General features: G+C 35.2%; 47 protein-coding genes (1 of these 47 running past the window's edge). 25 read left to right on the forward strand and 22 right to left on the reverse strand.

The features are described 5' to 3' along the window. The first annotated feature begins 161 nt into the window (after positions 1–161). The 10 genes from KBJ98_RS11730 (at position 162) to KBJ98_RS11775 (ending at position 7934) form a co-directional block, all read left to right on the forward strand. A complete protein-coding gene (locus tag KBJ98_RS11730) occupies positions 162–1313 on the forward strand; it encodes a 5-(carboxyamino)imidazole ribonucleotide synthase (protein ID WP_210790908.1) in 1152 nt (383 codons plus the stop codon). Between the two features lie 107 nt (positions 1314–1420). After that, a complete protein-coding gene (gene purE / locus KBJ98_RS11735) occupies positions 1421–1906 on the forward strand; it encodes a 5-(carboxyamino)imidazole ribonucleotide mutase (protein ID WP_166138318.1) in 486 nt (161 codons plus the stop codon). 23 nt (positions 1907–1929) lie between these two features. After that, on the forward strand, positions 1930–2157 hold the full coding sequence (locus tag KBJ98_RS11740; RefSeq protein WP_210790910.1) for a hypothetical protein: 228 nt from the start codon (positions 1930–1932) through the stop codon (positions 2155–2157). Further along, positions 2157–2444, forward strand: coding sequence for a type II toxin-antitoxin system RelE/ParE family toxin (locus KBJ98_RS11745; RefSeq protein WP_210790911.1), 288 nt, complete (start codon positions 2157–2159; stop codon positions 2442–2444). Before KBJ98_RS11740 ends, KBJ98_RS11745 begins: the two co-directional genes overlap by 1 nt. A gap of 40 nt (positions 2445–2484) precedes the next feature. Then, positions 2485–4509, forward strand: a complete 2025-nt coding sequence (locus KBJ98_RS11750) for a M3 family metallopeptidase (protein WP_210790913.1) — start codon at positions 2485–2487, stop codon at positions 4507–4509. A 21-nt stretch (positions 4510–4530) separates the two neighbouring features. Further along, complete coding sequence (locus KBJ98_RS11755) at positions 4531–5037, forward strand: hypothetical protein (RefSeq protein WP_210790916.1); 507 nt, start codon at positions 4531–4533, stop codon at positions 5035–5037. A 511-nt stretch (positions 5038–5548) separates the two neighbouring features. Then, a complete protein-coding gene (locus tag KBJ98_RS11760; RefSeq protein ID WP_210790918.1) occupies positions 5549–6052 on the forward strand; it encodes a GbsR/MarR family transcriptional regulator in 504 nt (167 codons plus the stop codon). 139 nt (positions 6053–6191) lie between these two features. After that, positions 6192–6902 carry a YqjF family protein gene (locus KBJ98_RS11765; RefSeq protein WP_210790920.1) on the forward strand — a complete coding sequence of 237 codons (711 nt, stop codon included), beginning with the start codon at positions 6192–6194 and terminating at the stop codon, positions 6900–6902. Between the two features lie 5 nt (positions 6903–6907). After that, positions 6908–7351: a hypothetical protein gene (locus KBJ98_RS11770; RefSeq protein ID WP_210790922.1), complete on the forward strand. Its 444-nt coding sequence runs from the start codon at positions 6908–6910 to the stop codon at positions 7349–7351. Between the two features lie 124 nt (positions 7352–7475). Continuing rightward, positions 7476–7934: an SRPBCC family protein gene (locus KBJ98_RS11775; RefSeq protein ID WP_210790923.1), complete on the forward strand. Its 459-nt coding sequence runs from the start codon at positions 7476–7478 to the stop codon at positions 7932–7934. On the opposite strand, the gene KBJ98_RS11780 is transcribed toward KBJ98_RS11775, so the two are convergent. Beyond that, positions 7911–8726 (reverse strand): UbiA prenyltransferase family protein, encoded by an 816-nt coding sequence (locus KBJ98_RS11780; protein WP_210790924.1) that lies wholly within the window; start codon positions 8724–8726, stop codon positions 7911–7913. The genes KBJ98_RS11775 and KBJ98_RS11780 overlap by 24 nt on opposite strands. 148 nt (positions 8727–8874) lie before the next feature. Between KBJ98_RS11780 and gcvP the strand changes: the two genes are divergently transcribed. From gcvP to KBJ98_RS11810, 6 genes are all read left to right on the forward strand, one after another. After that, on the forward strand, positions 8875–11724 hold the full coding sequence (gene gcvP, locus KBJ98_RS11785) for an aminomethyl-transferring glycine dehydrogenase (RefSeq protein WP_210790925.1): 2850 nt from the start codon (positions 8875–8877) through the stop codon (positions 11722–11724). Positions 11725–12019: 295 nt separating this feature from the next. Then, complete coding sequence (locus KBJ98_RS11790; RefSeq protein ID WP_210790926.1) at positions 12020–13078, forward strand: 3-oxoacyl-ACP synthase III family protein; 1059 nt, start codon at positions 12020–12022, stop codon at positions 13076–13078. Between the two features lie 363 nt (positions 13079–13441). Further along, complete coding sequence (locus KBJ98_RS11795) at positions 13442–13966, forward strand: methyltransferase (protein WP_210790927.1); 525 nt, start codon at positions 13442–13444, stop codon at positions 13964–13966. A gap of 78 nt (positions 13967–14044) precedes the next feature. After that, entirely contained in the window at positions 14045–14902 is an 858-nt protein-coding gene (locus tag KBJ98_RS11800; RefSeq protein ID WP_210790928.1) for a glycosyltransferase, read from the forward strand. Between the two features lie 66 nt (positions 14903–14968). Further along, positions 14969–15718 carry an MlaE family ABC transporter permease gene (locus KBJ98_RS11805; RefSeq protein ID WP_210790930.1) on the forward strand — a complete coding sequence of 250 codons (750 nt, stop codon included), beginning with the start codon at positions 14969–14971 and terminating at the stop codon, positions 15716–15718. Then, the gene (locus KBJ98_RS11810; RefSeq protein WP_210790932.1) at positions 15715–16476 is read left to right on the forward strand and encodes an ABC transporter ATP-binding protein; all 762 of its coding nucleotides are present in this window, start codon (positions 15715–15717) and stop codon (positions 16474–16476) included. The genes KBJ98_RS11805 and KBJ98_RS11810 overlap by 4 nt, the downstream gene beginning before the upstream one ends. Here KBJ98_RS11810 and KBJ98_RS11815 read toward each other — a convergent pair. Together KBJ98_RS11815 and KBJ98_RS11820 are read right to left on the reverse strand one after the other, a co-directional pair. Next, on the reverse strand, positions 16473–17075 hold the full coding sequence (locus tag KBJ98_RS11815) for a SprT-like domain-containing protein (protein ID WP_210790933.1): 603 nt from the start codon (positions 17073–17075) through the stop codon (positions 16473–16475). The genes KBJ98_RS11810 and KBJ98_RS11815 overlap by 4 nt on opposite strands. A 12-nt stretch (positions 17076–17087) precedes the next feature. After that, positions 17088–17765, reverse strand: coding sequence for an SDR family NAD(P)-dependent oxidoreductase (locus KBJ98_RS11820; protein ID WP_210790934.1), 678 nt, complete (start codon positions 17763–17765; stop codon positions 17088–17090). Positions 17766–17891: 126 nt separating this feature from the next. On the opposite strand from KBJ98_RS11820, the gene KBJ98_RS11825 reads away from it, so the two are divergent. Then, positions 17892–18461 (forward strand): GNAT family acetyltransferase, encoded by a 570-nt coding sequence (locus KBJ98_RS11825; protein ID WP_210790935.1) that lies wholly within the window; start codon positions 17892–17894, stop codon positions 18459–18461. Here the strand turns inward: KBJ98_RS11825 and KBJ98_RS11830 are convergent, their stop codons facing one another. From KBJ98_RS11830 to porU, 10 genes are all read right to left on the reverse strand, one after another. Then, positions 18462–19436 (reverse strand): M20/M25/M40 family metallo-hydrolase, encoded by a 975-nt coding sequence (locus KBJ98_RS11830; RefSeq protein WP_210790936.1) that lies wholly within the window; start codon positions 19434–19436, stop codon positions 18462–18464. It abuts the gene before it with no gap. Positions 19437–19464: 28 nt separating this feature from the next. Then, positions 19465–20121 carry a hypothetical protein gene (locus KBJ98_RS11835; RefSeq protein WP_210790937.1) on the reverse strand — a complete coding sequence of 219 codons (657 nt, stop codon included), beginning with the start codon at positions 20119–20121 and terminating at the stop codon, positions 19465–19467. 3 nt (positions 20122–20124) lie between these two features. Beyond that, complete coding sequence (locus KBJ98_RS11840) at positions 20125–21159, reverse strand: ATP-grasp domain-containing protein (RefSeq protein ID WP_210790938.1); 1035 nt, start codon at positions 21157–21159, stop codon at positions 20125–20127. A gap of 10 nt (positions 21160–21169) precedes the next feature. Next, complete coding sequence (locus KBJ98_RS11845; protein ID WP_210790940.1) at positions 21170–21880, reverse strand: NRDE family protein; 711 nt, start codon at positions 21878–21880, stop codon at positions 21170–21172. Next, entirely contained in the window at positions 21868–22356 is a 489-nt protein-coding gene (locus KBJ98_RS11850) for a DinB family protein (protein WP_210790942.1), read from the reverse strand. Before KBJ98_RS11850 ends, KBJ98_RS11845 begins: the two co-directional genes overlap by 13 nt. A gap of 383 nt (positions 22357–22739) precedes the next feature. Next, positions 22740–24377 carry a pyruvate dehydrogenase complex dihydrolipoamide acetyltransferase gene (locus tag KBJ98_RS11855; protein ID WP_210790944.1) on the reverse strand — a complete coding sequence of 546 codons (1638 nt, stop codon included), beginning with the start codon at positions 24375–24377 and terminating at the stop codon, positions 22740–22742. Positions 24378–24383: 6 nt separating this feature from the next. Then, entirely contained in the window at positions 24384–25382 is a 999-nt protein-coding gene (gene pdhA, locus KBJ98_RS11860; protein ID WP_210790946.1) for a pyruvate dehydrogenase (acetyl-transferring) E1 component subunit alpha, read from the reverse strand. Positions 25383–25525: 143 nt separating this feature from the next. Further along, positions 25526–26008 (reverse strand): cytidine deaminase, encoded by a 483-nt coding sequence (cdd, locus tag KBJ98_RS11865; RefSeq protein WP_210790948.1) that lies wholly within the window; start codon positions 26006–26008, stop codon positions 25526–25528. Between the two features lie 81 nt (positions 26009–26089). Next, entirely contained in the window at positions 26090–27253 is a 1164-nt protein-coding gene (gene porV / locus KBJ98_RS11870; protein WP_210790950.1) for a type IX secretion system outer membrane channel protein PorV, read from the reverse strand. Positions 27254–27291: 38 nt separating this feature from the next. Next, positions 27292–31122: a type IX secretion system sortase PorU gene (gene porU / locus KBJ98_RS11875; protein WP_210791029.1), complete on the reverse strand. Its 3831-nt coding sequence runs from the start codon at positions 31120–31122 to the stop codon at positions 27292–27294. Positions 31123–31332: 210 nt separating this feature from the next. Between porU and gldJ the strand changes: the two genes are divergently transcribed. Both gldJ and KBJ98_RS11885 read left to right on the forward strand, forming a co-directional pair. Further along, complete coding sequence (gene gldJ / locus KBJ98_RS11880; RefSeq protein ID WP_210790951.1) at positions 31333–33009, forward strand: gliding motility lipoprotein GldJ; 1677 nt, start codon at positions 31333–31335, stop codon at positions 33007–33009. A 65-nt stretch (positions 33010–33074) separates the two neighbouring features. Further along, the gene (locus KBJ98_RS11885) at positions 33075–34361 is read left to right on the forward strand and encodes a UDP-N-acetylmuramoyl-tripeptide--D-alanyl-D-alanine ligase (RefSeq protein WP_210790953.1); all 1287 of its coding nucleotides are present in this window, start codon (positions 33075–33077) and stop codon (positions 34359–34361) included. Positions 34362–34405: 44 nt separating this feature from the next. On the opposite strand, the gene KBJ98_RS11890 is transcribed toward KBJ98_RS11885, so the two are convergent. Further along, positions 34406–37279 (reverse strand): triple tyrosine motif-containing protein, encoded by a 2874-nt coding sequence (locus KBJ98_RS11890; protein ID WP_210790954.1) that lies wholly within the window; start codon positions 37277–37279, stop codon positions 34406–34408. Positions 37280–37578: 299 nt separating this feature from the next. Between KBJ98_RS11890 and KBJ98_RS11895 the strand changes: the two genes are divergently transcribed. The 5 genes from KBJ98_RS11895 (at position 37579) to KBJ98_RS11915 (ending at position 46216) form a co-directional block, all read left to right on the forward strand. Then, entirely contained in the window at positions 37579–40689 is a 3111-nt protein-coding gene (locus KBJ98_RS11895) for a SusC/RagA family TonB-linked outer membrane protein (protein WP_210790956.1), read from the forward strand. Positions 40690–40703: 14 nt separating this feature from the next. Continuing rightward, entirely contained in the window at positions 40704–42212 is a 1509-nt protein-coding gene (locus tag KBJ98_RS11900) for a RagB/SusD family nutrient uptake outer membrane protein (protein ID WP_210790958.1), read from the forward strand. A gap of 209 nt (positions 42213–42421) precedes the next feature. Further along, on the forward strand, positions 42422–43267 hold the full coding sequence (locus KBJ98_RS11905) for an endonuclease/exonuclease/phosphatase family protein (protein ID WP_210790960.1): 846 nt from the start codon (positions 42422–42424) through the stop codon (positions 43265–43267). 2 nt (positions 43268–43269) lie between these two features. Beyond that, entirely contained in the window at positions 43270–44736 is a 1467-nt protein-coding gene (locus tag KBJ98_RS11910) for a glycoside hydrolase family 30 protein (protein WP_225899120.1), read from the forward strand. 22 nt (positions 44737–44758) lie between these two features. After that, complete coding sequence (locus tag KBJ98_RS11915) at positions 44759–46216, forward strand: glycoside hydrolase family 30 protein (RefSeq protein ID WP_210790962.1); 1458 nt, start codon at positions 44759–44761, stop codon at positions 46214–46216. A gap of 307 nt (positions 46217–46523) precedes the next feature. Here the strand turns inward: KBJ98_RS11915 and KBJ98_RS11920 are convergent, their stop codons facing one another. Beyond that, on the reverse strand, positions 46524–46838 hold the full coding sequence (locus tag KBJ98_RS11920; protein WP_210790964.1) for a hypothetical protein: 315 nt from the start codon (positions 46836–46838) through the stop codon (positions 46524–46526). A gap of 340 nt (positions 46839–47178) precedes the next feature. Here KBJ98_RS11920 and KBJ98_RS11925 point away from each other — a divergent pair, with 340 nt between their 5' ends. After that, positions 47179–47934, forward strand: a complete 756-nt coding sequence (locus tag KBJ98_RS11925; RefSeq protein ID WP_210790966.1) for an NUDIX hydrolase — start codon at positions 47179–47181, stop codon at positions 47932–47934. Positions 47935–48118: 184 nt separating this feature from the next. Here the strand turns inward: KBJ98_RS11925 and KBJ98_RS11930 are convergent, their stop codons facing one another. From KBJ98_RS11930 to KBJ98_RS11960, 7 genes are all read right to left on the reverse strand, one after another. Beyond that, complete coding sequence (locus tag KBJ98_RS11930) at positions 48119–48847, reverse strand: superoxide dismutase (RefSeq protein WP_210790968.1); 729 nt, start codon at positions 48845–48847, stop codon at positions 48119–48121. After that, complete coding sequence (locus KBJ98_RS11935) at positions 48844–50010, reverse strand: chromate transporter (RefSeq protein WP_210790970.1); 1167 nt, start codon at positions 50008–50010, stop codon at positions 48844–48846. The genes KBJ98_RS11930 and KBJ98_RS11935 overlap by 4 nt, the downstream gene beginning before the upstream one ends. A gap of 12 nt (positions 50011–50022) precedes the next feature. Then, positions 50023–50523, reverse strand: coding sequence for a hypothetical protein (locus KBJ98_RS11940; RefSeq protein ID WP_225899121.1), 501 nt, complete (start codon positions 50521–50523; stop codon positions 50023–50025). 56 nt (positions 50524–50579) lie between these two features. Further along, entirely contained in the window at positions 50580–51449 is an 870-nt protein-coding gene (locus KBJ98_RS11945) for a chromate resistance protein ChrB domain-containing protein (protein ID WP_210790973.1), read from the reverse strand. Positions 51450–51794: 345 nt separating this feature from the next. Continuing rightward, positions 51795–52919 carry an efflux RND transporter periplasmic adaptor subunit gene (locus KBJ98_RS11950; protein ID WP_210790975.1) on the reverse strand — a complete coding sequence of 375 codons (1125 nt, stop codon included), beginning with the start codon at positions 52917–52919 and terminating at the stop codon, positions 51795–51797. Continuing rightward, positions 52920–57263: a CusA/CzcA family heavy metal efflux RND transporter gene (locus tag KBJ98_RS11955; RefSeq protein ID WP_210790977.1), complete on the reverse strand. Its 4344-nt coding sequence runs from the start codon at positions 57261–57263 to the stop codon at positions 52920–52922. Positions 57264–57291: 28 nt separating this feature from the next. Further along, positions 57292–57671: the 3' portion of a hypothetical protein gene (locus KBJ98_RS11960; RefSeq protein WP_210790979.1), read on the reverse strand. 247 nt of this gene lie beyond the right edge of the window; only the last 380 of its 627 coding nucleotides appear in the window; its start codon lies beyond the right edge, outside the window; the stop codon is at positions 57292–57294.

Consider the following 57671-nt stretch of genomic DNA (forward strand, 5'->3'; position numbering starts at 1 on the left):
CGTATTAATAGCTATAATTCTGATATAAAAAGTAAAAAATGTCTCCCACAAAACCTGATACTTTTATAAAACAAAGGAAAAACAAAAAAACAAACCACCAAAATTTGCATTTTATCAATTGAAACAGATACGGTATCTTTGCGTAAACATACAACAACACAATGAACTACTTTTCATCTGATTTTAAATTAGGAATTCTAGGAGGTGGACAATTAGGCAAAATGCTTTTGACCGAAACTAGAAAATTTGACATTCAAACTTTTGTATTAGACCCAAGTGATGAAGCCCCTTGCCGAATGGCTTGCAATAAGTTTTACAAAGGCAATTTAATGGATTACGACACCGTATACCAATTTGGTAAAATGGTTGATGTATTAACTTTTGAAATTGAACTAGTAAATCTTGAAGCCTTGTTGCAATTAGAAAGTGAAGGACTTACTATTTATCCATCGCCTAAAACTTTGCAGCAAATTCAAAACAAGGGCAAACAAAAAGATTTTTATGTTGAAAATAATATTCCAACAGCGCCGCACCAACGTTTTGTAGATTTAAACGCTTTGAAGAAAGCTTTGGAAATAGACGAATTGGATTTTCCTTTTGTATGGAAATGTGCTCAATTTGGCTATGATGGAAACGGTGTAAAAGTGTGCCGTTCAGCAATTGACTTAGTAAAATTACCAGATGTTGAATGCATCGCTGAACAAATGGTTCCGTTCAAAAATGAATTGGCAGTTATTGTTGTTCGCGCTGCTTCTGGCGAGGTAAAAACCTATCCGGTGGTTGAAATGGAATTCCATCCCGAAGCCAATCAAGTTGAATATGTGATTTGTCCCGCCCGAATTGATTCGAGAGTTGCCCAAAAAGCAATCGAAATCGCATTAAAAGTTTCAGAAGCGTTTGATCACGTTGGATTATTAGCTGTAGAAATGTTTCAAACCGAAGACGATGAAATTTTAGTCAACGAAGTCGCTCCTAGACCACACAATTCCGGACATTATTCTATTGAAGCAAGTTACACCTCCCAATTTGAAAACCATTTACGCGCCATTTTAGACTTACCTTTAGGAAATACGGATAGCAAAGTTGCCGGAATTATGGTAAATTTGGTTGGTGAAGAAGGTTTTTCGGGTCAAGTAGTTTATGAAAACATTGAAAAAATAATGGCAATTGATGGCGTTACTCCTCACATTTACGGCAAAAGAGAAACAAGACCTTTCCGAAAAATGGGTCATGTTACAATTGTAAATGAGAATATGGTTGAAGCGAGAAGAATTGCGGAAGAAGTTAAGAATAGTATTAGAGTGATTTCATAAATTAAGAGATTGAAAAATTGAAAGATTAAAAAATTGGTTTGCAACAAAATTTAAAATTCCACTCTAAAATCTTTAAATTCTTAAATCTTTAAATCTTTAAATAAAAAATAATGAAAGTAGCCATCATCATGGGAAGCATTTCGGATATGCCGGTAATGCAAGAAGCCATCGACATATTAAAAGGATTTGACATCGAAACTGAAGTTGATATTGTTTCGGCACACAGAACACCTGAAAAATTATTTGATTTTAGTAAAAATGCTCACAACCGAGGTATCTCAGTAATCATTGCTGGTGCTGGTGGTGCGGCGCATTTACCTGGAATGGTGGCTTCCATGTCGCCACTTCCTGTTATTGGCGTTCCTGTAAAATCGAGCAATTCAATTGATGGTTGGGATTCGGTATTGTCAATACTTCAAATGCCTGGTGGTGTTCCCGTAGCAACAGTAGCTCTTAATGGAGCCAAAAATGCTGGAATTCTTGCCGCGCAAATCATAGGGAGTCATGACAACTGCGTTTTAGACAAAATCATTTTTTATAAAGAAGGATTAAAACAAGCTGTTGATAAAGCGGCATCTGAATTAAAAAAATAATTATCTTTAATAAAAAGAAAACTATGAATATTCAAACTTCAAAAATTGAGTTAGCCAAAGTTATTTTGGATATTGAAAACCCAAAATTGATTGAAGAAATTATTCATTTGATCCAGTCTAAATCTACTTTAACCGAAAAACAAAAGACAGCCATCGATGAAGCGATTTTTTCTTTAGAAAATAAGGAAGGGATTGCTCATGATATGGTCATGGAGGAAACCAGAAATCGCTATTCAAAATATTTCAAATAGTGATTGTTATTTGGGCGCCACAAGCTAAAAAAGACTATTGGCAAAACATTGATTATCTTGAAGCTGAATGGTCATTTCAAGATGTTGTAAATTTTATAGCCAAAGTAGACAACACAATTGCTCTGTTAGTAAATAACAACATTGAATTTATTTCTACAAATTACAAAAGCGTAAACAAAGTTGTAATTACGAAACAAATAACGCTTTACTACAGAATAAATTCTGATACCATAGAATTACTCCGATTTTGGAATACGTACCAAGATTTAGAAAATTTAAAACTTTAAAACGTAAGGACAGTCCCGCCTTGTCCCTTCAAATAAAATTATGAAAACACTTACCTCAATATTCAATACCAAACACAATACAGCACCATTTTCGGCAATAAAACTGGAAGATTACAAACCTGCTTTTATCGAAAACATCGCTGCCGCAAAAGCTGAAATTGATGCCATCATTACTAATTCTAATGTTCCAACTTTTGAAAACACGATTGTGGCTTTAGATTTTGCTGGTGAACAATTGGATAGATTATCTTCAATTTTCTTCAATTTGAATTCAGCTGAAACTAACGACGAAATGCAAAAAATCGCTCAAGAAGTTTCTCCGTTGTTAACTGAATTTAGTAATGACATCGCTTTAAACGAAGATTTGTTCAAAAGAGTTAAAGCCGTTTATGATCAAAAAGATTCGTTGATATTAACTACGGAACAAGCTACTTTATTAGACAAAAAATTCAAAGGATTTTCTAGAAATGGAGCTTTATTGAATGAAGAAGACAAGTTAAAGTTACGCGAAATTGACACCGAATTAGCCAAAATTAAATTGACGTATGGCGAAAATGTTTTGGCTGAAACCAATAATTATCAATTGCATATTACTAACGAAGATGATTTAAAAGGCTTACCGGCTGGCGCCAAAGAAATGGCCGCAAGTTTGGCAAAATCAAAAGAATTGAAAGGTTGGGTTTTCACTCTTGATTTCCCGAGTTACTTGCCTTTTGTAACCTATGTTGACAATCGTGAATTACGAAAAGAAATTGCCATTGCTGCCGGAAAAAAATCATTTCAAGACAACGAATTCGACAATAAAGAGAACGTAAAACGTATTGTAGCATTGCGTCATAAACGCGCTAATTTATTGGGATACAAATCACATTCTGATTTTGTTTTAGAAGAACGAATGGCACAAAATCCTGAAAAAGTACTTTCGTTTTTGAATGATTTATTAGAAAAAGCAAAACCAGCAGCCCAAAAAGAATTTGCTCAATTAACCGCTTTCGCAAAAGAATTAGACGGCATTGATCAATTAGAAAAATGGGATGGCGCTTACTATTCGGAAAAATTGAAACAAAAATTATTCAACTTTGATGATGAGATTTTAAAACCTTATTTCAAATTGGAAAATGTTTTAAATGGAGCTTTCACTATTGCTGAAAAACTATTCGGAATTACTTTTAAAGAAGTTTTTGATATTGACAAATACCACGAAGATGTTCAAACTTTTGAAGTGTTGGATTTCGAAGGACAATTAGTGGCTGTTTTCTATGCTGATTTTTTCCCGAGAAAAGGCAAACGAAATGGTGCTTGGATGACATCTTACAAATCGCAAGCTATAAAAAATGAAATCAATGAAAGACCACATGTTTCTATCGTTTGTAATTTCACACCTCCCACAGAGACTAAACCATCTTTATTAACTTTCAATGAAGTAACAACCTTATTTCATGAATTTGGTCATGCGTTACACGGAATGTTAGCGAATACAACTTACCCGAGTTTGTCTGGAACTTCAGTGTATTGGGATTTTGTAGAATTGCCAAGCCAAGTAATGGAAAACTGGTGCTACGAGCCAGAAGCATTGGCTTTGTTTGCAAAACATTACGAAACGGGTGAAGTTATCCCTCAAGAATACGTAGAAAAAATAAAAGAAAGTGCGAGTTTCTTAGAAGGAATGGCAACATTAAGACAGATCAGTTTTGGACTTTTAGATATGACCTATCACGGAAAATCCCAAACCATTGAAGATGTCAAAGCTTTTGAAAAACAAGCAATGGCAGGCACAAGTTTATATCCTGATGTTGCTGAGAATTGCATGAGCACGTCTTTTTCACATATTTTTCAAGGTGGATATTCGTCAGGATATTATAGTTACAAATGGGCTGAAGTTTTAGATGCGGATGCTTTTGCTTATTTTCAGGAAAAAGGAATTTTCAATAAAGAAGTGGCAACGAAATTCAAAGACAACGTACTTTCAAAAGGTGGCACCGAATTACCAATGGAATTGTATAAAAAATTCAGAGGTCAAGAACCAAAAGCAGATGCGTTACTGAAACGTGCTGGTCTTTTGTAGAAATCAAAGAGTGCTTAAATTATGAGAAAATTATTTTATTCTTCGATTATAGCATTGTTTCTATTGAGCTGTAAAAAAGAAAGAAATACTAATAATTTCGATAACATTATTCATTTTGTCATTACTGATGAAATTGCTAGTAAAAATGATACTGTAAAAAGATTTAATGAAGTCTTTTCGAGCGTTAATGGACATAAAATAAATTTTCAAACTTTTGAGAAAGAGCTTATCTCATATGGTTACTTAAAAAATCCTGTGCCTAAAGAAAAAATTAAAAAAATTGATGAATTCCTAACAAATGATATTAATTACGAAAGTCATTTAACAGCATGTGTTCCGTCATATAGAGATATATTAATTTTAAAGAAAAATAGTAAAACTGTCAGTGTTTTGAAACTCTGTTTTGAATGTGGTATGGTTGATAAATATGGGGTTATAGAATCAAATTATAGCAAGAACACTGATTTTGATACTTACATTATGAATCTTGAGGTTTTTAATAAAATTCTTTACGGAAAAACTCATTAACAATTAATTTTACCATTAAGTGATTTAAGAAAATGAAGTATAGCAGCTTAATTTCCTTAAATCACTTAATGGTTTTAAGAAAACGCAACTTCAAAAAATCTCTAAAGTTATCTTTTTCCACAACCAAAAAACTCGGTTGATAGGCATCGATAAATGTTTTTACAACCTTGGACTACTATTGATTTGACTGTAATAAGCTAATCAAGTTAAAATTTCATAATTGCACCAATATTTAATTGCACAGAAATAACTTAAATAATTTAAAATCAAACCATTAAGAGACTCAAGAAAGTTAAGTGTCCCTGTAAAAAACTTAATTTTCTTAAATTCCTTAATTGTTTAAAAAAAATCTTAATCACCAATATTATATTTTTCAAAATAAATTAAATCAAAACAAAAACAAACTTTCATTTATTATTGAAAGTTCGAAAACATTGTTTATCTTTACACTATGACAATGAGCATTTATGCGATTTGCATTTGACCGTTTGAAAAACAATAAAATCGACAAATGAAATTCAAAGAAGCAAAAAATAAATTCGTTCAAACTTGGGGTGCATTAGGCAGTCAATGGGGAATTAACAAAACCATGGCTCAAATTCATGCGCTTTTGATGGTTTCACACGAAGCCGTTTCGATGGAAGACATTATGGAGGAATTGCAAATTTCTCGCGGCAACGCATCTATGAACTTACGTGCCCTGATGGATTGGGGAATTGTTTACAAAGAATACAAAGCGGGTGAACGACGCGAATTTTTTACAGCTGAAAAAGATTTAGACGAATTGGCTGTGAAAATTTCAAGAGAAAGAAGCAAACGCGAAATCAAACCTGCGTTAAAGGTTTTAAAAGAAGTTTCTTCCATAACATCAGACAATACTGCGGAAGAAAAACACTTTGTAGATCAAACAACTAAATTGTACGATTTTGTTCTAAAAGCAGATAATGTTTTGGATAAAATGACGGAATACAAAGACAATTGGCTAGCAAAATTGGTTGTTAAAATAATGAAATAGTTTTTTAATCATTTTAAAATATTACTCTAAAAAAATATTCAATGAGACCAAAAAAAACAACAAATAACGAATTAAGTAACTCTTTACCTAACTAAAACTTTCATTTTTTTCTGAAAGTTTAAAAATAAAACTTAAAATTATGAGCTTCTTAACCGCAGAATGGAATGATTTAGCAATGTTTAATTACGAAATCGATCCGAAAATTTTAGAAAATTATGTTCCAAAAGGAACTGAACTCGATTTATGGAACGGCAAATGCTACATTAGTTTAATTGGTTTTATGTTTGAAAATGTGAAAGTATTAGGAATTAAAGTTCCATTTCATGTGAATTTTGAGGAAGTCAATTTACGCTTTTATGTAAAAAGATTCGAAAATGGAATTTGGAAACGCGGTGTTGTTTTCGTTAAAGAAATTGTTCCAAAGCATGCCATCACCATTGTTGCCAACACCTTATACAACGAGCATTACCAAACCTTAAAAATGCGACATTCAAGAACTGAAAACGATACATCAAAATGTTTTCAATACGAATGGTTCAAGGATGCAAAGTGGAATTCCATTTCGATGACAACAAATAAAAATCCAATTCCGATTGAAGCAAATTCAGAAGCCGAATTTATTACGGAGCATTATTTTGGGTACACCAATTACAACAAAGAAAAATCAATTGAATATGCTGTTTCGCACCCAAGATGGGAACAATTACAAGTGATTGAATCGAAAATTGATGTTGATTTTGAGAATATTTACGGCAAAGATTTTAAGTTTTTAGAAGATTTAAAACCAACCTCTGAATTTCTTGCTATTGGATCAAAAATAACGATTGAAGGTAAAAAAACGATAAGATGAAAATCATGAACTTAACAATCCCAAACTGGCTGATTATCCTAAGTGGAATTGGTCAAATATTTACAGCACTAATTTATCCTTACATCCGACATCAAGTTTTTGATTGGTATAATGATGTAAAGCAATTGAAACCTCTAAATCAAGAAATTGCTAAAACGTACGGAAGATATATTCAGGGTTTGAACTTTTCTTTCGGATTGATTGCCATTTTATTTACTAATGAATTAAAAGAACAATCCGCATTAGCAGTTGCCTTGACCGGATTGATTGCTGCCTACTGGGTTGGAAAAGTAGCTACTCAAATTGCCTATTATCCCATGTATGAAATTCCGAAAAGAACCTTATTTAAGGTTGGAAGTTATTTTATGAACTCACTTTTCGTCCTTTTTGCAGTAGTAAATACGATGCTATTTATTCATAATTTGATTGGACATTATAAAATTTTCTAATCATTAGAGCGTTCCCTACGCAAAAGCTTCGGGTCAGGCTTTACGTTCCCGCTTTTTTTCATTGGCAAAAAAGCCAATCAAAAAAGAGCTTCACTGCAATCCTTAACGCAAAACACCTTTAAAAATGACAACTATACAATTAACCACGAGAATAAACGCACCTATTGAAATCATTTTCGATTTATCCAGAAACATTGATGTTCATCAACAATCCACTGCGAAATCAAATGAAACCGCTATTGCTGGAATAACTTCAGGTTTGATAAATTTAAACGAAACCGTAACTTGGCGTGGGAAACATTTTGGTATTTATTTAAAACACAAAAGCTTAATATCAGCAATGGAAATTCCAACTTACTTTGTAGATGAAATGCTCGAAGGCAAGTTTAAATCCTTCAAACACCAGCATACTTTTATCCAAAAAAAAGGATTTGTGATCATGGAAGATAAAATCCAATACGAAACTCCGTATGGCATTTTCGGGAAAATCTTTGACCATTTTCTCCTCAAGAAACATTTAACCAAATTCATTTCTGAAAGGAATTATTTTATCAAATCATTAGCTGAAAATCATCAAAAATAACCACCAAAATATAGGAATACTTTCTACCCAAAAAGAAGCGTAATAGCGCGACCGGTTTTCATTTGCATTTACTAAAAACAAAATTGTAGTTAGCGCCAACGCTAGTTTCAAAAGAAAAAACTTCAGTTGAAAATCGGGCGTCAAAAACTCCAATAAAACAAACAAAACCATCAATACAACTCCTATTTGCTTGGTTCGTTGCACACCTATTTGTTGCGGAACGGTTTTTAAATGTGGATCATCCAATTTTAAATCAATGATCTCAAAAATTAAAATCAAAACAAAAATTAGTAAAAACCTTTGTATCGCCGTGACATATAATCCATCTGAAAAAATTCCTTCACTGTTGAGGATAGGTAAAAAAAGCGTCACTCCTACCCAACATAAAGCCACAACATAGATTTTGATACCAGCCCAATTTCGAGCATTCTTTTGATTAGGAAAAAAAGGCAAAGTGTATAACAAAGTCAACGCTAAAAACAATACCGAAACCATTTGTGTATTGTAGGCCAAAGCAAAAAACAAATAACCACAAATGAGTAAAGACAAAGCACTAAATCCCACAATCATTTTGAGTTGAAAACCGATAGCTTGTCCTTGTTTTTGAACAAGTTGGCCGTACTTAACAAAATTATAAGCCACTACGGTTCCAAAAAACACAAAATAACCAAGAGCCGCTTGATAAGAAATGTGGAAGAGTTGTTCAGTCATTCGCAGCAAGGCAAAACAAGACAAACCTACGTGAATGCTGCTATTGATATAAAAATCAAATATTTGTTTGAAAAACTTCATTAGACAAAATTAATCAAAGTGTTAATAAGAAAGGGATTTAGTTGAAAAATTCACAGAAAATCACGTTTAAAAAGGCAATTAATAGCATTTTAATATTTAATTTTACCACCTTTAAATCGCAAGAAACACACAACCCATTTTATACACAATGAAAACAGACGCTTTTGCATTAAGACACATTGGTCCAAGAGAAAATGATGTAGCACACATGCTCAAAACAATTGGCGCTTCAAGCTTAGAACAATTGATTGACGAAACGATTCCGAGTGATATTCGCTTGCAAGCTGACTTAGATTTGCCAGCTGCAATGACCGAGTATGAGTTTGCCAATCATATTTATAATTTAGGTAATAAAAATAAAGTTTTTCAAAGCTACATTGGTTTAGGATACCACGCTGCCATCATTCCAGCAGTTATTCAAAGAAACGTTTTCGAAAACCCAGGATGGTACACGGCATACACACCTTACCAAGCAGAAATTGCGCAAGGTCGTTTGGAGGCTATTTTGAATTTTCAAACTACGGTTATTGAATTGACCGGGATGGAAATTGCAAATGCTTCTTTACTCGACGAAGGAACCGCTGCTGCCGAAGCTATGGCGTTATTATTTGATGTGCGTTCTCGTGATCAAAAGAAGAACAATATTAGTAAATTCTTCGTTTCTGAAGAAATTCTGCCACAAACACTTTCGGTTTTACAAACGCGTTCAACACCAATTGGAGTTGAATTAGTAATTGGAAACCACGAGACATTCGATTTCTCATCAGAGTTTTTCGGAGCTATCCTTCAATACCCTGGTAAATTTGGACAAGTACATGATTACGCTTCCTTTATTGCCAAAGCAAATGAAAACGAAATTAAAGTAGCCGTTGCTGCTGATATTTTAAGTTTAGTTAAATTGACTCCTCCGGGTGAAATGGGCGCTGCAGTTGTTCTTGGTACAACGCAACGTTTCGGAATTCCGTTAGGTTATGGCGGTCCGCACGCTGCTTACTTTGCAACCAAAGAAGAGTACAAACGATCTATGCCAGGTCGTATTATTGGTGTAACAGTTGATACTGATGGCAACCGCGCTTTACGTATGGCTTTGCAAACGCGTGAACAACACATTAAACGTGATAAAGCGACTTCTAATATTTGTACTGCACAAGTTTTACTATCAGTTATGGCTGGTATGTACGCTGTGTACCATGGTCCAAAAGGATTGCAATACATAGCTAACAAAGTTCATGCATCTGCTGCGACTCTTGCAAACGCATTGACTGCATCAGGTTATACACAAAGCAATACTGCGTTTTTTGATACTATCTTAATAAAAGCTGATGCTGCAAAGGTGAAAGCTGTTGCCGAGAAACATGAAGTGAACTTTTACTATCCAGATGCTGAAAGTATTTCGATTTCGTTAAACGAAACCACAAGCATTGCCGATTTAAATAAAATTTTAGCAATTTTTGATGAAGCAAACGGAACAACTACCGCAGCCATTTCAGATTTATCAACAACGAATCATTTCCCTGAAAATTTAGATAGAAACAGCACGTTCTTACAACATGATGTTTTCAATAAATACCATTCAGAGACAGCTTTAATGCGTTACATCAAAATGTTAGAGCGCAAAGATTTAGCGTTAAATCATTCTATGATTTCTCTTGGATCTTGTACAATGAAATTAAATGCTGCTTCTGAAATGTTACCGTTAAGTATGGCACAGTGGAACAACATTCACCCATTTGCACCACTTGATCAAGTACAAGGATACCAAGAAATGCTTACTACTTTAGAGCAACAACTCAATGTAGTTACAGGGTTTGCTGGAACAACATTACAACCAAATTCAGGTGCTCAAGGAGAATACGCAGGTTTAATGGTTATTCGTGCTTACCACCAATCTCGCGGTGATCACCACCGTAACATTGCTTTGATTCCATCATCAGCTCACGGAACCAACCCGGCTTCTGCAGCTATGGCAGGAATGAAAGTTGTGGTAACTAAAACTCTTGAGAACGGAAATATCGATATTGACGATTTACGTGAAAAAGCAATTCTTCACAAAGATAATTTGTCTTGTTTAATGGTAACTTACCCTTCTACTCACGGAGTTTTTGAAAGCGCTATTAAAGAAATTACACAACTGATTCACGATAATGGTGGTCAAGTTTATATGGATGGTGCTAACATGAATGCACAAGTAGGATTGACAAATCCTGCAACAATTGGCGCTGATGTTTGCCACCTTAACTTACACAAAACATTTGCTATCCCTCACGGTGGTGGTGGTCCAGGTGTAGGTCCTATTTGCGTAGCACCACAATTGGTTCCGTTTTTACCAACCAATCCAATCATTCCTACAGGTGGCGAAAATGCCATTACAGCAATTTCTGCTGCTCCTTGGGGTTCGGCTTTGGTTTGCTTGATTTCTTACGGATACATTTGTATGTTGGGAGCTGAAGGTTTGAAAAAATCTACCGAATATGCGATCTTGAACGCAAATTACATCAAAGAAAAACTTAACGGTCATTACGATACTTTGTATTCTGGTGAAATGGGTCGTGCTGCTCACGAAATGATTTTAGAGTGTCGTCCGTTTAAAGAAAAAGGTATCGAAGTTACTGATATCGCAAAACGTTTAATGGATTATGGTTTCCACGCTCCTACCGTTTCGTTCCCAGTTGCTGGAACTTTAATGATTGAACCAACTGAAAGTGAAAACTTAGAAGAATTAGATCGTTTTTGTGATGCCATGATTTCAATTCGTAAAGAAATTGAAGCGGCAACAATCGAAAACCCAAACAATGTTTTAAAAAATGCGCCACACACTTTAACTATGGTTACTGCTGATACGTGGAATTTTCCATACACACGTGAAACTGCAGCTTTCCCATTAGATTATATTGCGGATAACAAATTCTGGCCAACAGTTCGCCGTGCGGATGAAGCATATGGTGACAGAAATTTAGTTTGCTCTTGTGCTCCAATTGAAGCGTACATGGAAAGCTAGTCGCACCAAAATATTTTTTAAAACGCCTCGAAAATTTCGGGGCGTTTTTTTTTGATCCAAACTTCAAACAAACTTATTTATTTCACAAAAACCAATAAACTAAGAATCAAACAACAAACTCCAAGTTCAAGCACCATCAACAAATTTCGCAATGAAATTTAATTAACACAGAATTATTATCAGTTTATTTGCCAATTATCTTATTTTTCATAATTATATGCACGCATAGTAAATTTTGTGATAGTTATATTTTTATATTGGTTAAATTAGCCTCGAAAATTGCAAAAAGAACACGATGAAAATAAAAATAGCTGGTATAGGAAGCTATATTCCTGAAGTACAAATAGCCAATACAGACTTTAGTGAACATGTTTTTTTGAATGAAGACGGCAGTCCATTTGCCTATCCAAACGAAGTTGTTATTGGTAAATTTAAGGGCATCACCGGAATTCAAAACCGCCGCTATGCCGAGCCACATCTTAATTCATCTGACTTAGCTTATTTTGCAGCTCAAAAAGCAATTAGCAACGCTGCTATTGATCCTGAAACTATTGATTATATCATCTTTGCACATAATTTTGGCGATGTTTCCCATGGCACTATCCAATCAGATATGCTTCCAAGTTTGGCAACCCGAGTTAAAAACAAATTGCAAATTAAAAATCCAAAATGCGTTTCCTACGATTTACTATTTGGTTGTCCTGGCTGGATCGAAGGTGTACTGCAGGCCAATGCTTTTATCAAATCAGGCATGGCAAAACGTTGCCTAGTAATTGGTTCTGAAACACTTTCTCGCGTAGTCGATGCTCATGATCGCGACAGCATGATTTATTCTGACGGAGCTGGAGCAGCCATAATTGAAGCCTCTACAGATGAGAGCGGCATGTTATCTTACGAAAGTGCAACTTACGCCAATGATGAGGCTAACTACCTCTTTTTCGGAAAATCCTACAACCAAGACCTCGACCCTGACACCCGTTACATCAAAATGTATGGTCGCAAAATATATGAGTTCGCTCTAACCAACGTTCCCTTGGCAATGAAAAACTGCCTTGAAGCAAGTGGTGTAGCGATAGGAGATCTTAAAAAAATCCTTATCCATCAAGCCAATGAAAAAATGGACGAAGCCATCATCAACCGCTTCTACAAATTATTCAACCAAACCGCTCCAAAAGACATCATGCCTATGAGTATTCACGACTTAGGAAACAGTAGTGTAGCCACGGTACCGACACTTTTCGACCTACTTATTCGCGGCGAAATCGAAAACCAATCCATTAAAAAAGGTGATGTATTATTATTTGCCTCTGTAGGCGCGGGCATGAACATCAACGCTTTCGTATACCGCTATTAGTATATAATAGTCCAAAGTCCTCAGTATATAGTATATCTTTTGCCATCAAATACTATTTACAATAAAATAAAGATTAAAAAGCCAAGGACTAAGGACTAGAAACCAAAAACTAAGGACTTTGGACTAAGAACCAAGGACTAAAAAATAAGAAGCCAAATCCGGCTGTACATTGCAATTCCTCGTTATAAAATTTGTTTTTCTAAGGCAGGAACGCGCTTCCGCTGGTCGCCGTTCCTGCCTTGTAAAACTACATTTTACCACTCCGGGATTTTCATTCCCATCCAGGCTAAAAAACCACGCCCAAAAACACTTTTATTACTATATTTGTAGCTTGGTGCCACGCTGGCAAAATCAATAAAAACCATGTACGAAAAAACATTCCCAAATAAAAGATTTAAGCATACTTTAGAGTTTTTACAAAAGCACATTACAACTTCTGAAACAATTTTTGACCTAGGCGTACCCAATCCGTTCTCTAAAATTATGGAGCAAAATGGATATACTGTAAAAAACACCACAGGCGAAGATCTTGACAAAGACCAAACTGCGTTACAAACCGAATCCTACACCGTATTCACTGCGTTTGAAATATTTGAACATTTGCTAAATCCGTATACCGTTCTCGAAAACGTGAACTGCGATAAATTACTTATTTCTATCCCATTACGACTTTGGTTTTCACCCGCCTACCGCAGTAAAACTGATATGTGGGACAGGCATTACCACGAGTTCGAAGATTGGCAATTGGATTGGCTACTCGAAAAAACAGGTTGGAAAATTACCGCTCGCGAAAAATTTACACATCCGGTAAAAAAAATCGGATTCAGGCCTTTGTTGCGTTATTTCACACCGAGATACTACATCGTTTTTGCAGAGAGAATCAAATAATAAAAGCTCGAATCAAAGCTTTTTTATGTTGTAAAAAGCAAAATCAAACCACATTATTGTACAGCAAAAACGCGTATTATGCAGTATTACATCATCATTCCTACTTACAACGAGGAGCAATTCATTTCATTAACACTTCAATCGTTAACTGATCAAACGGTTTTACCTACCAAAGTAATCATCGTCAACGACAGCTCAACAGATAGAACACCCGAAATTGTTGCAGCATTTGCAAGCAAACATCCTTGGCTTGAAATGGTGACTAAAGAATCAGCTGACATACATTTGCCTGGAAGCAAAGTAATCCAAGCCTTTCAAAAAGGTTTAGAAAACATAGATGACAATTACGATATTTTAGTAAAAGCCGACTCTGATTTGATTTTTCCATCCAATTATTTTGAAAAAATCATTCAGCACTTTCAATCAGATGCTCGCATAGGAATGGCAGGAGGTTTTTGCTATATAGAAAAAAATGGCGAATGGATCCTGGAAAACTTAACCGACAAAGATCACATTCGTGGTGCCTTAAAAGCGTACAGAAAACAAACTTTCAAAGATATTGGCGGCCTTAAACCGGCTATGGGTTGGGATACCGTTGACGAATTACTTTGCAAATTTTACAATTGGAAAGTGGTTACTGATGAATCCCTACACGTAAAACACCTTAAACCAACCGGCGCACGCTACGATAAAACAGCACGCTACAAACAAGGCGAAGCTTTTTATACTTTAGGATATGGTTTTTGGATTACAGCAATTGCATCAGCGAAACTGGCGCTGATGAAAAAAAAGCCGTTACTATTTTTGGATTACCTCAACGGTTTTTGGAAAGCTAAGGCTGCACAAAAGCCATTACTTGTGACAAGCGAACAAGCTCAATTTATTCAAAAATACCGCATGCAAAAGATGAAGGACAAATTGTTTGGCAACAATTAAACAGCAATCACATAAAAATGCAGTATTTTTACATATTATTTCAAACTGAATACAACACCTAAAAACATGATGCTAATTCGATATTTATCGCAAATAGGAAGATACTTCTTGATGCTACAAGAAATTTTTAGCAAACAAACCAAATGGTCTGTAATGAAAAAATTAATTTTCAAAGAAATTGATGATTTAGTTATAGACTCTCTTGGGATTGTAGCTTTTATATCTTTTTTCGTCGGAGGTGTTGTAGCGATTCAAACAGCCTTGAATTTAACCAATCCTTTAATTCCAAAATACCTCATCGGATTTGCTACTCGCCAATCAGTGATTTTGGAATTTGCTCCCACTTTCATTTCAGTTATTATGGCTGGGAAAATGGGTTCATTTATCACATCAAGTATCGGAACAATGCGAGTAACCGAGCAAATTGACGCTCTCGAGGTAATGGGTGTAAATTCATTAAACTATCTTGTTTTTCCAAAAATTATAGCACTTTTATTGTATCCGTTTTTAATAGGAATTGCTATGTTCTTGGGTGTTTTAGGTGGATGGACTGCGGGAGTTTACGGAGGTTTTATATCAAGTAGTGAATTTATCACTGGAACACAAATGGAATTTATACCGTTTCACATTGCGTACGCGTTCATCAAAACTTTAATATTTGCAATGTTACTAGCTACCATTCCTTCATTTCACGGCTATTACATGAAAGGCGGGGCACTAGAAGTAGGAAAAGCGAGTACCGTTTCCTTTGTTTGGACATCTGTAAGCATCATCTTACTTAATTACATACTAACTCAATTGCTACTTGGATCATGATTGAAGTAAAAAATATCGAAAAATCATTTGGCGGCGTTAAAATTCTAAAAGGAATTTCAACCACATTTGAACCCGGAAAAACCAACCTTATCATTGGTCAAAGTGGATCTGGAAAAACAGTTTTACTAAAAAGTTTATTGGGTATTCACCAACCAGAAAGTGGACAAATTTGTTTTGACGGCCGTGTCTACGCTGAACTTGAAGATGATGAAAAAAGAGAATTACGAACTGAAATCGGAATGGTTTTCCAAGGAAGTGCCTTATTTGACTCCATGACAGTTGCAGAAAATGTCGCTTTTCCGTTACGCATGTTTACAAAAGACAATCCATCAAAAATTAAAGAACGAGTAGATTTTGTACTTAATCGTGTAGCGTTAGTCCATGCTCACAACAAATTACCTTCAGAAATTTCAGGAGGAATGCAAAAGCGTGTTGCCATTGCGCGCGCCATTGTAAATAATCCTAAATATTTGTTTTGCGACGAACCCAACTCTGGATTAGACCCTAACACAGCAATTTTGATTGATAATTTAATTAAAGAAATCACCGAAGAATACAACATTACCACCGTAATCAATACGCATGATATGAACTCGGTAATGGAAATTGGGGAGAAAATTTTATTTTTAAAAGACGGCTTAAAAGCTTGGGAAGGCAATAAAGAAGAGATTTTCAGAACCGATAACGAGGCAGTTGTAGCCTTTGTCTACTCATCGAATTTGTTTAAAAAAGTAAGAGAAGCTTATCTAAAAAGCTAGTTCGAACGAATTAGCTCCACCTCAGCATTTGGATTAAAAAGATACAAACGACCCGAACTAATTTCTAAACATTCAAATCGTTTGGTTCTAACGGCTATCTTTTTAAAAATTTTACCGTTTTTAATTCTAAATACACTCCCGTAAGGAATTTCGAAAACGTAGTTTTTATCCGTTTGCTGATCGTATTGTTTTAAAGCCAAAGACAATGTTGTATCAGTGTCGCTACTAGCGCTTGGATTTCTGAAATGTCTAGCTAATAAGGGCAATAGTTGATTTGGGAAAATTTCTGGCCTAATATACGGCACCATCAACTGTTGAAAAGTGTACTTCCATTCTTGCCCGTGCGGTTTGATGTTTCGACCAAACTTTTCAAAAGCTACCAAATGGGCAATTTCATGAATTAAAGTGATTAGGAATCTAAATTTATTTAAGCTACCGTTCACAGTAATTTCATGTTTCCCGCTTAGCCCTTTCCTATAATCACCATGACGCGTGCCTCGTTCGTTCACAATTTTAAGATGAACACCATGCGCAACAATCAAGTCAAATGCAGGTTTGACAGCGTGATCAGGTAAAAACTTGGCTAGTGTTTCAATCACAACAAACTTATTTTATGGATTGGTAGATGAAACTTGCAACACTTTACCATTAAAATATTTATTGCCATTTAAAGTAAAATCATAAATATAATTAGCCATTTCATCAGCTTGAATTGGTGCTTGATAACCAGGAAAAGCTTCTTCTAACATTTCTGTTTGCACAGAACCCAAAGCCAAAACATTAAACGAAATGCCTTTTCCTTTGTATTCCTCGGCCAATAATTCTGACAAGGTAATTACAGCGCCTTTGCTTGAACTGTAAGCCGCTAAACCAGCAAACTTCAAACTTCCTTGAATGCCACCCATCGAACTAATAGTTACCACGTGACTACCCTTAACCAAGTAAGGAACGCATATACGAGTCAAATTAGCCACACCAAAAACATTTACTTTATAGATGTTCTCAAAATCAACTTGCGTCGTTTCTGCGAAAGGTTTAAGCAATAAACTACCTGCATTATGAATTACTGCATCAATATGTTGCCAAGAAGTACTCAAAAACTCTTGAACTTGAACCAGCGATCCTTCATTAGCTAAATCAACAGACAAACAAGTGATGTTTTCATGTTGCATTAAAACAGCAGGGATATTTCGTGACAAGGCCAAAACTTCATGTCCTGCTTGAGCAAATTGTAATGCTAATTCTAATCCAATTCCTCTACTTGTACCAGTAATAATTATATTTTTCATACCACAAAAATAAGCAAAAACAAGAAAATCATAGTCGGTTTACAAAACAAAATTCGGTAGCAATGTCGCGCTTATGATTGTTAATTTTGTATTTTTAACTCTTGTCATTAAATACAATTTATAATTATGAACACATCACTTACTTTTGCACAAGCACAACTATCAGACATCGATAGCGTACTTGAATTACAAGAATTATACTTAGTGACTAACTTATCCGAAACAGAACGTGCAGAAGGTTTCGTTACAACACCATTCACGGTAGAACAACTGAAAACAGTAATCGATAAAAAGGAGTTATTTTTAGCAAAAGAAGGCAAACGTGTAGTAGGATATATTTTTGCAGGCAGTTGGCAATTTTACCAGCAATGGCCCATATTTTCCTTCATGAGTAGCTTGATTACGCAGTTGACTTTTGCAAATAAAAATGTAGATCTTCAAAATAGTTTTCAGTATGGCCCCATTTGTATTCATAAAGAGTACCGCGGCACCGGAATTATTAAACCTTTATTTGAACTAATGCGCAACGAAATGGTTCATAAATATCCTCTGGCCTTGACTTTTATAAACAAAGCCAATCAGCCATCAACAAAAGCACATACTGAAAAACTAAATTGGAGTATTATAAGCGAATTTGAATACAATACCAATTCGTATTATATTCTAGCTTACGACATGCAAAATGAATTAAAATGATTATTTCAACATCTTCATTTCTTGCGTAGGCGTGTTCGTCATTTGCGTAATGGCCGGCAACATTTCTTGAATGAATGAAGTCATGTGAGGAATATCCATCGCTTTAAAATCATCGGCAACGTGATGGTAATATTCAAAGTTCTCGAAGTCAAATGTACTTACCGAATGACAAGGCACTTTAAATAAATCATAAAAAGAGTAGTTATCAGAGCGAAAAAACAATTGGTATTCTGCCTCTTTTGGCAAGAAACCGATGGTATTTTTACCCGTGTACTCATTGATTTTAGCCGCCATATTCGACTTGTCGAAACCAGTGATATAAGCCAAATAATCTCTCTTCATAGGTACACCAATCATTTCAATATTAAAATGCGCGTACAAATTGAATCCTTGTGTTTTAAGTTTTTTGGCTAAATGTTTCGAGCCCAACAAACCTTTTTCTTCACCAGCAAAAAACACAAACAAAACACTTCGCTTGTTGTTTTTAGCTTGACTGAAATATTTAGCCATCTCAGCTACTGCAGTGGTACCAGAGGCATCGTCATTGGCACCATTATTAATAAAATCGCCGTTAACTCCTTTTTTGGTAATACCAATGTGATCATAATGCGCACTCAAAATGATAAACTCATTTTTTAATTTGGCATCAGTTCCTTCGATATATCCAACGACGTTAAAAGCCGTTCCTTTAAAAGTGCTCAATGTATCTTTGTACGAAGTAAAATAAGGTTTTACATTGTTATCTTTTAAAATTTTCTCCAAATAATCAGCTGCTTTTATCAAGCCAATCTGTCCAGTTTCGCGACCTTCCAATTCATCCGAAGCTAAAAATTGTAAAGTAGCAGCAACTTCATCTGCTTTTACTTTATAATTTACAGTTGACTTTGATTCGACTGCTTTTTGTTGTGCCAAAACAGCTGGAGCAACTAATAGAGTAAAAGCTGCCGCTGTAAATGTGACGATGTTTTTTTTCATAGTTTTTAAAATTAGTTTTTTTGTTGTTTTATGACTTGGTACTTTCCTTTTTATGGTACTTCTTATACACTTTGACTACCTGAAAAAGTGCTAAAACCACAAAAAACAGAGGAATTATCACTGGAAAAATATAACTAGAATAATCACTAGTATGTGTTGATAATTGGTTTAATACCAAAATTAAAGCCAACATTCCTGAAAAGGTACCGAGCAATGTACCTGCAATGTAAAACAGTTTAAGCTTATTTCCTACTGAAATATATTTACCATTCATTAGGTATAAATTCCAACCCGTCCAAAATGGTATTTGTAAAAAATTAATTGCGCTTAAAAATACGCCAATTAGAAACGGAGAATAGTACAAATAAGTTCCTAAAACACTTTGATTATCACTCGAAGCCTGAGACCCAGCATAAAATGAATATCCGATAAGCAACAAAAAAACAATAGCGAAATAGTCAATGTACCGCATCAACTTTAGATTTTCAACTAAGCGCTGCGCAAATTTTAGGGTATAAAAAATCACAAAACCTTCGACCAAAACAACACCTAACAGGAACCAAATCAAAGATAATAATCCTTGGTTTCGGTGAATTTCAAAACCTACTACATTTAAATATCCCAACGGAATCGAGCCTACAAAACTCACCAAAAACCCAACTAGAATATTTTTTACGATTTTCATGATTTAAAAATTAGCAATCTTTTTACTTTGCTCCAAGTGTAAGCGGTATTCTTTCATCCCTTCTTTATGAGACAAGTAAGGCGCACCTTTTTTATGATTGGCTACACTAATTTCATACATGTAGGTAATGTGTCGTGCGAGTTCTTTCCAAGCAAAAAAGATGGAATGCTTTGGATCGTAAATATGCGTAGGCTCACTTGCGGCACCGTTCAATTCTACCACGGCAAAATTTTTCCCTTCTTGTAACTCAGCCATCTTGTTGTACATAATATCTAGCCTACCAAAATAAAAACCAGGAATTTGCAAGCACATTTCGTTAATAGCCTGCGTTAATTGAGGCGTTATCCAATGGCTGCCATCAACAAATTTAGCACCTCTAGCATGGTTACCGTAAGGAACTAGATTTACTTTTTCGTTTAGCGGAATTACTTCTTGCAATTGTGCTCCATACTCCTGCTTTAAAACTTTTAATTGTAACTCGTAGCGCGGATTTTGTTTGATCAATTCCTCCATAGTCGATTTACCATCGCCCTTTATGATTAGAAATTCTTTCGAAACAATACCTGTTATTCTACCCAACTTTTCATGCGGATAGCGCACATAAAAAATTCCTACTTCCTCACCATATGGAATAAAATTTTGAACCAAATAATCAAAGTTAGCCTTGGTAGCATACTCATTCAAATCAGAAACCGATTCGATTTTTTTTACGCCACCACCACGCAAGCCAATATCTGGTTTTGCAATTAGCGGAAATTGAATTTGATTCTTTTCTATTAAAGTTTGAACTTCGGTTGTAGGTGTACCCTCAGTTATCAAAATTGTAGTTGGGTAATATTGTTGCGGAATAATATCGTAAATTTCTTTTTTAGACTCCATCATAAAGCCGCCATTTTTGATAGTCGGATTAGAAGCATTAAAGAAAAAAATGGATTTCGCTTTAATGGCATAGTACGACCACAAAAAATAAATTGGGATGTAAACAATTAGAAAAGGCCAGTACTCCCAATGAGTAAGTTTATGAAAAAATAGTTTCAAAATTTAAAATTTAGACGGTGATAAATGAGGTTGTAAAATCCTCTTGCGTGATCAAATCATAGTGCAATACACCCACCTTATTTTGTTGTAAAATCGCTTGCGTAATACTTAAGGTTTGCATTTCATCATTACGATTAATAACTAAACCATTTTCTTTATTATCGTTGTGCGTGTATCTATGAAATTGATACATATTGTTTGCTGAAACCTGCTGCTTTTCATTCATATATTGATGAAACCAAGTCGCGCGTTCCTCACGCACAGCTACAGGATACAGGGTTGAGGAAGACCAAACATGGGGCTGATTAACATCCAAAGCTTTTGTTTCTTTTTCTGAACCATTCCAGCGCAATTGCCATAATTGTTCTTCTTGAAACAATACTAATGTAAACGGTTCAATTTGATCTAAATCTATAACATCCCAAGACGCTCGTGGTGAAGAAGCGCTAATCACATCCAAAACAATTAAACCGCGACTTTTACGGTATGGCAATTGTACCTCGTGCTTTTCCTGAGCACCGTTAAGCAAAACGAGAACAGCACCTGCTTCATTAGTTGCAAACCATGTTCCGCCTGCTTTTGGATCTTTAGGAAAAATTATATTTTGATTATTAACACGATAACTTTGTGGCGGTATAGCACTTGGTCTGATTATTTTTTCGTCTCGATTAGATGTAATAATGATACCATCTGCGGTTTTTACAAAACTTACTGTGCACATTGATTTCTATATTCGATAGTGGATCTGGCAACGCCAAAATTAGGATCGATACTCACGCTTTCACACTGCAAAATTGCTACTTTAATAAGTGCTTGATGATGAATACAATGCTCTAAATTATAAAGCAATTCTCTGTGATAATTGGTGCTAATACGTATTTCTTCACCATCGATTATTTGCAACAATTCCATGTCTTTATTTTCGCGATCCAAATTTTCCTGAATGGCAATGATATTCTGTATTGCAAACTCTGTGTCGGTTTGAATACGTGTGTTGCGAGCTCTTTTATCATAATTAACACAACCTGACTCGTATTGATTTTCCAAACACTGAAACATTTCAATTATGTGACGCGTATGCTCACCTATTGTGGCATTACTTAACTCTGCGCAGGCTTGAGAATACTCCGTTTGGGACAATTGTTGGAGTAAGTCAGTCAACTCATTCAAGCTATTTTGTACAGAAGATAATAACATATATTTACTAATTGAACCTATTTATTAATTTATTTGTTTTTTTATGCTAACCAGCTAACACAACAAAGAAAGGCAATTAACACCAAAATAAAAAGTGCTGTTTCATCATTTTTCAGCTGAATTGAAATTCAAACGGTACGCGATAAAAAATCGCAGTGTTAATCAAATTAAAACCTGTTACAAATAGCTTTTGGTCTTTACAAAAATTTAAACGGAGCTTTTACAATTATATTAAACCAAAGAATGAAAAACATCTTATTATTTTGCAATTGCTGGTATACCGCCTGCTGGAACCCATTTCTTTGCTTATGTGTAAATGTATTAAAAAAACAAAACCCTTTCTAACCGAAATTAGAAAGGGTTTATTTTGTAATATTAAATACTTACGCCAGCATGGTAACTGGGCTTTCGATAAATTGTTTTAATGTTTGTAAGAACTGAGCTCCTGTAGCACCATCAATAGTACGGTGATCACATGCAAGAGACAACATCATGGTGTTACCCACTACAATTTGACCATTTTTTACCACTGGCTTTTCTACAATTGCTCCTACTGATAGAATAGCGGAGTTAGGCTGATTGATAATTGAATTGAATTCTGTTATACCAAACATTCCAAGGTTAGAAACTGTAAAGGTACTACCTTCCATTTCTTGTGGACCTAATTTTTTGTTTTTAGCTCTTCCGGCAAGATCTCTTACACTCGCTCCAATTTGAGATAAGCTCATTGCATCTGTAAATTTCAATACAGGAACAACCAAACCGTCTTCAACCGCAACTGCTACTCCAATATTTACGTGGTGGTTGATAGTAATTGCATCTTCTTTCCACTGAGAGTTAATTTTTGGATGTTTTTTCAATGCCAAAGCACATGCTTTAATCACCATATCATTAAATGAAACTTTAGTATCAGGAACAGTATTGATCACTGCTCTTGAAGCCATTGCATCATCCATAGAAACCTCAATAACTAAATTGTAGTGTGGTGCTGTAAATAAAGATTCCGCTAAACGTTTTGCGATAATTTTACGCATTTGCGAATTCTTAATTTCCTCTGTCATCACTTCACCTGCTGGAACAACTATTTTTGGTGTAGTTACTGTTTCAACAGTAGTTGCAGCTTGAGCAACTGGCGCCGCTGCTGCTGGACTGAAGTTTTCAACATCACTTTTAACGATTCGACCATTTTCACCTGAACCTTTTACTTGGTTCAATTGAATACCTTTATCGCTAGCTATTTTTTTTGCCAATGGCGAAGCCAAAATACGCTGACCTGCAACTGCTTCTTGAGCAACTGGAGCTGCTGCGGGAGCTTCAACTGCTGGAGTTTTTTCTGCTGCTGGAGTTTCAGCGGTTACTGCTGCTGCGCCTGGAGTATAATTTCCTGCCAATGCGCTAACATCTGTTCCTGCTGGACCAATAATAGCTAACAAACTATCCACTGGAGCAGTACTTCCTTCTTCGATTCCGATATGTAAAAGCGTACCTGCGTTGAAAGACTCAAATTCCATTGTAGCTTTATCGGTTTCGATTTCGGCTAAAATATCACCTTCAGCTACCACATCACCTACTTTTTTCAACCAAGTAGCCACTGTACCTTCGGTCATAGTATCGCTTAAACGAGGCATAGTAACCACTACTACTCCTTTTGGTAATGAAGTCGTTGCAGGTGTTGCTACTTCTGTTTTAACTTCTTCCGAAACTGGAGTTGCTTCAGTAACTGGTGCTGCTTCAACAGCTGGAGCCGCTGTACCACCAGCTAATAAAGCTGAAATATCTTCGCCTTCTTTACCAATAATAGCAAGCAAAGAGTCAACTGGAGCAGTTTCCCCAGCTGGTATGCCTATGTGTAAAAGAATCCCTTCATTAAAAGATTCAAATTCCATTGTTGCTTTATCTGTTTCAATTTCAGCAAGAATATCTCCTTCGCTTACTTTATCACCTACATTTTTAAGCCAAGTTGCAACGGTTCCTTCCGTCATAGTATCGCTTAAACGAGGCATTGTGATTATTGTTGCCATAATTGATTATAGTTTATGAGGTATAAAAGGATAGTTTTCTTGTTCGTATACTACGTCATACAATTGTTGAATTGGCGGATAATCCGACTCTTCAGCAAATGTTGCACATTCCTCTACTAAATCTTTTACGCGTTGATCAATTACTTCAATTTCTTCGGTAGTAGCATAATTTTCATCTTTAATTATATCTAAAACTTGTGTAATTGGATCTATTTTTTTGTACTCTTCTACCTCATCTTTTGAACGGTACAATTGCGCATCTGACATTGAGTGTCCTCTGTAACGGTAAGTTTTCATTTCTAAAAACGTTGGTCCGTCACCGCGACGTGCTCTTTCAATTGCTTCTGTCATTGCCTCTGCTACTTTTACAGGATTCATTCCATCAACAGGACCACATGGCATTTCGTATCCTAAACCTAATTTCCAAATATCAGTATGGTTAGCTGTTCTCTCTACAGATGTTCCCATTGCATATCCGTTATTTTCTACGATAAAAACCACAGGAAGTTTCCACAACATAGCCATATTAAATGCCTCGTGCAATGAACCTTGACGCGCAGCACCATCTCCAAAATAAGTTAATGTTACTCCACCAGTATTGAAATATTTATCTGCAAAGGCAATTCCAGCGCCTACTGGAATTTGAGCACCTACAATTCCGTGACCACCATAAAAACCGTGCTCTTTAGAAAAAATATGCATTGAACCACCCATACCTTTTGAAGTACCAGTTACTTTTCCTAAAAGTTCTGCCATTACTCTTTTTGGATCAACACCCATACCAATTGGTTGCACGTGATTACGGTAAGCTGTAATCATTTTATCTTTTGTCAAATCCATAGCATGTAAAGCTCCTGCTAATACTGCTTCTTGACCATTGTATAAATGTAGAAATCCTCTAACTTTTTGTTGAATGTATAAGGCGGCAAGCTTATCCTCAAACTTTCTCCAAAGCAGCATATCTTCATACCACTTTAAATATACTTCTTTTGTAACTTCTTTCATCTGACTTTTTCTTTTGCTAAAGTGTTATTGTGTTATCAATTTGTACCTATAACGCAAAATAGTTTCCTCCCACAAATTTGCGAAATGCAAAAATAAGACATTCCAACCTAGAACTAAAATATAAACACCAATTTTTGGCGCTTTTACAAGAATTTTTTATCGAACATAAAGGGCAGTAGATTTTTAAGAGAATCTGATTGATACACTGCTCCTATTTCGCCCATGAAATATATTTCTATTGGAACCTCTTGTTTGATTTCGTACTCTGCAATAGACTGTCTGCAAGATCCACATGGTGGAATTGGCGCCGTAGTTTGATTGGTATCAGAAGCTGCAGTGATGGCCATTTGCATTATTTTGGCCTGCGGATATTTTGCACCAGCATAAAAAATAGCGACTCTCTCTGCACAAAGCCCTGATGGATAAGCAGCATTTTCTTGGTTCGATCCTGTAATTACCTCGCCGTTGTCTAACAGCAGCGCAACACCCACTCTAAATTGTGAATAAGGGGCATAGGCATTTTTTCGTGCTTCGACAGCTTTCTCCATCAATTCCTGAACTGGAGCAGGTAAATCAGTTGGCGCATCGAACACATTAAATTCTGTTGTAATTGCAATTGTTTTCATTTTTTGTAAGGAAAAAAAATCCAAATTTCATTCGACTACTCGGAATGAAATTTGGATCGTTATTTATTATTGAATTAAATTTTAGTATACTTCGTATTTATCACCAAAATTAAACGTTAGTGAAAATCGTAAGGTGTTTTCTAATGGGTTTCGAACATTTGACGCAGAAAACAAATAAGAAACATCTACTTTGATTGCCGTATATTTAAAACCTGCACCTAGACTTAAAAATTGTCGAGCTCCTTTTTCTGGGCTTTCGTGAAAGTAACCCATTCGCAAAGCGAAAGAATCTTGATACATATATTCAGCACCAACAGCATAAGTTACCTCTTGCAATTCTTCGCTAAAACCACCTGGCGCATCTCCAAAAGACTTAAAAACACCTGAAGTCCAGCCTATAGAACGGTAATTGTTTCTATTTTGATTGACTTCATCATTAGTAGTGGTTCCGTCACCATTTAAATCTGAATCTTGAAAACTTGGAATCAACAGCTTATTAAATTCAACATTAAGCGCTACTTTATTAAAATCATCTAGGATAAAATCGAAACCAGATCCTATTTTTAAATTAGCTGGAATAAAGTTGCTGTTAAAATCATCATTGTCGTAACTAATTTTTGGACCTAAATTTTGGATATTAAAACCTGCTCTCCAGCGACCATTAAAATCACTGTACGCTATTTCTTCAGACTGATAAAATCCAGCAACATCAACCGCAAAGGTACTTGCTGAACTTGCATCTGTGTTATCTGACGCCACCTTTAGATTAGAATTTATGAATCGACCACCAACAGCCATTGAGAACTTTTCGCTTAACTTTAAGGAATATGACCCATCAATTGCAAGCTCATTTGGAGACACAATTCTTGCCGGATCAATTGCATTGTCTCGTAATTCAATATCGCCTAATCCAAAATAACGCAAACTACCAGCAAAGGCACTTTTCTCGTTGATTTTTTGGTAGTAGGTTAACTGAGCCAACGAAATATCGTTAACTAAGTCTGTTAAATACGGAGTGTAACTTACTGAAAATCCGTTTGCATCTTCTGCAAAAGCATATTTTGCGGGATTCCATTGTTGTGAGGTCGCATCGGCAGATGTAGCAACTCCAATATCACCCATACCTGCAGCTCTTGCGTCAGCAGCGACTAATAGGAACGGAACACCTGGATTAAGAGTTCTATCTTGCGCTACAGCGCTCTTACAAGCAAAAATAAATATAAATAGTGGTATTATTTTTTTCATTATGATGCTAAAATTTAAGGAACAAATATACTATATTATTAAAGGATTACAAGTTTTTCAAATTTTTCGGATTTTTTGTTGGTTAAAGTTGATTTTACTGTCAACTTATACACATAAACCCCTTTACCCAATCTATCGCCAAAATCATCCTTACCGTCCCAAGTGATGTCCTTTGACAAGAATCCTGCAGTAGTAACGATTTGGTTTTTAGTCCACACCACTTTTCCTGTTACCGTCATGACTTGTACTTGCACTTCTAAAGGTTCAAACGGCCTATTGTGTGTAAACCAAAACTCCGTGTAACTCACAAAAGGGTTAGGATAATTTAGCACCCTAGTCAAACTCACTACATCATCGCCCACCACAACAAATTGAATTTCTGCCGTAACCGGATTATTATAAACATCCCAAGCCGTAAAGGTTATGGTGTGCAAACCAGGCTCCAAATTACGAAGCGGAAAACGCAACGTACCTTTTGTAAAATCATCAACATTGGCTTGATAGTAATCATTGAGAATAAGAGGATTGTTGACATCTCCATCTAAAACTGCAATGATATCATGACCAATTCCGCTAGCTGTGTTAATACCGTTCTCATCTTCAAGGTAAGCTACAAAAAAGGGCGAAGCATTTGTAACTCCTCCTGATACAAATGTCTCGTCGTTCATATATAACTGCACTCTCGGACTAATATTGTCTGCCACTGCATTTTCGTTAATACCACCTACCTTTATGGTAGTATCAAATCCCGCTTCATTTTGTAAAACTTGTGCTCTTTTAGCATAAAAACTAATACGTCCTTCGCCAATAGGAACTCTAATATCACGCGGTACGACAAAACTAAACTCGAACTTCCCCGCAGTAATACTTGCGTTTCCTCTAAAAATAGTCTCACCTAAAACATTAAAATTGATTGGCGGACTATTCCCATCATTATTAAAGGTGCTGCGAGCAATCATTTTATCAAAAACAGAAGTACTAAGTTCTCCGTTGTAGAACGTAAGCGGATTGTTGTTCTCATCTGTAATTTCTCCGGCTAATTTTATTTTAGAAAGCGATTTAAAATCAGGAAGCATTTCTGTAACGGGAGTATCATTTACTCTAGTGAGTCTAATTTTTGGTTTGGCAATAGCAAGCATCAACGCAGGATCACCAATATAAAAAACCACGTTTGTTGCCGATGTGGGATTACTATTTTTCGAAATGCGCAATGCCTCAGCAATCGTTGTGTATTGATTAGAACCAAAGGAAAGTAAATTTTTGGTAAACGTATCATTGAAAGTTTCGGCACTAAATTGACCAATAGATCTAATTGTGGTGATCATTGCAATAGCACCACCCTTGGGATTCCAATAAGTAAATTCACCAGCAGTTGGACGAAACGGGTTATCAAAGCGCGAAAAATCACAAGTGATGGTTATAAACAAAGGATATTTGTAACGATTACTCAAATTTTGTCCATCTGATTTTTCCCAAATACGCTCTGCTGACAATCCATCTTCGCCACCATGACCGAGATAATTAAACACAAGAGCTCCTTTTTCGAAAGCATTAAAGAAATCAGTTCTCGCTTTTGGATAACGCGAACCTCCTGCGGAAGCTTCTTGTGTATAAGAATCCAACAAAATTTTACTGACGTTAAAAAAAGGCTTTTCGGTTGCGATGGTATTTGCTAAATTATTTTGCTTGTTTTGCAAATTTGCATCTGACGGCACGTCAGAATCATCGGAAACCAAAACAAAATTGTTCCGCCAACTTCCGTAAGAGGCCAAATCATGGTATTCAAAAACCTTGGTAACCATTTCTTCAGCTTGCTTGCTATCATTTACTAACATTCGTCCTACCGCAATATCTATTCCACCAAAACGAGACACAATATTCCCTTCATTAGCATCCATTAATCCGTAGAAATCATCAGAGGCATATGACGATTCTCCAGATGTATTACTATTTAAGGAGTGATAAATAGGAACAATATTTGAATTATTAGGGATTCTGTTTTTATAATCGTAAGAAGCATCTCCAAAAAGATTTATGTACTTGATACGCTTGTCCGGAGAAGAAGCATTTTGATACATATATTTAACACAATTTCTAATAGCTGCAATATCTTGTTTTCCTGATGAGAATTCCTGATAAATTTGCTCTAACGGAATTACCCTTACCTTTAAATTGGAATTAGTACGATGAAACGCTGCCAATCGCTCTGCTTGCGAAAGCAGAAATGAAGGTGCAAAAATCGCGTAATCAATATCCTGAAAATTACCTTGCTCATTTTTTAATAAGGTCCCTTTCAAATTCTGATTTGCAACTTTTGCGTTGGCTTCCCGCATTGGCTCTAAATAATCAGCACTATCTACTGCAACATATTTGCGAACCTCACCGAGCACTGCTTTAAAATTAATAGTATTTTGATTGGAATTAGCTAGCGATGCAACGTTGTGTAAATCTGTCACATCCCAAATTTGACTTATCTGTGCTGCATTAGCTACAACATAATTAGCAACACCACTGCCAGAAGCGGCTTGCTCGTATTGGAAAAGAAACTGTTTGCCATAACCTTGTAATTTTCTTTTAGCCTGTAATCTGATATGATCTAAAAAACCTCGAGAACCCGGAACGCCATTGTTGTTGTATTTCAATTTTATTTTAACTGTTTCTGCCGCCGTAAATTGAGTGTTAGCAGGAAGCGATGCCGCAAAATAAGCCACGTCTGAAGCCGCATTTAAAGCAGGAAAAGATAATGATCCAGTAACTGCGCCATTGGCACTTATTTCGAAATTAGTTGTGGCAAAAGAGGCAGATGCTGCCGTAACCATTAATTTAATAGGGCTTGAGGTATCAATATTAGGAAAGGAAAAATCAAACTCTTGCTCTGCTTTCACATCAAAAGTTTCTCCAAACCACTGCCTGCCCAATCGAGCTACATTTACTAAATCTTGTTCGTAAAATTGGTAATCGTCAAATGAACTAATATTTAATGTAGCCAATGCCGTTGGCTGTGGAAGAGGCGTCATTCGCTTTCCATCGGCACCTTGCACATTGATATAATAATAAGATTTGCTATCGTATAAATTTTGATGTGTTCTACTTTCGTCATTCCAGTTGGCAACGCCTTCGCCATAAAAAAGAATAAAATCTTCATTATTAAAAATACCGTCGGTTTCACCTACAACTTGAATGGCATTCTCAACAAGATCATTTGGATAAAAAATTGAATTAGCAAGCGGTAACATTCTACCGCCGTTACCATAAATTTTAATTTTACGTGGATCTACTCTGCCAACATCAATGCCTAACTGTTGCAAAAAAGAGCGACTAATCCTGTAAGCTCCAGATTTTTCAATATAAAATCGATACCAATTACCGGTTGCTAACACCGAGTTAGTAATTGCATTAGTTCGCGCATTTTCTGCACGCAATCTTGAAGCAGTAGAATTAATTTGATAGGTAAAGGAAACAATTTTTTTTACACCCAACCCATCTTTTACAATTGGCGAAATATGAATAAAGGCATCCACTTGGTCACGAGATTTTTTAATATCAAGTTCAGCGACAACTTTGTCTGGAATTGATTTTAAATCCAAATCTCCTAATTCATCGATGCCTATCATCTGGTAATTGACTGATGTAACCCGCAAAACACCTTCGTCAGAAACAATAGGCTGAACAACACGGTGGGTATATGAAATGCTTTTGTTAGTATCATTATACCCAAAACCAAGATTTGAAAAGGACGGAATTACTCGCTTGAAATCGCCATAAAACATCTCTTTTTTTGCAACCCAATCTAAAACAACTTCACCTTTAGTTTGTGCGATAGACCCGCACGAGACAAGGAACAGCAGAAGTAAAAGCGTATTTTTCATCATGATTTTTAACGGGATTGTACAGACCTTATTATTAATGCGTAAAAATAAATCATTTCGTGCCATACTGAATAATAAATAGTATAAATTTGCGTTCTATTAAACAATTTAATGTTAAAATTAGATTGATAAATTTTTTAAAAAAAGTTAGATGCCAATTAATTGTTAATTATTATATTGCGGCATTAAAATTATTACCCCAAAAAGAGTATGAAAGCAAACAGAATTATGGGCTTACAGGCTTTACTTGCAATTATGTTGTTAGTAGGTTTTTCCAGTTGTAGTAAAAAATCCAGCTCAAAGAATACATCTAGAGCAACGGGTTGGAACATGGATAGTAGAAAAGGCTCTAGTAAAAAGAAGCAAGATGCAGGACCAGGATTGGTTTTTGTTGAAGGAGGAACCTTTACAATGGGTAAGGTACAAGATGACGTAATGCACGATTGGAACAATTCACCAACGCAGCAACATGTACAATCATTTTATATGGATGAAACAGAAGTTACCAATTCGATGTACTTAGATTACTTAGATTGGTTAAAAAGTGTTTATCCACCAACCGAAGAAAATTATAAAAACATCTACGAGGGAGCATCTCCAGATACTTTGGTATGGCGTAATAGATTAGGATACAATGAAACAATGACTAATAACTATTTGAGACATCCGTCTTATGCGGAATACCCAGTAGTTGGTGTTAATTGGATTCAGGCTGTTGAATTTAGCAACTGGAGAACGCAACGTGTAAACGAAGCTTTGTTAGAAAAAAACGGTTACCTAAAGAAAAATGCAAAGACCAAAGACGTAACTGCTGAAAGTAATTTTGATACCGAAACGTATTTAGCTACACCAACTTCTGCTTACGGAGGTGATGAAACTATTGTATTAAAAAAAGGAGCAAGAAGAGCACCTGCTGGTAGAAATGGAACTGCCGCAGAACCTAAAAATGTTTATGCACAAAGGTCTTCTGGAATCTTATTACCAGAATACCGTTTACCAACTGAAGCAGAATGGGAATATGCTGCTGCTGCTGATGTAGGACAAAGAGAATACAATATTTATAAAGGACAAAAGAAATATCCTTGGTCTGGAGGATACACTCGTTCAGGAAAAAGAATGAGCAAGGGAGATCAACTTGCAAACTTCAAACAAGGAAATGGTGATTACGGCGGAATTGCAGGATGGTCTGATGATGGCGCAGATATCACGAACGAAGTAAAAAAATATCCTGCTAACGACTTTGGATTGTATGATATGGCCGGAAACGTTGCAGAATGGGTACAAGATGTTTACAGACCGATTGTTGACAATGAAGCTAATGATTTTAACTACTTCAGAGGAAACCAGTACACAAAAAACAAAATTGGTGCTGACGGAAAAGTTGAAATTGTTACCAAAGCGAACATGAAATTCGATACGCTAAGTAATGGTAGAATTATCGCAAGAAACTTTCCTGGTCAAATTGCACAAGTACCTGTTGATGAACAAGAAACTTACTTGAGACAAAACTTTGACAAAAGCAACAACATCAATTACAGAGACGGTGACAAACAGTCTACTCGTTATTACAATTTTGGAGATTCAGAATCAGATGACGACAAAGCAAAATCAGACAAAAAAATGTATAATTCTCCTAAACACAATGTTACGACAGACAGTTTAGGCAAAATGGTTAGAAAATACGATCGCTCTAGTAAAAGAACAACGTTGATTAACGATGATTCAAGAGTATACAAAGGAGGTTCTTGGAGAGATAGAGCGTATTGGTTAGATCCAGCTCAAAGAAGATATTTCCCTCAAGATATGGCAACAGACTACATTGGATTTAGATGTGCTATGTCACGTGTAGGTCCAAAAGCAGACAAGAAAAGATCTGCTAGAAACTAAAATCAAAACATAATTTACCCACAAAAGCCCTTTGATTAGGGCTTTTGTTTTTATACGCTATTGCTATGGACATCAATCATTTGCACCAACTTTTTCTTAAATGCAGCTCAATATCAATTGACACTCGAAAAATTGAACCTAAATCTTTATTTGTAGCTATCAAAGGAGAACGGTTTGACGCGAACACTTTTGCTGAAGAAGCATTAATCAAAGGCGCATCATATGTTATTATTGACAATGCTAACTATTTCATTGATCACCGAACCATACTTGTGCCAGATAGCTTAACTACATTACAAGAGCTAGCTAAGTTTCATAGACTGTACTTGAAAATTCCAATTGTGGCCCTTACTGGCAGTAACGGAAAGACAACTACGAAAGAACTCATTAATGTGGTTTTGTCAAAAAAATTCAATACTAAGGCAACGGTGGGCAACCTTAACAATCACATTGGCGTGCCTTTAACACTTCTTTCCTTTGACAAAACAACTGAAATAGGAATCGTTGAAATGGGTGCTAACCACCAAAAAGAAATTGAATTTTTGTGCGAAATTGCACAACCAGATTTTGGATATATTACTAATTTCGGAAAGGCACATTTAGAGGGATTTGGGGGAGTTGAAGGCGTAATTAAAGGTAAAAGTGAAATGTATAACTACCTTCAAAAAGCAACCAAACTAGCATTTGTAAACTTAGAAGATAACATTCAGATAGAAAAAACAAATTCAATAGAGCGTTACACTTTTGGAGTTAATAAAAAAGAAGCAGATATAAACATCTCCGCTATTGAGGCAAAACCTCTTGTGAAAATAAACTATCATAACGTTGAAATACAATCACAATTAATTGGGTTGTACAATGCCAACAATATTAATGCTGCCATTGCAATAGGAACCTATTTTAAGGTAGCACTAACCGATATTAAAGATGCACTGGAAAACTATATTCCTGAAAACAACCGATCGCAATTGATGCAAATAGGAAGCAACAAGATTATCTTAGATGCCTACAACGCCAATCCAAGCAGTATGAAGGTTGCTATTGCTAATTTCATTCAGCTACAAGACTTAAATAAGATATTAGTCTTAGGAGATATGTTTGAGCTTGGAGAAGAAAGTGCACAAGAGCACAAAATCATAGTAGAATCGTTACAAAATGAACCAAACATCATTTGTTATTTTGTTGGAGCTGATTTTAAAGCCCAGCAAATAGCACAATCAAATTTATTGTTTTATGAAAGCTTTGATGACTTTACCAAAGATTTAGCCAACATTACATTCGATAATAATTCAATCTTGATAAAAGGATCTCGCGGTATGGCACTCGAACGCACTACAGCCTACATCAAATAAAAACAAAGCCCTACTTATAATAATGTAATTAGGGCTTTGTTAATTTAAATACTCATAAGAAAACCAGTGAGATTTTCTTTTTTATTTAGCCCTAGCTTTTTACGAAGTCGATAACGGGCCAACTCTACTCCACCAGTAGAAATGTTCATGATTTCTGCAATTTCCTTTGTAGACATATTCATCAAAAGGTAGGTTGACAAATCCAACTCTCTCGGGCTAATTGTAGGATATTGTTCTTTCAATCGTTTCAAGAAATCAAAATGAACATTTTTAATATGTTTTTCAAGATCCTTCCAACTTTTATCTGCATTTACTTCCTTTACAATACTTTTGTTTAATTTGGAAAACTGAAACTTTGTGGACTCATCAAAAGCATCTGCATTAATATCTTTTAATTTATGGATAATTCCATTCAAAATCTTATTCTTCTTTACAACCTGCAGTGAATTGTTAACCAACTCTTTATCCTTGGCTAAAATTTTGATCTTTAATTTATCGTTTTTTAATTTCTCAATCTCTTTTTCTAAATCGTATTGCTCTTGTCTAATTTTGGCTTCGCGTTCTAGATATAGCCTTCGTTGCTCTATAGTTTCATAGTATTTGTTCTTTCTTATTTTAACCTGAATTCGGTTCCTAACAAAGAAAACACAACCCACAAAAAGCAACACATAAAGGAGGTAAGCCAAAGCATGTCGATACCAAGGCGGAGCAACTCTAAAATCGACTTTTACTACTTGAGATTCGACTCCGTTACTATTTCTAACTTTTAAATTCATAGTATAACTACCCTCTCTTAAGTTGGTATATTCCTTAATAGAAGAATTCGACCAGTTACTCCAGCGCTCATCAAACCCTTCTAATTGGTATGAAAACTCTACATTTTCTAAATTTTCATAGATTGGAGATGAGAATGTAAACCTCACTCGATTAGCACGAAACGGAATCGTTATTGATTCTGTGGTCGCGCCTCCATTACCAAACAAAATAGTATCCTCTGGATATGAAAAACTACGAATAAAAGCTTGAGGTTTTTGCAATGCGTTATTAGTAATCGTAGCATTATAATGAGCAAGACCATCTGTAAGACCAATTAAAATATCTGAGGGATTTATCACATTTATTGACATATAATTAGACACTAAATTACCAGATAAATTACTAAATGCAGCCATTTCATTCTTATAACCACCACCATTTTGCTTGCGCAAAACACCTAAGGACTCTTTATAGAAATACCATACGTTTCCATATTTATCTTGGCTTAGTGCCGAAATTTGAGGCAAATATTGAAATATTTTAGAAATTTTGCTATCCTCATAAAATAAGGATTGTTCTTCAGAAAAGCGATAAAAGCGATTTTTATTTTGAAAATAAACTATTCCATTAAGCAATTGTACACTCCCAATACCTTTATTTATAGCATTGAAATTAGAATAGGATTTAACTTTATGAAATTGAGTAAGATCAGAGTTAAAAGCCAATTGATACATCAAATTATCTTTTTTTAACCACAAATTATTCTGATCAATTTCAAAAGTATTAACAGATAAATCAAATCCTGAAATTGCATTTTTAAAACGGTATCCTGTTTCAGAATTTTCAAAAAGCGTGAACCCACTGTAGGTTGAACCAACTAGATAATTGGGTTGATTGGGCACCGATTTAAAACCAAAATGCCCCTTTTCGTTCAAAACCTTTACAACTTTTGCTCCAGAAATTAATAGCGCACCTCTATTGTGCGCACAAATGAGTTGTCCATTTACCACTTGAATATTCCACGCTTGACCAGTGGTACCAGCAACAATTTTAAAATTTCCATCTCTAAAACTAGAATTCCAAGAGTGATAAAATAATCCCTGATTGGTAGCAACATATAAATTACCTTGGTGAATTACCGATGCATAAACTGTACTTAAATTATAACTAAAACCAAAAAATGAAAAAGGCGAATTCTCATTTACAAATGCAATACCATTATCTAATCCTAACCACAAATTTTTCTTGTTATCGATAAATGAGGAAAGAACTGTGTTATTTTGCAATCCTTGTTGGTAATTGATGTGTTGGATAATTTTGCCATCCAAATCACAAATTATAATTCCATCAAGAACAGAGTTGAGTGCAATATTGTTCTTACCCACCATAACACCACCAAGACAACTATTGCGAAGCATAAATTGATTGGCCTCCGTTTTCCAAGGACTTAGGGTTCCTTCACTGTACAAAAACATTCCTTTATCCAAGGTACCAATAAGTAGTTGTTGGTTTGACAGAGGAAAAATACCCCATACTTCAGTAGAATTTAAAATTGTTGTCCCTTTTAACGGACGCAATCCTCCATTGACATATTCAAGTAAACCAGCTTCTTTATCCTGAAATATCAACTGATTATTTACCACATAAGAAAATTGAAATCTGCTGACAGGATTTAAGATTTTTAGTTTTCCACTTTTATAAATGTAGGCTCTTGAAAAAGATTGAAAAATAACTTCGTCTTGATACAAGTGAATTTTCCATATAAAATCGATTGACTTAATACGACTAGATTCTAGTAATTTTGAAATCGAAAAATATTCCAATTTACCCTTTCTATTGGCTTTGTAATAACCAAACTCATCATAGCCTCCTACATAAATCCGCCCTAAAGAATCAATTCTGAGCGATCTAACCGCAACCGTATTTAGAAGAGCATACCTGCGCCAAGAAGCCCCATCATACTGTAATAATCCATTGTTGTTTGCAAAATACATATTTCCATTTGCATCCTGATCCATGCACCAATTTTGAGTTCCGGCTCGATAATCTAACTTTTTATAATTTCTTACCTCTGGTAATCCTATATTTTTCACTTGACCAAAACAAGACAGAGATGCAGAAAATAAGCAAAGAAGTAGAATAATATAATTAGGGAATTTCATTTTTTAAACTAAAATTTATTAAAAAAACCTCACAAGAATTTTAAACACACAAAAAAAAGACATTTTTCCATATAAAAGATAAATGTAGTGGTTTTTAAATCAACTGCAATTCTGAAAATAAAACAAAAAATAATTTTAAAACTTGATCATCAATATTTTAAAAATATTTTGATGTGTTTTTGTAAAGTAAATAAATACAATCTGATGTGTTTTTGTAAGGAATTATAAAAATGAATTATAAAAATATAATGTTAGTATTGCATCAAATTGCTAATTAATTAACCAAAATTTTTAGAAATATGAAATTTACAAAAGTGTTTATTTTTTGTCTATTATCTATTCTTTTCACAGCGTTTGCACAAGCGCAGGAAACAAGCGTGAAAGGAAAAGTCACTGACGAAACTGGTATGCCTATCCCAGGAGTAAGTATCCTTATTAAAGGAACTACAAAAGGTACTACAACCGATTTTGATGGACTTTATCAAATAACAGCTAACGCAAAAGCAATACTTGAGTTTAGCTATGTTGGCTATACTACCACAAGCCAAGTTATCAATGGAAGGCAAAATATTTCGATTAAATTACAACCAGCAACCGAAAACCTGCAGGAAGTTGTAGTAGTAGGATACGGCACTCAAAAGAAAAGTGTTGTTACGGGAGCGATATCAAGTGTAAAAGCAAAAGACTTAGAAAAAGTACCTAACGGAAGAATTGAGCAAGCTCTTCAGGGTCGCGTTTCTGGTGTCACTATTGCAGCAAGTTCAGGTCAACCAGGATCTGGAAGCACAATCCGAGTTAGAGGTGTCACCACTTTTGGAGATGGAGGAAACAATCCGCTTTGGGTAGTTGATGGTGTTGTGGTAGATGGAAATGGAATTGGGTTTTTGAACCAATCTGACATTGAATCTGTCGAAGTTTTAAAAGATGCCGCATCGGCAGCAATTTATGGAACTCGCGCCGCTACAGGAGTTATTTTGATTACGACTAAAAAAGGTAAAAATGGTAAAATCGCAGTAAGTTATACCGGATTTTCTGGATTTTCATCACCTGAAAAAACACTAAATCTGCTAAACGCAACACAATACGCGACTATATTAAACGAAAAGTCAACTGCAGCAGGTGGTTCGCCTGTGTTTGCCAATCCATCATCCTTAGGTGTGGGAACCGATTGGCAAAAAGCAATTTTCAATAAGTCAGCATTCCGTTACTCACATGAAGTAAGCCTTAGTGGGGGTAGCGAAAAATCAAACTTTTATGCTTCGTTTGGTATTCAGGACCAAGAAGGAATCGTTATGACCGAAATTTCGAATTTTTCAAAGAAAAACTTCCGACTTAATTCTACCCACAAAATATCAGACGTGTTTACGTTTGGTCAAACACTTGGTTTTTCTAGACAAAAATCAACAGGGATAGGAAATACAAATAGTGAATTTGGAGGTCCTTTAAGTTCTGCTATCAACTTAGACCCAACTACACCATTAGTTGAAACAGATCCTACAAAAGCTAACCAAGCACCATACGCTGGAAATCCAGTAATTAGAGATGCTAATGGCAATCCTTACGGAATATCAAGTTTAGTTGGACAAGAAATGACCAACCCACTAGCCTACGCCAAAACAAGATTAGGTAGTTTTTCCACTTCTGATGATATTGTTGGAAATGCTTATTTAGAAGCAGGTATTTCAAAACATATAAAAATTAGGTCTACGCTTGGAGCAAAATTATCAACTTGGGGCGGGCAAGGTTTTACTCCCGTATTTTATTTAAGTGCCACTTCAAATGTGTTAAAAAACAATTACGCTAAAAGCGAAAACAAAAGCTTTGCTTGGAACGTAGAAAACATTGTTACTTACACCAACAAATTTGCAAAACACAACCTGACCGTATTATTAGGACAAGGCTCGTACGTTGATAATATTGGCGGTGGTTTAGGAGCTACTTTATTTGGTTTGCCAATATCGAATTACAAAGATGCTTCCTTCAATTTTGACATTCCACAATCAGACCGCACTAGCTACACCTACGATGCAACTGTGCACAAATTAACTTCGTTGTTTTCACGTGTGAATTATGATTATGATGAAAAATACCTTTTTACGGGTATTATTCGTAGAGACGGATCAAGTCGTTTTGGAGGCAATAACAAATTTGGTGTTTTCCCATCATTCAACTTAGGTTGGGTTGTAACCAAGGAAGAATTCTGGAAAGAAAACAAATTTGTAAATACTTTTAAAATCCGTGGAGGTTACGGAATTGTTGGTAATGATGCTATTCCGGATTTTAGATACCTATCATTGGTTGAAGGAGGTTACAATTACTCTTTTGGAAACACAGGCGCAATCACTACGGGTTACGCAAATCTTACTTTAGATAACCCTGATTTGAGATGGGAAGAAACTTCGCAAGCAAACATCGGATTTGAGTCGAAATTATTAAACGATTTTACCTTAACTGTAGACATGTACAAAAAATCTACAAAAGGAATTTTAAGACCAATTAATATTCCAGGTTATGTTGGAGTTACTGCCAGTCCAGTGGGCAACGTTGCCGATATGGATAACAAAGGAATCGAGATTGAACTTGGATACAAAAAAAGCTTCGGAGATCTTAATTTTTCTGCAAATGGAAACATTGCTTATTTAGAAAATAGGGTGACTTATGTAGCTTCTGACTCAAATTTTATAGGAGGAGATGCTTCATTCCAATCAATGGGACAAGTAACTAGAACTCAAGTAGGACAATCATACAATTCCTTCTTTGGGTTTAAAACTGCCGGTATTTTTCAAAACCAAGCCGAAATTGATGCTTACACCAATACCTCTGGCGGATTAATTCAACCTAACGCACGCCCAGGAGATTTCCGTTGGGTTGATACCAACGGTAATGGCTCTATTGGCGATGACGATAGACAATTTTTAGGAACTAATATTCCAAAATACACCTACGGTTTGACTTTAAACTTTGATTATAAAAACTTCGACTTAATGATCTTTTCGCAAGGAGCAGCTGGAAATAAAATTTTCCAAGGTTTACGTCGTCTAGATATAGGAAATGCGAACTACCAAACAAGCGCTTTGGGCAGATGGACAGGCGAAGGTACATCCAATACTTACCCACGTTTAACGAACAACGACAGCAACAACAACTTTGGAAGAATGTCTGACTTTTATCTTGAAAAAGGAGATTATTTGAGATTAAAATTGATCCAATTAGGATACTCATTACCAACCAAAGCCATTAGCAAAATTGGAGCAAGTAAACTACGATTTTATGTAAATGCTGAAAACTTATTTACCATAACAAAATACACAGGTTACGATCCAGAAATTGGAGGTGGTGTATTTGGCATCGACAAAGGAATTTATCCGCAAGCAAGAACCTTCATGCTTGGAGCTAATGTACAATTCTAAAACATAAAAAAATTATGAAAACGATCTTACTAAAAAATCTATTCGTAGCAACTGCAGTACTTTCACTGGTATCATGCTCAGAAGAATTTGTAGAAGTTACACCAAAAGGTTCCTTTTTATCTGAAAATTATTATGCCAATCAAGATCAAGCTACTGCTGCTCTTGTTGGTGTTTATGACCCGATTAGAAAAAATTCTAGCGGTTTCGAAAATATGATTGCGATGATGAATGCCGGATCTGATGATCATTTTGCAGGTGGCGGAGGACCAACTGATGGTGCTGGAATTCAAGGTTTCTCATCGCACTCCTTAACTCCAACTACCGTTCCGGGAAGTTACTGGAACGACCACTACCAAGGAATTTTTAGAGCCAACACTTTACTTTTAAAAATTCCGGGCGTAGCAATGCCCGAAGAAGTTAAGGCTCGTTTTACGGGTGAGTCAAAAGCTTTACGAGCAATTTACTACTTCAATTTAGTACGCTTGTTTAAAAATGTTCCTTTGCTACTCGATCCATTAACAGCTACAAATATGTACACGGTAGAGCAAGCAACACCACAAGCTGTTTACGAACAAATTGAAAAGGATTTGTTAGATGCCATAAACCTTCTCCCAAATCGAGTTAATGTTGAAACTGAGTCTGGCCGATTAAACAAAGGCGCTGCACAAGCCATGTTAGGCAAAGTTTATTTATTTCAAGGTAAAAAAACAGAAGCAGCGGCAATACTAGCACAAGTAAACGGAACTCCTGGATCAACTAATCAATACGGAAACAAATTGCTAACTAAATTTAGTGATCTATGGGTTGTAGGGAACAAATTTAACACAGAATCATTAATTGAAGTATCGCATACAAGCGCCGGTAATTCAGATTGGGGTTTCTGGGGTTCCGGAAGAGATGAAGGAAATTCACTAAACGTAATGGTTGGTCCAAGAAGTTATTCTAAAACAGTAGGGTCGACGGCAGCAGATTTACCTTCTGGCTGGGCATTCAACCTAATCACACAAGATTTGTATGATGCAATAAAGAATGACCCGCGTTTTGAATCAACGATTTATGATTTAAAAACTTTAAAAGCAGCTGGACAAGCAAATTATATTGGCGCATACCAAGACACAGGCTACTTTTTGAATAAATTTTTACCCCGAAAAGAAGATGTACGAACTGGAGGTGGTGCTGCCGAACTAAATTACAAACAAAACAGCTACATCTTGCGTTTGGCCGACACCTATTTAATGGAAGCAGAAGCATTAGGATCAGGACCAAGAGCACAAGCATTACTTGACGCAGTTCGAAGTAGAGTTGGTCTACCATCAATTCCTGTTACTATTGACGCGATCAAAAACGAAAGAAGAATGGAATTGGCAGGAGAAGGACACCGCTTTTTTGACTTGGTTCGCTGGGGCGATGCTACTGCAAAATTAGGCAGCAGAGGTTTTAATGCCGGAGTAGACGAAATTTTTCCAATTCCTGAAAGAGAATTACAAGGAACAAAATTGAAACAAAATCCTGGCTACAATTAAGCACTGTTTTTGCTTCAAGCTAAAATTAAGTCTAGAACAATTATAACTCGTTCTAGACTTGGTTCTAAAATAAAAGACTAAAACGCTTTATAATACTGGTAATTAATAATTTATATTTGATTTTTTTGTTTAGTAAGCCCTTCATTACGAGCTTTTAACTACTTTTAGCTAAAAGCTCATTAGAAGGGAATTAATCATAAAACAAACATATGAAGCAACTCAAAAACACAATCGTTTGTATCATTTTAGGATGTCTGACATCAATTTGTGAGGCGCAAAGTCTAAAGGTCTTAACGTATAACATCCGTTTGGATATTGCTAGTGATGGCATAAACAATTGGTCAAATAGAAAGGATTACTTCAACGCTCAATTACAATTTTACAATCCTGATATTTTTGGTATTCAAGAGGCACTACCAAATCAAGTTCGTGATATTGCAGTAGCGCATGAAACCTACAAAAATATCAGCATGGGCAGAGATGGAATTGAGCAAGGAGAAGCATCGTCTCTATTTTTTAAAAAAGATCGTTTTACACTGTTACAAGGTGCTACTTTTTGGCTTTCAGAAACACCAAATGTTATTTCAAAAGGTTGGGATGCTGCACTAAACCGCATTTGTACCTACGCCCTTTTAAAAGACAAAGAGACTAAAAAACACCTCTGGGTTTTCAACACCCATCTTGATCACATGGGCGAGCAAGCAAGAACAGAAAGTTTGGCTTTGATTGTAACTAAAATAAAGCAACTAAACACGCAAAACTATCCTGTTATTTTAATGGGTGATTTCAACTCTGAGCCTCAAGAAGAGCGCATCAAGCAACTCAAAAAATCAATGGATGACTCGAGAGATATCAGCATTCAAAAACCTTTTGGCCCCAACGGCACATTCAATGGTTTTAAACACAACGAACCTGTAACTAAAATAATTGATTACATTTTTTTATCAAAAAACAATCCTTTTCTCGTAACAAAATATGCTATTCTAAGCGACTCGAAAGACCTAAGATATCCTTCGGATCACTTGCCAGTGTATGTCGAGTTAAAACTGAAATAATTATGACTTTACTACAAAATTCTATAAAACTAGCACTGCTTTTGAGCTTTAGTATGGCCACAAGTAACTGCTCGTCGTCAAGCGATACTACTGAGGTTGTAGTTACGCCCGCTCCTACTACACCGCCTACAACTGGAACCAATCAAATGGATTTTTGGTTAACCAAAGGCAATCAAACTATACTATTACAAAAACAGCCGGGTAATTTGACTTTTGGCAACAGTACAAATACTTATGCTAACATTGAAGTGGATGAAAGCAAAACATTTCAGACTATTGACGGTTTTGGTTATACACTAACAGGTGGTAGTGCTCAAGTTATCAATCAACTTTCAGCACAAAAAAGACAAGAACTTTTAAAGGAGTTATTCGGTAATGATGCTAACGGAATTGCAATTAGTTATTTACGTCTAAGTATTGGCGCATCAGACTTAAATGCGACACCATTCACATACGATGATCTTCCAAATGGGCAAACAGATGTTACACTATCTAAATTTAGTTTGACTCCTGATCAAGCAGATGTAATCCCGATGTTAAAAGAGATTATAGCCATAAATCCGACAATCAAAATTATGGCAACACCATGGTCTCCGCCAGTTTGGATGAAAGACAATAACAGTTTTGTTGGAGGAAGTTTAAAACCCGAATTTTACAATGTATATGCGAAATATTTTGTGAAATACATTCAAGCCATGAAGGCCGAAGGAATAACAATTGATGCCATTACACCTCAAAACGAACCCTTACATCCTGGCAACAATCCAAGTATGTTAATGCTGGCGCAACAACAAGCTGATTTTATTAAAAATCATTTAGGTCCAGAATTTAAAGCTGCAAACCTCAACACAAAAATTGTAGCGTACGACCATAATTGCAATAAACCCGAATATCCTATAGCTGTTTTGGGAGACACAGGAGCAAATCCCTTTGTAGACGGGTCGGCATTTCACCTTTACGAAGGCGATATCAGCGCACTTGAAACCGTTCACAATGCTTTCCCTACCAAAAACATTTATTTTACAGAGCAGTACACCTCGTCAACAGGTAGTTTTTCTGGAGATTTAAAATGGCATGTGAAAAATGTAATCATCGGCTCTATGCGCAATTGGAGTAAAACAGCTTTAGAATGGAATTTAGCCAATAATGCCTCTTTCGATCCAAATACTCCCGGTGGTTGTACAACTTGTAAAGGAGCATTGACCATTAATAGCAGCGATAGCTTTACTAGAAATGTTGGCTACTATATTATTGCTCATGCTTCAAAATTTGTTCCAACCGGCTCTGTACGCATTTCAAGCAACAATTCAGGAAATTTAAATACCGTTGCTTTTAAAACCCCTGCAGGAAAAAAAGTTTTATTAATTGAAAACGACGGAGAAACAACTACTTTATTCAACATCAAATACAACGGAACATGGATTACTACTTCATTAGAAGGAAATTCAGTAGGAACTTATATTTGGTAAAAGCACATTTTATTCAATACAAATGAAAAAAACAACAACTTTAGCACTTGCAGCAACAACTTTTTTTGCCTTTTCTCAACCCAAAAAAGCAAATCAAACTGCAGCATTTACAACATCCGGCAAAACCATTACGGTGTATACCACAGCAGAAAATACAAAATTGCGACTGTCTCCAACAGACAAATTGAGTTTCGGTATAGCCAAACAACCCCTTGAAACTGAGATTTCAGTTTTTGTAGAACCAAACAAGACTTTTCAAACATTCATGGGCATAGGTGGAGCAATAACTGACGCAAGCGCGGAAGTTTTTGCAAAATTAAGTAAAAGCAAACAGCAAGAATTACTGCAAGCCTATTACAATACTGAAAACGGAATTGGTTATTCGCTACTAAGAACAACAATTCATAGTTCTGATTTTTCAAGTGGAAGTTATACTTACGTGAAAGAAGGCGATAGTGAACTAAAATCGTTTAACATTGACCACGATCAAAAATACCGCATCCCGATGATCAAGGAAGCAATCAAAACGGCTGGTGGAAAATTAACACTGTATGTTTCACCTTGGAGCCCACCTGCATTTATGAAAAGCACTGGCAATATGTTGAAAGGCGGAACTTTGAAACCTGAATTCAATCAAGCATGGGCCAATTATTACGCTAAATTTATAAAAGCCTATGAAAAAGAGGGAATGCCTATTTGGGGACTTACGGTACAAAACGAACCTATGGCTACCCAAACTTGGGAATCATGTATTTATACTGCCGAGGCTGAACGCGATTTCTTAAAAAACTTTCTCGGACCAACCTTAAAGAAAGAAGGCTTAGGCGATAAAAAAATTGTTGTTTGGGATCATAACCGAGATTTAATAAATCAAAGAGCAAATGTCATTTTTTCTGATCCAGAAGCATCAAAATATGCCTGGGGAATCGGATTTCATTGGTACGAAACTTGGGCAGGCGGTGCGCCTATGTTTGAAAATATTCAAAAAGTCAATGAGGCATACCCCACAAAAAACCTCTTGTTTACTGAAGGTTGCGTGGAGAAATTTGATGCCAATAAATACCAATTGTGGGCTAATGGCGAACGTTACGGCACTAACATGATTCACGATTTTAATAACGGCACCGTTGGATGGACGGACTGGAATATTCTTTTAGACCAAAATGGGGGTCCGAATCATGTGGGGAACTTCTGTTTTGCACCAATCCACGCTGACACTAATTCGGGAGAACTTATTTATACACCAAGCTATTACTACATTGGCCATTTTTCTAAATTCATTCGACCAGATGCCAAAAGAGTGAGTACGGCGGTAAGCCGAAGCTCTTTAATCAGTACATCATTTTTAAATAAAAACGGTAAAATGGTAACGGTAGTAATGAATCAAGGAGATAAAAATGTAACTTACAATTTGATCATCTCTAATGAAAAAACAGTAATCGAAATCCCCGCGCACGGCATTCAAACCTTGGTATACTAGAACATCTGTTTTTAAAACTAATCTAATGAAAAATTTATTTTAAAAAAGGGAACTTCAACTTGAATTTTTTAGAATTCGGAACGGTAACTAAATAAATTCTTAACAGTAGCTAAAAGGTTCCTATCAAATTTAAAAATTAGTTCAAAATTAAAAAACGCAGCAAACAGTATTTCAACATACTGCTTACTGCGTTTTTGTTTGCAATTTAACCAACAATTAAATTTCAGTGCGACTCAAATAAGAAGAAATCATTCCTTTTTAAAGCGTTGTAATGAGACACTTTTTATGCTTTGCTTTCAAAATCTTTTTATTTTTTATTGGCCGCTATTAAAATTCCATCAATATTTTCTTCAGTAAATTTACTTCCAGATAACAAAACCAATTTGTTTTTTAGCATATCAGATAACATTGTTTCAAAAAATAAAACTGCTTTTTTCTCATCTTCGGTTTCTGGTTTTTTTGAAGCTCCCAAAAAGATTTGCACTAAACTTTCATAAAATGCTATAGTTTTTGGAGACCTTTTGAATTCTTTAAATAAAGATTCACCAGTAAAAACGAGATGTGCAGGTTTTGATGATTCAATAAAAGCCGCTTGTTTTACAGGCAAATCTTTAGAACTCAATTTGAAAGTAACTTTTTCTCATAGCGATGATTTTTTTAATCCGCAGTTAATCTCGTTTGTTTCGTAATAATGAAGCAATGCAAAAAACACATTTGAAAAACATTGCGTTACAATATTTTTGCTAATGATTTTTACATAATTTAAATAACCAAATCGACAATGAAACAGAAAAATATATTTCTACATTCTTTCTTTAAAATTAGGAAATTCGCTTGCGGAATTTAATTTCTCCCAAAAGGAACTTTCTCACATTCAAAAAAATTTACTGTTTTAATTTCCGAGTAAAAATATACTAAATTGCGCCTCATAAAAGTGTACTAATTTCAAGAGTGAAAGTCCCATGTTAAAGAGCGTTTTAGAAAATAAAGAATTATACCAACCCGGTTTATCAATAGATTGCGTGATTTTTGGATTTCATGACAACCAATTAAAAGTGTTATTAATCAAAACAAAGTACAGTAATAAATGGGCTTTGCCGGGAGGTTTTGTGTCTTTAAATGAAGGAATTGATGAAGCTGCCGTAACGGTTTTGCACCGTAGAACAGGTTTAAATGGAATTTTTTTAAGACAATTTTCAACTTTTGGTGCCGCAAACCGCTGCGATGTAGAGGTGAGCAACAACATTCTACGCTTTTATAACATACCAATCGAAGATGGAAAATGGTTTGCTAGTCGTTTTGTTACAGTTGGTTACTATGCATTAGTTGATTTTTTACAAACCATTCCGCAGCCATTGGCAGCTGATGAAATTGTGGAATGGATTGACCATGATGCCGTTCCTGAATTGGTTTTGGACCATAAAGAAATTCTAGATAAAGCATTAGCTACATTACGAAACGAATTAAATCTTACACCTGTTGGTTACAATTTGCTACCTGAAAAATTTACAATTCCAGAATTACAAAAATTATACGAAACCATTTTAGGAAAAAAATTAGACCGTCGTAATTTTTTAAGAAAGATTACAGCTATTGGGATACTGATAAAACTTGACGAGAAGAAGAGCAATGTTGCTCACAAAGCACCTAACTTATACCGCTTTGATAAAGAAAAATACGAGGCAGTAGTTAAAAACGGAATCAACCAAGGTTGGTAGAATTAGAAATAAAAAAACTCCTTAATTTCTTAAGGAGTTTTCTGTGGGCTGTCAGGGATTGAAATCGAACACTTGATACCAATTTTGGCATTTTTTGATAGCTTAAACTAATAAGCATTTAGAAAACGCAAGTGATTAATGGACTGTTCAATTTCTAGAATTAAAAGTTTTACCGGCTACAATTCTACTTCATTAATTTCTCAGCGTCATTCAATCTTTGCGCTACATTGTCCCAATTTATAATGTTAAACAAAGCATCTACAAAATCAGTTCGCTTATTTTTGTACTTCAAATAATAGGCGTGTTCCCAAACATCAATAACTAATATTGGAATTGCACCCCATTGCGTTAGTTTTTCGTGGTTTTCACATTGTAGAACTACAAGCCCATCACTATAAGGTTGATAGGCTACTATACCCCAACCATTACCATCAACATTTTTTGCGGTAGCTGCAATTAAGACTTTCAATCTGTCGAAACTACCAAAGCTTTTCTCAATTCGTTTCAGCAAATTTCCTTGTGGCATGTTGCTTTTATTCGTAAGATTTGTCCAAAATATTGAATGTAAGATATGAGATGAAAAATGATACGATAGTTTTTTTGTCCAAAAATCAACTGTTTCCAAATTGTTTTCATCCAATGCTTTTTTAATCATTTGCATATCCTTGTTTGCGCCTTTTACCGCCCCGCCGTGATGAAAAGTATAATGTAGATGTAAGGTTTCCGCATCCATGTAAGGTTCTAAAAAACTTTCGTTATACGGTAATGTTTGTTGAATATAATTGCCATTTGCATCAACCAATTTATCAATAGAATTATCGGATAAATTTTCAGCAAACGCATTCGTAGTAGGAAGCACTAATGCTGCTGCTCCAAATAAAGTACTCGATTTTAAAAAATCTTTTCTGTTCATAATATTAATTTTATAAGAACCCCAACAACTGCTGATGCCGCAATAATATAAGGTTCTTGAATTTTCTTGATATAAAGTAAAGCAAAAATTGTTGCAATAGCTATTAGCGTTGTTGGAATATCCAAAATACTTCTAGATGCAATTACACCAACAGCTCCCACCAATGCCCCAACAACTGCCGCAGTAATTCCATCTACAAAAGCTTTGATAGATTGGTTTTGCGCTATTTTCTTAAAGGATGGAGCCAAAGCGATTGTAAATAAATAACACGGTAAAAATGTAGCGAAAGCAGCAACCAAAGCACCCGGAAAACCAGCAACTAAATAACCAATAAAGCCAACAGTAATAACAACTGGACCAGGTGTAATCATTGCTACGGCAACCGCATCAACAAATTGATGTTCCGTTAACCATTGGTTTTCTACTACGACACCTGAATGTAAAAAGGGTACAATTGCCAATCCACTACCAAATACAAAAGCTCCCGCTTTGGCAAAAAAGACAGCAATTTTCATAAGAGTAGAATTGTCATAGTTCCAAAAACCAACTTGTAATAAAACAATAGAATTGGTTGTTTTACCATTAAACCATTTTGGTGGTGCTTTGACAAACATATATATAATCCCCGCCAATACAAATAACAAAACTTGTTCCTGTTGTGTAACCAATGTTACAACTATTGCTACTACAAAAAACAGCCACAATAACCAATTCGTTTTAAAAGAGATTACATTAAATTTGCCGATAGATTTTATCGTTAGTTTATAGGAACTCATTACAATAATACCAATAACAGCCGCACCTACACCATAAAAAACGGCTTGTATCCAAGATAATCCTCCGTATAACTTGTAAACGATGCCCAATAGCACCACCATTATAAAAGAAGGCAAAATAAAGGCAAAACCAATCAACGTTGCCCCTAAAAAACTATAATGTACAAATCCAAGGTAAATGGCTAATTGTGCCGCTAACGGACCTGGTGCTAATTGCGCCAAGGCTAAGCCTTCTTTATATTCATCTTCAGAAATCCATTTTTGATCTTCGACTAAATCTCGGTGCATATAACCAACCAATGCTACTGGACCGCCAAAACCAGTTGTCCCTAATTTCAGGAAATAAAGAAGCAACTCTTTTAAATTATATATTGGATTTTCTTTCATAAATAAGATATTCTAAAAGGCTATACCAAATTGGAAACCTACAGTAAAATTGGCTGGATGGTCATTTCCAAACCTAACCGGTAATGGAATGGCAACATAATAACTGCTGTTGGCATTTTTTATTACTGTTTTGTTGAATACTGGAGTTACGCCATATCTACCATTAGTTTCAAAAGCGGCTCTGCCTGCAAATGTGTAGCCGTTTCCTAGTGCTACCAGCACGCCAGGATGAAATAATAAACTATTGACTTTACTGATTCCATCTTCTGCTCTTATATTAGGAACTATTTCAAAGGAAAAACCAATTTTAGAGCTTTTCCATATGTTAATTCCTGTTGGAAAACCAACAGCGTAATAATCTTTAAAGTTTAAAGTAGTTTCATCTTCACTGAAAGTTACTATAGGATGAACTACACCAAAATAGCCCGTAATTTTTGGATAGGTTGTTTGTCCAATAGCAGAAAAAGAAAATACTAATAAAGCAGGAAGCAGAAAATGTTTGAAGGGAATCATATAGTTTGTGTTTTTTTTTACAAAACTATATAGGTTAAATAAGTATAAATAGTATGTTATTTACCTTTTGTATCTGGATTACTTTTTTGTATATTTTTTCGATAGGAGGAAGGATTTTTTCCTGTACTCTGCTTGAATATTCTCGTAAAATGACTTTGATCTGAAAACCCCGTCATATAGGCTATTTCAGTAAGTGTATAGCTTGAATTCTGAATAAGAGTAATTGCTTTCTCTATTCGTAATTTTCTAACATAATCACCAAAATTAAGATCTTCAAAATACTTTGAAAACTCCCTTGATAAGTAGGAAGGATTAAGCTCTAAATCATTAGAAATCTTCTTTAAGTCAAAAGTGAATTGGGTATCAATCTGATCCTGAATAATTGCTTTTAAGTCTTTAACCCAATCTGGTGCTTTCTTATTATTTATTTTTTTCTCCTTTAAAAATTTATGATACACTTCGTGCAACATATTTTCAAAAGGACTATTCTGTAAATGATTTTGTTCATATAAATTTGTAGCCCAACTGTACAGGGCATCATAAATAACCATTCCGCTTTCCAATAATTTATAATCATCAGTAATATTATAGGAAAGACCAGCTGAAATAGCCCAAAGTCCCGCGGATTCTTTTGCAATATCATGTCTGTCCGTATCTGCACCACGAACAATATCTGCTATAATTAGAATAGCAGGGTCTTTAATTTCATATTTTTTTACGATGTAGTCAAAGGTACTTTGCTCGTTGTAATGTGTAAATTCCACATTAGGAATGTCAAATGGAATGGCCTCAAACTCTTTTGCTTTATCTAAAACTTCGTTGAATGGAACATAAATAAATTCAGCCTCTAGGTCCACAAAAGTTTTTATTAACCAAGGGGAAGCTATTCTATCAATTTTAGGTCGTTCTCTAGTGATCCATTTCATCTATAGTTGTTTATAAGTTTTTTTGTTTAATATATTTTTTATTAAACTTAGAGAGGAGAGAAAAATTCCAGTTGTCTAAAGTAACATTATCAAAAGGGTTGTTGCTTTTTTTTAATGTTTAATTGTAAAAAAACACCCTTTGAATCCGTAAGAAATAAGGGTGTTTTTAACTGAATTAATAATTTATAGTTTTACATTTGTAAAAAAATCTTCAATGGAAATTGTTTTCATAATTCTAGTTATCTTTTTATTATTCTATGTCCCTAAATATTTTAAAAAACGTAAATAAATAATTGTACTTGATTTTAGAAACTCTTTTCTGTCCATATTGCAAATTTACGTTTTTTATTCTTCCACATTTTTCATTTTCATCAAAAGTGCATAAGCCCCTTTGATCACAATAGTAGCCTCATTCAAATCATCTGAAATAATTTCAGTAAATTCATTTTCTGTATTTCCTGTTGTAACTTCTTTCATTACAAATTGTTTGTTTTCTTTGGCAACAAAAACATAATTCTTGTTTTCATAATTTACAATAGCTTCTGATGGCAACGCATTTGATTGTTGACTTTTTAATTCTATTTCAGCATTCATATACATCCCTGGCAAAAGTGATTTGTCATAGCTTGTAAAGTGACAATGCATTTCTGTACTTCTGTTTTCGGAAAAGTCTTTACCAATTAAAATGATTTTACAAGGATATTTTTTTTCTGGATCAGTATTATTATAAGCTATAACTGACTGGCCAATTGCCATTTTGTTAATGTCTTTTTCGAATACGGTTAGTGCCAAATGAATATCAGAAGGATTTACAATCTCGAATAAAATATCGCTTGGATTTACATATTTTCCAGTATTTACATTTACTTTAGACACATATCCGCTTATTGGCGAATAAATATTGATGCTTTTTGAAATATTTTTTGCCGATACATTACTTGGATTTATTCCTGCGAATTTTAATTTCTCCCCATACGATTGTACCATTACCGATAGTGAGTTGTATTCTGATTGTGCTTGTTGGTACACTTTATCGCTGCTGGCTTTGCTTCGATTAAGTTCTTTTTGTCTTTCGAATTCGGCTTTTGCATACCCTATTTTTGCTTTTGCCAAAAGGTAATCTTCCTGTAATTGAATGTATTGTTGGTCTTCTACTACGCATAAAACTTGTCCTTTGGTCACATACATTCCCTCTAAAAGTTTGGTGTATTTTAAATATCCTCCCATTGGAACACTTATGGATACTAAATTTTGAGGTGGCACATCTATTTTTCCATTTAACTTTAATAATGATGAAATCTCTTTTTGCTCGATTTTTCCGGTTTCAATACCTGCATTTTTTATTTGTGCATCGGTAAGTGTTGTTGTGTTTTCAATAGCTGGAGTAGCTTCTGTTTCGTTTTCTGTTTTTTTATTACCACACGAGTACAGAAAAAATAACCCTATTAAAGTAATGACTGTATTTTTCATTTATTTTGATATTAAATTTCCTAATTTAAGAATTGTTTCATTGAATTTTCTAACCGTTTCAATGTAGTTACTTTGAATTTCTGTATTTTGATTGATCAACATTACCCACTCCAGATAATTGATGTCACCATTGATGAATTTATCATTAGCGGCTTTAGTTACCAAATCCACATTCTTTAAAGCCTGATTTTCGAAATAAGTAATAGTTTCTTGGTGTTTTTTCGATTCTTGAATTAATTCCTGATACTGACTTTGCAGTTTTAATTTTTCGTTAGTCAAATTATTTTCTGCAATTTGACTGTTGATTTCTAATGCTTTTTGTCTGTTTTTTATGTTTGAATTGAAAAGCGGCAGTGCCACTCCAAATTGTCCATAAACGCCATTATAGCCATCTTGAAACGCAGTATTTGTTTTGAATGTCTGCCAATAAACACCGCCAATTAATTCGGGTAATTTTTTAGATTTTTCAAGTGAAATTTGCGCTTTGTTGCTATTTACTTCTTGCTCAAATAATTTTATAGTGGGTTGATTGCTTATAACATTTTTATCTAAATTTTCAGCAAAATCCAATTTGTATTTATCTGAAACCGGGATAAAGTCTTTATCTGTATTAAGAATGTACTTGAATTGCAATTGTGTCATTTTATAATCACTTTGTAATTCCAGAAGTTGAATTTTTATTTGTCCTGATTGATTTTCGGCAGTTGCTTTTTCTAATATATTGCTTTCTCCTTTGTCAAAACGAAGTGTTGATTTTCTTAAAAATTCAGAATAGATACTATCACTTTTTAGCAATAATTTTTCCTTTTCTTTGAGATAAACCATTTCATAAAATACTGTTGTCACTTGTCTTGTCAATTCCTTTCTTTGTAAGACTTCGTTCCATTCGCCAGTTTTGGCTTCTTCAATTAGCAGTTGTTTCTGCCTTTTGTAAACTGTCGGAAATTTAATAGTTTGTGAAACGCCAATTTTTATATCATTAGCATTGCTGTTAAACTGACCATATTCCCCAATAATTCCCGTGTTGGAAATATCGTAGCCCGTCTTGGTCATTTTTTGTAAATATTCAGAATTTAGTTTTCCGTTTTTTATTTTTATATTGTTATCCAATGCAGTTTCAATGGCTTTTTCAAGTGAAATTTTTTCTTGGGCACTTGCATTTTGAAAAGAAAAAAACAACCCCAATACCATGATTGTTGTAATTGATTGCATTTTTTTTGATTTTAATTTAGCTCCTTTTTCGAACATAATGTATAAAATTGGTAAAACAAATAAGGTCAATAAAGTAGCAATCAATAGCCCGCCAATTACAACTGTTGCCAATGGTTTTTGTACCTCGGCACCTGAACCATTGCTTAATGCCATGGGCAAAAAACCTAATGAGGCTACAAATGCAGTCATTAAAACAGGACGTAAGCGTATTTTAGTTCCTTGCAAAACAATCGCTTTCAAATCGGTTTCACCTGATTTCCGAATACTGTTAAATTCTGCAATTAATACCAATCCATTCAGAACCGCTACACCAAATAAGGCTATAAAACCAACTCCGGCACTGATACTAAAAGGCATTCCTCGCAACGCTAAAAAGAAAATACCTCCAATTGCAGAAAGTGGAATCGCGGAATAAATCAATAGTCCTTGTTTCACTGAATTGAATGCAAAATAAAGCAAAATAAATATTAATAATAATGAAACCGGAACAGCTATCATTAAACGATTTTTGGCTTCATTTAGGTTTTCAAATGCACCGCCATAAGTAGGATAGTAACCCGCGGGAAATTTTATTTGGGCTTCGACTTTTCCTTGCAACTCTTTTACTATACTTTGCACATCGCGGCCTCGAATATTAAAACCAACCACAATTCTACGTTTAGCGTCTTCTCTTTGTATCTGATTTGGTCCTTCGGTAATTTCAACTTTTGCTAATTGGGATAACGGAATTTGCATACCATTTGGTGTTGGAATTAATAAATTTTGAACATCTGCCAAATCCTGACGTTTTTCGCCTTCCAGACGAACTACTAAATCAAATCTTTTTTCACCTTCGTAAATAACTCCGGTGCTTTGTCCTGCAAATGCGGTATTTACTATTCGATTAATATCTTCAATGTTCAATCCATATTGCGCTATTGTTGACCGATTGTAGTCAATTACCACTTGTGGCATTCCGGTAACGGTTTCTATATAAAGATCAGAAGTACCCTCGACCGTATTCACAATTTTACCCAGTTTATTAGCGTATAAAGCCAGGGTATCTAAGTTTTCTCCAAATATTTTACAAACCACGTCTTGTCTTGCGCCCGTCATTAATTCATTAAAACGCATTTGTACCGGATATTGAAAACCGTAAGAAACACCTGGAACAGCTTCTAATTCTTTTGCCATTTTTTCTGATAATTCGTCAAAAGTTTCGGCAGAAGTCCATTCGCTTTTGTCCTTTAAAATAATCATCATGTCGCTGGCATCAATAGGCATTGGATCGGTTGGTACTTCGCTGCTTCCAGTTTTACCAACAATTTTCTCTACTTCAGGGAACTTTTCTATTAGTATTTTTGCGCCCTGCGAAATAGCTGTCATCGAAGTTTGCAAATTACTTCCCGGTAAAACCCTTGTTTCTACAGCGAAATCCCCTTCTTCTAATGAGGGCATAAATTCACCACCCATAAACGAAAGTGTAATTAATGCCAAAACAAATAATCCCAAAGTTGCAGCAATAATTGTTCGAGGAATTCCTAATGCTTTGTTCAGAAGAGGTTGATAGAAATTTTCTAATTTTTCCATCATTCTATCTGAGAAGTTTTTTTTGTGAGATATGTTTTTATTCAAAAACAAAGCAGTCATCATGGGAACATAAGTCAGCGACAATATAAAAGCACCAAAAAGAGCAAACGCAATTGTTTGTGCCATTGGTAAAAACATTTTTCCTTCAATACCTCGCAAAGTAAAAATTGGAATGTATACTATCAATATAATCAGTTCTCCAAAAACGGATACATTACGCATTTTTATAGACGTTTTCAATACGGTGTTATCCATTTCTTGCTGTGAGATTTGAGAAGTTTTCCTGCTGTGTAAGCTAAACAAACATGCTTCAACAATAATAACGGCACCATCTACAATCAATCCAAAATCTAATGCTCCTAAACTCATTAAATTACCGCTCACACCAAAAATATTCATCAGTATGACTGCAATTAACATAGCTAAAGGAATAACTGAGGCAACGATTAATCCTGCTCTTATATTTCCTAAAAAGAAAATTAAAACAAATAGGACTATCAATGCTCCTTCTAATAAATTCGTTTCTACCGTTGAAATGGAATTATTCACCATTTTTGTTCGGTCTAAAAAGGGCTCTACAATAACGCCTTCGGGTAAGGTTTTTTGTATTTGCTCGATACGTTCTTTAATTTTTTTAATAACCACATTACTGTTAGCACCCTTTAACATCATCACTACTGCACCTGAAACTTCGCCAGATGGCACTCCTTTTTTATTAAAAGTCATAGCACCATATCGGATAGCACTACCAATGCGAACATCGGCTACATCACGGATAAATAAGGGACTACCGCTACTGGTGTTTTTAATTGAAATGTCTTTTATATTTTCGATGGTATTAATCAATCCTTCACTTCGGATGTATAAAACTTTCGGACCTTTTTCGATATAAGCACCACCAGTATTTTGATTGTTTTTTTCTAAAGCAGAAAAAACATCAGCAATCGTAATATTATACGATTGTAATTTATTGGGGTCAATGGCAATTTCAAATTGTTTTAATTTTCCACCGAAACTACTCACTTCTGCAACACCTTCCACGCTTAATAATTGACGGCGAACAATCCAATCCTGAATGGTTCTCAACTCGGTTACATCGTATTTTTTTTCATAACCGGGTTTTGTTCGAACCGCATATTGGTAAATTTCACCCAGCCCAGTAGTTACTGGTGCTAGAAATGGATTGCCTATTCCTTTGGGGATTTGGTCTTTTACCGCACTTAATCGTTCTGTTACTTGTTGTCTAGCCCAATAGACATCAGTTGCATCATCAAAAACAATGGTTACCACTGATAAACCGAAACGAGAAAAACTGCGAATTTCTTTCAGTCCAGGAATATTACTATTGGCTTGTTCAATTGGAAATGTAATCAGTCGTTCAATATCAGTTGCGCCCAACGATGGTGCTGATGTGATTACCTGAACTTGATTATCTGTAATATCAGGAACGGCATCGATTGGTAATTTGGTAAATTGATAACTCCCATATCCTATGAGAGCCACAATGAAAAGGCCAACGATCAGCTTATTTTTGATTGAAAATTCTATGATTTTATTCAGCATAATTTTAGAATTAATGAATGTTCACTACTTATATTGAATACTGGCCTTTTAATTTTATAGTAACTATAATGTCTTTTTTTTCATTGTTTCTGAAAAACCAACCATGTTTTCCCTCATAAGGTGCGTAGAAAGTCCCTACCATATTATTGGAATAGGCAAGCGTATAACTTTCAAAATAGACATCATTAACTTCTTTTGCTTGTTTCACTTCGCCGTGAAAGTCAAAATAAACGATTCCTTTATTAGTCGTCCATTCGTATTTCATTTTACCGTATTTCAGCATATAAATTTTATATTCAATGCTTTTTCCTGCTGGAACGATAACTTCAATAGTATCTTCTCTTTCTGCAAATTGTTTTTCAGGTGCAGGGTTATCTGCCTCGACTGGTCTTTTTACTTCTGGTCCTG

The sequence above is a fragment of the Flavobacterium erciyesense genome (genome assembly GCF_018069925.1).
GTDB classification, from domain to species: domain Bacteria; phylum Bacteroidota; class Bacteroidia; order Flavobacteriales; family Flavobacteriaceae; genus Flavobacterium; species Flavobacterium erciyesense.

Coding starts and splice junctions, on each gene's coding strand:
- KBJ98_RS11770 (WP_210790922.1), top strand. CDS start 6,908: ATGAACTTAACAATCCCAAACTGGCTGATTATCCTAAGTGGAATTGGT.
- KBJ98_RS11890 (WP_210790954.1), bottom strand. CDS start 37,279: ATGAAATTCCCTAATTATATTATTCTACTTCTTTGCTTATTTTCTGCA.
- gldJ (WP_210790951.1), top strand. CDS start 31,333: ATGAAAGCAAACAGAATTATGGGCTTACAGGCTTTACTTGCAATTATG.
- KBJ98_RS11835 (WP_210790937.1), bottom strand. CDS start 20,121: ATGAAAATCGTAAAAAATATTCTAGTTGGGTTTTTGGTGAGTTTTGTA.
- KBJ98_RS11775 (WP_210790923.1), top strand. CDS start 7,476: ATGACAACTATACAATTAACCACGAGAATAAACGCACCTATTGAAATC.
- KBJ98_RS11825 (WP_210790935.1), top strand. CDS start 17,892: ATGAACACATCACTTACTTTTGCACAAGCACAACTATCAGACATCGAT.
- KBJ98_RS11915 (WP_210790962.1), top strand. CDS start 44,759: ATGAAAAAAACAACAACTTTAGCACTTGCAGCAACAACTTTTTTTGCC.
- gcvP (WP_210790925.1), top strand. CDS start 8,875: ATGAAAACAGACGCTTTTGCATTAAGACACATTGGTCCAAGAGAAAAT.
- KBJ98_RS11820 (WP_210790934.1), bottom strand. CDS start 17,765: ATGAAAAATATAATTATTACTGGTACAAGTAGAGGAATTGGATTAGAA.
- porU (WP_210791029.1), bottom strand. CDS start 31,122: ATGAAAAATACGCTTTTACTTCTGCTGTTCCTTGTCTCGTGCGGGTCT.
- KBJ98_RS11780 (WP_210790924.1), bottom strand. CDS start 8,726: ATGAAGTTTTTCAAACAAATATTTGATTTTTATATCAATAGCAGCATT.
- KBJ98_RS11935 (WP_210790970.1), bottom strand. CDS start 50,010: ATGAAAGAAAATCCAATATATAATTTAAAAGAGTTGCTTCTTTATTTC.
- porV (WP_210790950.1), bottom strand. CDS start 27,253: ATGAAAAAAATAATACCACTATTTATATTTATTTTTGCTTGTAAGAGC.
- KBJ98_RS11900 (WP_210790958.1), top strand. CDS start 40,704: ATGAAAACGATCTTACTAAAAAATCTATTCGTAGCAACTGCAGTACTT.
- KBJ98_RS11925 (WP_210790966.1), top strand. CDS start 47,179: ATGTTAAAGAGCGTTTTAGAAAATAAAGAATTATACCAACCCGGTTTA.
- KBJ98_RS11905 (WP_210790960.1), top strand. CDS start 42,422: ATGAAGCAACTCAAAAACACAATCGTTTGTATCATTTTAGGATGTCTG.
- KBJ98_RS11740 (WP_210790910.1), top strand. CDS start 1,930: ATGAATATTCAAACTTCAAAAATTGAGTTAGCCAAAGTTATTTTGGAT.
- KBJ98_RS11955 (WP_210790977.1), bottom strand. CDS start 57,263: ATGCTGAATAAAATCATAGAATTTTCAATCAAAAATAAGCTGATCGTT.
- KBJ98_RS11850 (WP_210790942.1), bottom strand. CDS start 22,356: ATGTTATTATCTTCTGTACAAAATAGCTTGAATGAGTTGACTGACTTA.
- KBJ98_RS11755 (WP_210790916.1), top strand. CDS start 4,531: ATGAGAAAATTATTTTATTCTTCGATTATAGCATTGTTTCTATTGAGC.
- KBJ98_RS11800 (WP_210790928.1), top strand. CDS start 14,045: ATGCAGTATTACATCATCATTCCTACTTACAACGAGGAGCAATTCATT.
- KBJ98_RS11805 (WP_210790930.1), top strand. CDS start 14,969: ATGATGCTAATTCGATATTTATCGCAAATAGGAAGATACTTCTTGATG.
- KBJ98_RS11895 (WP_210790956.1), top strand. CDS start 37,579: ATGAAATTTACAAAAGTGTTTATTTTTTGTCTATTATCTATTCTTTTC.
- KBJ98_RS11845 (WP_210790940.1), bottom strand. CDS start 21,880: ATGTGCACAGTAAGTTTTGTAAAAACCGCAGATGGTATCATTATTACA.
- KBJ98_RS11750 (WP_210790913.1), top strand. CDS start 2,485: ATGAAAACACTTACCTCAATATTCAATACCAAACACAATACAGCACCA.
- KBJ98_RS11855 (WP_210790944.1), bottom strand. CDS start 24,377: ATGGCAACAATAATCACAATGCCTCGTTTAAGCGATACTATGACGGAA.
- KBJ98_RS11795 (WP_210790927.1), top strand. CDS start 13,442: ATGTACGAAAAAACATTCCCAAATAAAAGATTTAAGCATACTTTAGAG.
- KBJ98_RS11885 (WP_210790953.1), top strand. CDS start 33,075: ATGGACATCAATCATTTGCACCAACTTTTTCTTAAATGCAGCTCAATA.
- KBJ98_RS11730 (WP_210790908.1), top strand. CDS start 162: ATGAACTACTTTTCATCTGATTTTAAATTAGGAATTCTAGGAGGTGGA.
- KBJ98_RS11760 (WP_210790918.1), top strand. CDS start 5,549: ATGAAATTCAAAGAAGCAAAAAATAAATTCGTTCAAACTTGGGGTGCA.
- KBJ98_RS11945 (WP_210790973.1), bottom strand. CDS start 51,449: ATGAAATGGATCACTAGAGAACGACCTAAAATTGATAGAATAGCTTCC.
- KBJ98_RS11830 (WP_210790936.1), bottom strand. CDS start 19,436: ATGAAAAAAAACATCGTCACATTTACAGCGGCAGCTTTTACTCTATTA.
- KBJ98_RS11790 (WP_210790926.1), top strand. CDS start 12,020: ATGAAAATAAAAATAGCTGGTATAGGAAGCTATATTCCTGAAGTACAA.
- KBJ98_RS11930 (WP_210790968.1), bottom strand. CDS start 48,847: ATGAACAGAAAAGATTTTTTAAAATCGAGTACTTTATTTGGAGCAGCA.
- KBJ98_RS11810 (WP_210790932.1), top strand. CDS start 15,715: ATGATTGAAGTAAAAAATATCGAAAAATCATTTGGCGGCGTTAAAATT.
- cdd (WP_210790948.1), bottom strand. CDS start 26,008: ATGAAAACAATTGCAATTACAACAGAATTTAATGTGTTCGATGCGCCA.
- KBJ98_RS11940 (WP_225899121.1), bottom strand. CDS start 50,523: ATGATTCCCTTCAAACATTTTCTGCTTCCTGCTTTATTAGTATTTTCT.
- pdhA (WP_210790946.1), bottom strand. CDS start 25,382: ATGAAAGAAGTTACAAAAGAAGTATATTTAAAGTGGTATGAAGATATG.
- KBJ98_RS11950 (WP_210790975.1), bottom strand. CDS start 52,919: ATGAAAAATACAGTCATTACTTTAATAGGGTTATTTTTTCTGTACTCG.
- KBJ98_RS11910 (WP_225899120.1), top strand. CDS start 43,270: ATGACTTTACTACAAAATTCTATAAAACTAGCACTGCTTTTGAGCTTT.
- KBJ98_RS11765 (WP_210790920.1), top strand. CDS start 6,192: ATGAGCTTCTTAACCGCAGAATGGAATGATTTAGCAATGTTTAATTAC.